Below are 57671 nucleotides of genomic sequence, written 5' to 3'. Positions count from 1 at the left end.
CCGCGCCGCGCCAGCGCGGCAGCAGCGAGGCATGGATGTTGAGGCAACCGTGGCGCGGCAAATCAAGCACCGCCTGCGGCAGGATCAAGCCGTAGGCGGCGACGACCATCGCTTCCGCGGCACATGCCGCCAGCCGGGCCTGGGCATCGGCATCGCGCAGCGTTGCCGGCTGGAAGACCTCAATGCCATGCGCCAGCGCCACCCGCTTCACCGCCGACGGCTGCAAGGCCATGCCACGGCCGGCAGGCCGGTCGGGCTGGGTCAGGACCAGCATCACCTCGTGCCCGGCGTCAACGATTGCCTGCAGCGCCTGTGCCGCGAACTCCGGCGTTCCCGCGAAAATCAGCTTCATGCGGTGACGCGCGCCTGTTTGGCAAGCTTGCTCTTGATCCGCGTCTGCTTGAGTTGGGAAAGATGATCGACAAAAACCTTGCCGTCGAGATGATCGATCTCGTGCTGGATGCACACCGCGAGCAGTCCTTCCGCGCTCAGCACCTGGGCGTTGCCGTCAAGGTCCAGGTAGCGGACACGCACCCGCTCGGCCCGTTCGACCTTGTCGTAAATCCCGGGAACCGAAAGACAGCCCTCCTCGCCCAGCGCGAGACCTTCCACGCTTTCGATCTCGGGATTGACGAAAACGCGCAGCTGGCTCTTGTCTTCGGAAACGTCGATCACTACCAGCCGCTTATGCACATCGACCTGCGTCGCAGCGAGGCCAATGCCCGGTGCTTCATACATGGTCTCCGCCATGTCGGCAGCAAGTCGGCGAATGCGATCGTCAATTTTCGTGACCGGCGTTGCGACTTTACGCAAGCGGACATCGGGAAAACGCAAAATGGGTAAGAGTGCCATAGAAAAGAGGGTGAAAATGCTTGCTTGCTTAGAGGATTACATGCAGAATCTAAAGCAATTCTCGAGATATGAACGCGAATTGCAGACGCCGGTAGGACCAACAAATCTGCTGCGCGTTCCACCGGTACGTGAGGGATTACCCATGTTTCGCATTATATCCGCGCTGATCCTGGCTGTAACCGCCATCTGTGCCACGGCCGCCGAGCCGTTGGAACTGGTTGCCAATCCGCCAGATCGCCATGTCGTCGTCAAGGGCGACACGCTCTGGCACATTTCCGGAAAATTCCTGAAAAAACCCTGGCGCTGGCCGGAAATCTGGCGCCTCAACAAGGACCAGATCAAGAACCCGCACCTGATCTATCCCGGCGACATCGTCTGGCTCGACATGTCCGATGGCAATCCCCGGCTGCGCCTGGGCAAACCGCTTTCCGGCCGCCTCCAGCCGAAGGTTTATGAAAGCCCGGCCACCGGCAACATTTCCAGCATCCCGGCAAATGCCATCGAGCCCTTCATTTCGCAACCGCTGATCCTCTCGGAAGAGGACGAAAAGGGCGCTGCCCGCATCGTCGCCACCGAAGAAGACCGCGTCGTTCTCGGCAACGGTGACACCGCCTACGTCAGCGGCATTCCCGACACCAGCATCGAAAGATGGCACGTTTTCCGTCCGGGCAAGCCGCTGACCGATCCGGAAACCGGCAAGGTCGTCGCCCATGAAGCCTTCTTCCTCGGTAACGCAAGCCTGGTCCGCCCCGGCGAGCCGGCAACGGTACGCATCACCATGGCCAAGGAAGAGGTCACCCGCGGCGACTGGCTGAAGCCGGCGCCCGAGCAGAATATCGTCGCCTACGTGCCGCATCCGCCGGAAGTCGAAGTACGCGCCCAGATCATGTCGATCTACGGTGCCGTCAACGAAGGTGGCGCCGGTTCGGTGATCACGCTCAACCGCGGCGAAGCCGACGGTATCGAACACGGTCATGTCGTTGCCCTGTATCGCAAACGTACCGCCTTGCACCTGGACGCTGACATCAAGCGCGAGGAAACCACGATTCCCGAAGAGCGCTATGGCCTGGCCTTCGTGTTCCGCACTTTCGATCGTGTCGCCTACGCGCTGGTCATCGAATCCTCGAAGTCGGTGATCGTCGGCGACGCAGCCCGCAATCCGTGATCGACCCTCAGGGACTGGCCGCCTGGCTGCGGCTGACCCTGGTTCCGGGCATTGGCGGCGAGACGCAACGCAAGCTTCTCGCCGCTTTCGGTTTACCCACCGCCATCTTCGCCGCCAGCCCGAGCAGCCTGCGCAGCGTCATCGGCAACAAGGCCGACCTGCTCCTCGACTTCCCGCTCAGTGATGCGGTCGAACGCCACCTCGACTGGGCCGGACAAGCGAACCAGCACATCCTGACCCTGGCCGACGCCGGCTACCCCCGCCAACTGCTCAACATTGCCGATCCGCCAACGCTGCTCTTCGTGCGCGGCGATCCTTCGCTACTCCAGCGCCCCGCCCTGGGCATCGTCGGCAGCCGTAATGCAACCCCGCAGGGGCTGCGCAACGCGACGCAATTTGCTGCAAGGCTGGCGGAAAACGCTCTATGCATCGTCAGCGGACTGGCCCTGGGCATCGACACCGCCGCCCACCGTGGCGCACTGAGCGCGGGAGGTAGCACCATCGCCGTCATCGGCACCGGGGCAGACCGGGTCTACCCGGCAAGAAATCACGAACTGGCGCTGGCCATCGCCGAGAAAGGCGCCATCGTTTCCGAGTTCCCGCTCGGAACACCGCCGCTAGCCGCCAATTTTCCCCGCCGCAACCGCATCATCGCCGGCCTATCGCTCGGCGTCCTGGTCGTCGAAGCCGCCGTCGAGAGCGGCTCGCTGATCACCGCCCGCCTGGCCGGCGAGCAGGGACGCGAGGTTTTCGCCATCCCGGGCTCGATCCACGCCCCGCAGTCGCGCGGCTGTCACCGCCTGATCCGCGACGGCGCCAAGCTGGTGGAAGCCGCCGGCGACATCCTTGAGGAACTCGCTACCTCGTCCGGCACAAACGCCGCATCGCCCCCTGACGAGGCGGAACCGGCGCTGCTGATCCTGATCGGTCACGATCCCTGCAGCTTCGACGAACTGGTCGAGCGCAGCGGCATGCCCGCCAACACCTTGCAAGGCGAACTGCTGACCCTGGAGCTGGCCGGGCGCATCGGCGTTCTGCCGGGCAACCGCTGGCAGCGGATTGACTGATCCGCCACCAATACATATCCGCCCTTGCCAATCCGTCGGGCGCCCACTTATCATGCCCGGCACCTGACAGGCAGACCCCATGAGCAAAAAACTGATCATCGCCGAGAAACCCTCCGTCGCCAGCGACATCGCCAAGGCGCTCGGTGGTTTCACCAAGCACGACGAATACTTCGAAAACGACGAATACGTCGTCTCGTCGGCCGTCGGCCATTTGCTCGAACTGGCCTGTCCGGAAGAATTCGAGGTCAAGCGCGGCAAGTGGTCGTTTGCCCACCTGCCGGTGATCCCGCCGCATTTCGCGCTGAACCCGATCGAGAAGAGCGCACCGCGACTGCGCGTCCTCAACAAGCTGATCAAGCGCAAGGATGTGACCGCCCTGATCAACGCCTGTGACGCGGGGCGCGAGGGTGAGCTGATCTTCAATTACATCGCCCAGCACGCCAAGGCCGGCAAGCCGGTGCAGCGGCTGTGGCTGCAGTCGATGACGCCGCAAGCGATCCGCGACGGCTTCGCGCGCCTCCGCCCGGGCAGCGAAATGCAGGGCCTGGCCGACGCCGCCGTATGCCGCTCCGAATCCGACTGGCTGGTCGGCATCAACGGCACCCGGGCGATGACCGCCTTCAACTCGAAGACCGGCGGTTTCCACCTGACCACGGTCGGTCGCGTGCAGACGCCGACGCTGGCGATCGTCGTCGAGCGCGAGCGCAAGATCCGCGACTTCGTTCCGCGCGACTACTGGGAAGTCGAGGCCGAGTTCACCGCCAAGGCTGGCGGCTACACCGGCAAATGGTTCGACGAGGGCTTCAAGGGCAAGCAGGACGACGAGCACGCCCGTGCCGATCGACTCTGGGAAGTTGCTCGCGCCGAAGCAATCAAGGCGGCGACCTCGGGCAAACCAGGCATCGTCAGCGAGGAAGCCAAGCCGGAAACCCGCCTGTCGCCCCTGCTCTTCGACCTGACCAGCCTGCAGCGCGAGGCCAACAGCCGCTTCGGCTTCTCGGCCAAGACCACGCTCGGCCTGGCCCAGGCGCTCTACGAAAAGCACAAGGTGCTGACCTACCCGCGGACCGACTCGCGCTGCCTGCCCGAGGACTACCTGGCCACGGTCAAGGAAACGATGCGCGTGCTCACCGGCGAAGGTGCCGGCAAGGGCCACGACGAAGTCCTGCTCGCCCGCTACGCGCCATTCGCGCACCAGGTCCTGGCGCGCAACTGGGTGATCCCGAACAAGCGCATCTTCAACAACGCGAAGGTGAGCGATCACTTCGCCATCATCCCCACGCCGCAAGCACCGAAGAACCTCAACGAAGCCGAGCAGAAGCTCTACGACTTCGTCGTCCGCCGCTTCCTGTCGGTCTTCTTCCCGGCCGCCGAATACCTGGTCACCACCCGCATCACCCGCGTCGAAGGCCATCCCTTCAAGACCGAAGGCAAGGTCCTGGTCAATCCGGGCTGGCTCGCCGTGCATGGCAAGGAAGGCCAGAGCGGCGACGAAGGCAACCTGGTCGCGGTCGACAAGGACGAAAAGGTCAAGACCGAGGAAGTCACAGTCAAGGCCAACGCCACCAAGCCACCGCCGCGCTACTCGGAAGCCACCCTGCTGTCGGCCATGGAAGGCGCCGGCAAGATGGTCGACGACGAGGAACTGAAGGCGGCGATGGCCGGCCGCGGCCTCGGCACCCCAGCGACACGCGCCCAGATCATCGAAAACCTGATCGGCGAGCAGTACATGCTGCGCGAAGGCCGGGAGCTGATTCCGACCGCCAAGGCCTTCAACCTGATGACGCTCTTGAACGGCCTCGGCGTCGAAGAACTGACCCAGCCGGAACTGACCGGCGACTGGGAGTGGAAGCTCGGCCGCATTGAAAAGGGCGAGTTCACCCGCGACGAATTCATGCGCGAGATCGCCGAGATGACCCGCCATATCGTCGAGCGCGCCAAGTCCTACGACAGCGACACCATCCCCGGCGATTTCGGCGTTCTGAAGGCGCCCTGCCCGAAATGCGGCGGCGTCATCCGCGAGACCTACAAGAAATTCCAGTGCAGCGGTTGCGATTATTCGCTGTGGAAGATCGTTGCCGGCCGCCAGTATGAACTGGCCGAAGTCGAAACCTTGCTCACCGCAGGTCAGGTCGGTCCGCTGACCGGCTTCCGCAACAAGATGGGGCGCAGCTTCGCGGCGGCGATCAAGCTCAACGCCGAACACCTGCCGGAATTCGATTTCGGTCAGGACAAGGCCGACGAAGCCAGCGCCGAACCGGTCGATTTCTCGGGCCAGGAAAGCCTGGGCAAATGCCCGAAGTGCGCGGCCAAGGTCTACGACCACGGCACCTCCTACGTCTGCGAAAAATCGGTCGGCCCGGACAAATCCTGCGATTTCCGCTCCGGCAAGATCATCCTGCAGCAACCGGTCGAACCGGTGCAGATGAGGAAGATGCTGGAAACCGGCAAGACCGACCTGCTCAAGGAATTCGTTTCCAACCGGACGAAGCGCAAGTTTTCCGCCTATCTGGTGGTCAACGAAGGCAAGGTCGGTTTCGAGTTCGAGAAAAAAGCACCGTCGGCCAAGGCACCTGCGAAGAAGAAGGCCGCCGGCTGATCAGCCGGCCTGCCGCCCGCGGCGCAGCCATTCGAGCAGGGTTTCGTAGAGCAGGATGGGATCGACCGGCTTGGCGATGAAATCGACCATGCCGGCGGCGCGGCAGCGCGCCTGATCCTCGGCGAAGGCATTTGCCGTCATGGCGATCACCGGCGTCGCAAAGCCCGGCAGCTCGCGCAGTTTCGCCATCGCCTCCAGCCCGCCAAGTTTCGGCATCTGCAGATCCATCAGGATCAGCGCAAAGGGGTGCGTCGCCTGGCTGACCTTGTCCACTGCCATCTGGCCGTCAGCCGCCAGCTCGACGATCAGCCCGACGTTTTCGAGCAACTCCGCCGCCACTTCCTGATTGATCGGATCGTCCTCGACCAGCAGGATGCGCGAAGCGGCAAAGGAATCCTGCAGCAGGCGTTCAGGTTGCTCGCCCCGTGGCCGCACCAGCAATGCATTGCCGCCGCCCGTTTCGCGCTGCAGACGGGCGGTGAACCAGAAACGGCTGCCCTGCCCCGGCTCGCTCTCGACACCGGCGTCCCCCCCCATCAGCCGGGCCAGCCGGCGGGTGATCGCCAGGCCCAGACCGGTGCCACCGTAACGTCGGGCGGTCGAATCATCCGCCTGCTGGAACGGTGAAAACAGTTTGTCGATGATTTCCGGGGGGATGCCGATGCCGGTATCTCTGACCGAAAACCGTACCAGAACGGCCTCGGCGTCTTCCGCCACGCGCTCGACCAGCAATTCGACCTCGCCCTCGCGAGTGAACTTGACGGCGTTGCCAGCCAGATTCAACAGCGCCTGGATCAGGCGCCCGGCGTCGCCGCGCAGGGTTTCCGGGAAATCCGCGCAGCGGTAGTTCACTTCCAGTCCCTTGACCTGCGCCTGCTCGGTGATCATCGACACCACGTTGTCGAGTACCTGCAGGGGATGCAGCGGCTGCACCTCGAGTTGCAGACGGCCGGCCTCGATCTTCGAGAAATCGAGCAGGTCATTGATGATGCCGAGCAGGTGATCGGCCGAGCTGGTGATGCGCGACAGCTTGTCGAGCAGTTCCGGCGCCTCGAGCTTCTGCCGCAGCACATGCGACATGCCGATGATGGCATTCATCGGTGTCCGGATCTCGTGGCTCATATTGGCCAGGAAGGCGCTCTTCGCCCGATTGGCCGCCTCAGCGGCGTCGCGCGCCTGCGCCAGCTGGCGGGTCCGTTCGTCGACCAGTTCCTCGAGTTGATCCCGATAGTGCTGCAGTTCCTCTTCGGTCCGCTTTTTCTCGGTGATATCGAAGTTGACGCCGACAATGCGCTCCGCCGCCCCTTGCGCGGCACGATGCACCTGCCCGCGCGAGGCGATCCAGCGCAGCTCGCCATCCGGCCGGACGATACGGAAAGCGAGATCGAAGGCGTCATCACGCTGCATGTACTCGCCCACCGCCTGCAGCACCGCGGAACGATCGTCGGGGTGTACGCGCGCCAGCCAGTTTGCCTGACGGCCGTCGAAACTGCCGATGGCGAGGCCGTACATCGCTTCGACCTCCGGCGACCAGTAAGTCACGCCGGTCAGCAGATTGACCTCCCAGATGCCGAGCGCGGCGCTCGACTGGGCGATGCGCAGCTTTTCCTCGCTCGCCCGCAGCGCATCCTCGGCCTGCCGGCGAGCGGTGATCTCGCGGGAAATGCTGAGCACGCCGATGAGCTTGCCGTCGCTGTCGAGCATCGGCGTCTTGATCGTTTCAAACAGCAAGCGCTCGCCGCCATCGGCAAAGGTCAGCCATTCCTCGTTGCTCAACGGACCGCCGGCAGCGATCGCCTTCTGGTCCTGGGCCCGGAAAAAATCGGCGGTCTCGCGATCGACGAAGTCGTAATCGGTACGATCGACGATCGCCGATTCGGGATGTCCATACAGCTTTTCGAAGCGCCGGTTGCACGCGAGATAAACGCCTTTGGCGTCCTTCAGCCAGACCAGATCGGGAATCGTATCGACCAGCGTTGCCAGCTGGACGCGCCGCATGTCCAGTTCGACAGTGCGTTGCCGCACCTGACGCCGCAAGGTACGAACCCAGAGCACGAGCAATCCGCCAAGGAGCAGCAGGACGGCGATGGCGATGCCGAAATAGCCCGCATACGGCGCCAGCACCAGCGGCTGCCCCATCCATTTCTTGTGCAGGGCTTCGACATCGGCCGGGTCGATCGCCGCCATGCCGGCCTCGACCACCGCCAGCAGTTCGCCGTCGCCCTTGCGCACCGCCCGATGCATCTGTCCGCTGTAGAGCTGGAAGGTCTTCCGGAAACGCTCCTGCGCGTGCATCCGGTAGAGATAGAAATTGGCCGGCACCTCGTCAAGGCAGAACAGCTTGACCTCCTGGTCAATCGCCGCCTGGATCATCTGCGAATAGTCACGATAGCGCTGCAGGCTGGTGATTCCCTGGCGCTCCAGCATCTCGATGCAGGCGTCGCCCTGTTCAACGCCGATCTGGAAACCTTTCAGCGTGTTCGGCCCGCTAATGCCGCTGATCGAACGATCGGCAAAAATGTAGATGTGCTGGGTCGAATACGGCTGGGAAAACTCGTAGCTGCCCTCGCGCGCCGGTGTCCGGTAGATCGCCTCGATGACGTCGGCCTCGCCGCGACCGATCATCGCCTGCGCCTCGGCCCAGGCCGTCGCCGTCAGTTCGACGCGGATCCCCGTCTGCTTTTCCCAGAGTTTCCAGAGATCGACCAGATAGCCCTCCGGCGCCCCGTCGGCACCGAGAAAGATGTAGGGTGGGAAATTCTCGTCGCTGACCACCCTGACCCGCTCCGGTGCGGCACTCGCCGGCAGGCTCCCGGCAAGGCAAAAGAGGAGCGCCAGCAGGAGTCTGCGCGGTTTCATGTGAAACCTCAACGTCGGGCGGTAGCGCCGGGCAACTGACAGGAAAGGACCGCCGCCCGCATGGCATCGATCGCCTGCGCGCGCGGGTAAGTCACCCGCCAGACCAGACCGACGGTGCGCGCCGGCGGCGTGCCGGCGAAGGGCAGCACGCGCACCATCGGCTCCTTGTCGAGCAGCGGATCGGCGGCCGAACTGGGCATCACGGCAACACCGGCGCCGCTCGCCACCATGTAGCGGATGGTTTCCAGCGAACTGCCTTCGAGCGAATGGGCCAACGCGTCCTGGCCGTGAAGTCGCGGACAGGATTCCAGCACCTGGTCGCGGAAACAGTTGCCCTGGCCGAGCAGCAGCAGGTTCTGGCCGTCCAGCTCGGCGGCCTCGATCGCCTCACGTCCGGCCCAGGGATGGTTGGCCGGCACGACAACGCGGAAAGGTTCCTCATAGACCGCCTGCGCCACCAGCCCCGGCTCGGCGAACGGCAGGGCAATGATGATGACGTCGAGTTCGCCGGATTTCAGCGCCGGAATCAGATTGGCGGTGAAGTCCTCCTTGAGGAACAGCGGCATGTTCGGCGCCTGCCGGCTGAGCGCCGGGATCAGCTGCGGCAGCAGATAGGGGGCAATGGTGTAGATGATGCCGACGCGCAACTGGCCGCTCATCGGGTCGCCGGTGGCCTCGGCGATTTCTTCCAGCTTGACCGCTTCGGCAAGGACGCGCGTCGCCTGCTCGACGATGCGCTCACCCAGCGTGGTGATGCGGACGTCGGTCGCGGTGCGCTCGAACAGCGCGGCACCGATCTGCCCCTCGACCTTCTTCAGCGCCACCGACAGCGTCGGCTGGCTGACATGGCAAGCCTCGGCGGCCCGGCCAAAATGGCGTTCGCGGGCCAGGGCAACGATGTAGCGCATCTCGGTCAGGGTCATCGCGCAACTCCCAGGTTGTGGTAGTCCGCCGCCGTCAGCCAGCGCCACTGCCCGGGCGCCAGGTCTGGCGGCAGGACCAGTTCGGCCAGCGCCTCGCGGTGCAGCGCCTCGACCCGGTTGCCGACCGCGGCGACCATGCGTTTGACCTGGTGGTACTTGCCTTCGGTCACCGTCAGGCGCAACTGGTGGTCGTTGACGATCTCGGCGGCGGCGGCGGCCACCGGCACCGGCTCGTCGTGGAGCAGAACACCGGCGAGCAGTTGGTCGATCTGCCCGGCGTCGAGCGGATGTTTCAGCGTTACCAGGTAAACCTTGGGCACCTTGCGCTTGCCTGACGACAGCTGATGGTTCAGTTGGCCATCGTCGGTGACCAGCAGCAGGCCAGTGGTGTCCTCGTCGAGACGACCGATCGGCTGCACGCCGCGCTCGCGCAGCGGCAAGGGCAGCAGTTCGAGGACCGAAGGATGGTGTTGCGGCTTGCGCGAACATTCATAGCCGGCCGGCTTGTGCAGCAGGAGGCTGGCGAACTCGCAGTACGGCCAGTCGACACCGTCGACCGCAAACACCAGTCCGTCGGTAGGAAGATCGGCGAAGGGATCGTCGAGGCAGCTACCGGCGACCGTCACCCGCTCGTCGCGGATCATCGCCCGGCAGGCCTTGCGCGTACCAAAGCCGTGCTTTTGCAGGATACGTTCAAGTTGCATGTGACGATGCTACCATTTGGCCATGAAATTCGAACACCTGATCGTCATCAACGATCCCGGCAATCCGCTGATCGTTCCGCTGAACCGCCGCCAGCTCTGGGAAGGGCTGCTGCAACGGGTCTATCATCCGCTGCCCTTCCTGCCCGGCCTCGAATCCTGCACCCTGCTCCAGCGCGACGAGGCTTTCCTGCGTCGCGAACTCGATTTCGGCGCCGCCCGCATCCGCGACCGCGTCACCCTGGCGGTCGAGGAATGGGTACATTTCGAAATCGAGCCCGGCGAACAGCATCCCGGCGGCAGCCTGACCATCCGCATCGAGGAACCGGCGCCGGAACAGCTCTGCCTGCGTTTTATCTACACCACCGCGATGGCTGCGGAAGATCAGGCCTATATCGAATATGTGAAGTCGGCATACCAGCAATCGGATATCGATTGCGTCAGCATCATCCGCACCCTCGCCGCCGGGGGTACCTGCCAGTAAAACCCTTGCCGGAGGTCTACCGTGCATCCGTCAGACCAAAAACCACCCCATGCTGCGCACGCCGACGCTGTCCTCAGCGACCTGGCCACCGACAAGCTTGGCCTGACAACGCAGGAAGCCGCCCGCCGGCTCGCCGCAAGCGGTCCCAACCGCCTTCCCGCGCCGCCGCGGGACGGCCTGCTCAAGCGCTTCTTCAAGCATTTCAACGACATCCTCATCTACATCCTGCTGATCGCCGCCGGCATCACCGCGCTGCTCGGTCACTGGATCGACACCGGCGTAATTGTCGGCGTCGTCGTCATCAACGCGATCATCGGCTTCATCCAGGAAGGCAAGGCCGAGGAAGCCCTGGCCGGCATCCGCAAGATGCTGTCGGCCAGCGCCCAGGTGAAACGCCAGGGCGAATGGATGCAGATCGACGCGGACGGTCTGGTGCCCGGCGACATCGTCCGCCTGAAATCGGGCGACCGGGTGCCGGCCGACCTGCGCCTGCTCGAAGCGACCAACCTGCGCATCGAGGAATCGGCGCTGACCGGCGAATCGGTGCCCAGCGACAAGAGCGCCGACCCGGTCGCCGCTGACGCCGGCATCGGCGACCGCTTCTGCATGGCCTATTCCGGCACCCTGGTCGCCGCCGGCCGGGGCCTGGGCGTGATCACCGCCACCGGTCCGAACACCGAGATCGGCCGCATCAACCGCCTGATCGCCGAAGTCGAAACCCTGCAGACACCGCTGACCCGGCAGATGGCGCAGTTCAGCAAGCAGTTGTCGGTGCTCATCGTCGGCCTGGCCGTGCTGATGATCGCGGTCGGCATCGGTCTGCATGAGTTTCCCCTCGGCGAAGTCTTTCTCGCCGCCATCGGTTTCGCCGTCGCCGCGATTCCCGAAGGCCTGCCGGCCATCCTGACCATCACGCTGGCGCTCGGCGTGCAGCGCATGGCCCGCTGCAACGCGATCACCCGCAAACTGACTGCGGTCGAGACGCTGGGTTCTGTGACCGTCGTCTGCTCGGACAAGACCGGCACGCTGACCAAGAACGAAATGACCGCCCGCCACGTCATCACCCGCGCCGGCAACTACCTGGTCAGCGGCACCGGCTACGCGCCGCAGGGTGAAATCACGCTCGACGGGCAACTGATCGAACTGGCCGAACACGCACACCTGCACGCGCTGATCGAAGTCGTTGCCGTCGCCAACGACACCCACGTCGCCGAGGACGGTGGCCAGTGGCGGGTGACCGGCGAACCGACCGAAGGCGCGCTGCGCACGCTGGCGCACAAGGCCGGATTCTCGGCCGAGCGGCACACCCGGCACGCGACCATCCCCTTCGAGTCGGTCAACAAGTTCATGGCGACGCTGGCCGACACCCCGGCCGGCCTGCGCCGCATCCTGTTGAAGGGTGCCCCCGACCGCCTGCTCGACCGCTGCGCCGAAGAACTGGGCGCCGACGGCACGCCGCAGGCGCTCGACCGCGCCCACTGGGAGCGCGAAATCGACCGGCTCAGCCAGGAAGGCCTGCGCGTGCTCGCCGCCGCTGCCCGCCCGATCGACGACGGTCGCCAGCGTCTGGGCATCGACGATCTCGACAGCGGCATGATCTTCATCGGCCTGGTCGGCATCATCGACCCGCCGCGACCGGAGGCCATCCAGGCCATCGCCTCGTGTCACGGCGCCGGCATCCGGGTCAAGATGATCACCGGCGACCACGCCGGCACCGCCCGCGCCATCGGCATCGAGATGGGCATCGGCACGGCCGATACGCTCAAGGTCGTCACCGGCACCGAACTGGAAGCCGCCGACGACGAAGCGCTGCGCCACATCGTCCGCGACTGCGACATCTTTGCCCGCACCAGTCCCGAGCACAAGCTGCGCATCGTCACCGCGCTGCAGGCCAACGGCGAGGTCGTCGCCATGACCGGCGACGGCGTCAACGACGCGCCGGCACTGAAGCGCGCCGATGTCGGCGTGGCGATGGGCATCAAGGGCACCGAAGCGACCAAGGAAGCCGCCGAAATCGTCCTCGCCGACGACAATTTCTCGTCGATCGAACGCGCCGTCGAAGAAGGCCGGACCATCTACGACAACCTGAAGAAAGCCATCCTGTTCATCCTGCCGACCAACGGCGGCCAGGGCTTCGTGATGCTGGCGGCGGTCCTGTTCGGGCTGACCCTGCCGCTGACCCCGGTACAGATCCTGTGGGTGAACATGGTCGTCGCCATCACCCTGGCCATGGCCCTCGCCTTCGAACCGGCCGAACCGGGCATCATGCGGCGCCCGCCACGCAAGCCGGGAACGCCTATCCTCGACCGCAGCTTCATCATCCGCCTGGTCATCGTCTCGCTGCTCATCGGCGGCGCCACCATCGCCATGTTCGAAGTCGAGCTGGCACTCGGCATGCCGCTCGACCTGGCTCGCACCATGGCCGTCAACACGCTGGTCGTCGCCCAGGCCTTCTACCTCTTCAACGCCCGCTTCCTGACCACGTCCAGCCTGCGTCTCGACCTCTTGTTCACCAACCGGGCGGTGTGGCTAGCCGTCGGCGTGCTGTTCCTGCTGCAACTGGCTTTTGTCTACTTGCCGCTGATGAACAGCGCCTTCGGCACGACGCCGCTGGCGCTGCGCCACTGGCTGATCCCGCTGCTGATCGGCGCTGGCATCTTCCTGATCATGGAAATGGAAAAGCGCTGGCTGGTGGGAACGCGCTGAGTCTCCGCTTGTCTGTTCAGAAAACCCGGAACCCGACAGTCACCCGCTCATGACTCGCCGCCGCCAGACAAGCTCCGCCAGAACAAGCCACAGCGCCCTGCGCCGGGCCGGCATCTTCGCGCTGTTCTGGCTGGTCGCGGCCGAAGGCAACCTGAGCGCCTGGCCGCTGGCACTGGCCGGCGTTGTCGGCGCCACCGCCGCCAGCCTGTGGCTGCTGCCGGCGAAGACCCTGCCGCCGATCTCGCTACGCGGACTGGCCGTCTTCCTCGCCTGGTTCGTCCGCCAGTCACTGGCCGGCGGCTGGCAGGTCGCCCGGCTGGCCATCCAGCCACGGCTGGCCCTGCGCCCGGCGTGCATCGAATTGCCCCTGACGGTAGCGCCCGGCCTGCCCCGCCTGCTATTCACCGCCGCCCTGAGCCTGATGCCGGGCACGCTCGGCGTGCGCCTGCAAGGCGACACCTTGCTCGTCCATGTCCTCGACCGGCGACAAGCGCTGACCGACGATGCCGCCCGCCTGGCCGATCGTGTCGCCGCTGTCTTCGAGGAGACACGATGAACCTCGACATCGGAGCGCTCAGCCTGGCCCTGGCCGTCTTCCTGCTGCTCAACCTGGGTGCCGCGCTGTGGCGCGCGGCGCGCGGCCCGACCCCGGCCGACCGCATGCTGGCGGCGCTGCTGTTCGGCAGCACCGGTGTCGCCATCCTGGTCCTGCTGGCCTTTGCCGGTGGCCATCCGGCGCTGATCGACGTCGCGCTGACGCTGGCCCTGCTCGCCGCCATCAGCGGCATCGCTTTCGCCCAACGGGCCTGGCAGAAGCCGGGGGAGGAAGACGATGCTGCTTGATCTGGCCTCCACCCTGCTCCTGTTCGCTGGCGCCGCGTTCTTTTTCGCCGGCACGGTCGGCCTGCTGCGTTTTCCCGACATCTACACCCGCCTGCACGCGCTGGCCAAGGCCGACAACCTCGGGCTCGGCTGCGTGCTCGTCGGCCTGGCGCTGCAGGCTGACAGCCTGGCCGTGGCGCTGAAGCTGCTGGCGATCTGGCCGCTGGCGCTGATCGCCAGTGCCGCCGTCGGCTACAGCATCGCCCGCCGCGCCGAGCGCCTGGGCGTTGCGCCCTGGCAGGAGCGACAGCCATGAGCGCCGCCTTCGACCTGCTGCTCGCCGCCGCGCTGCTGTGGAGCGCCTGGCGCACGCTGGCGACACCGCAGATCGGCCGGGCAGTGATCCTGTTCATCGTTTTTGGCCTGCTGCTGACGCTGGCCTGGGCGCGTCTCGACGCCCCCGACATCGCGCTCGCCGAAGCCGCCATCGGCGCCGGCCTGACCGGCGCCCTGCTGCTCGACGCGGTCGCTGCGCTGCGTGCCAAGCGACCGGACGAGGAGGGGCCGCGATCATGAAAGCGCTGCTGCGCGGCCTGACCGTTGTCGCCCTGCTCGGCCTCGCCGCCGCGCTGCTGGTCGCCGTGCTCGGCCTGCCGCCGGCACCGCTCAAGCTGGCCGGCGAAGTCGCCGCCAACCTTGGCGCCAGCGGCGTCAGCCACCCAGTCACCGCCGTCCTGCTCAACTTCCGCGGCTACGACACCTTCCTCGAAGTCGCCGTCCTGATCATCGCCCTACTCGGCATGCTCGCTGCCGGCCTGCCACCCCCGCCACCGACCGGCAGCCGCAACGCCATGCTGCCGACCCTGGCCCGCCTGGCCGTGCCGCTGATGGTGCTGGCCGCCGTCTATCTGCTGTGGGCCGGCGCCTTCCGCCCCGGCGGTGCTTTCCAGGCCGCCGCCGTGCTCGCCGCTGCGGCCGTGCTGCTGCATCTGGCGGAAATCCTCGCTCCCTGGCCGCACGACCGGCGTGGCCCCCGGCTGGCGATCGCTGGCGGCTTCCTGCTCTTTCTTGCCGTCGCCGCCGCCTTGCTGGCCAACGGCGGCCTGCTGCGCTATCCGCCGGAACATGCCGGTCTGCTGATCGTACTGATCGAGAGCGGGCTGACCGTCTCGCTGGCGGTCAATCTGGCCGCCTTCTTCCTGCTCCGGACGGACAAGGCATGAGCACCGGCCTGATCTACGCCGCCACCGGCTGCCTGCTGTTCGTCCTCGGACTCGGTGGCGTGCTGCTGCTCAAGGCCTTGTTGCGCCGCATCCTCGCCTTCAACCTGATGGGCAGCGGCGCCTTCCTGGTGCTGGTCGGGCTGGCCCAGCGCGACGGCACGCCGGACCCGGTGCCGCAGGCCATGGTGCTGACCGGCATCGTCGTCGCCGTCGCCGCCACCGCGCTGGCGCTGACCCTGGCCCGGCGCTGGCACGCGCTGACCGGACGCGAGGACATCGCGCAGGTCGGCGACGCCGGCAGCCGGGCCACCGGGAAGAGGCGGGCAAGCCGATGACCCCGCTGCTCGATCCGCTCGCCTGGCTGATTCTGCTGCCGCTGCTGTGGGCGACGCTGGCCTTCGTCGCCGCCGACCGCCATGGGCCGATGCTGGCGCTGGCCGGCATCGGCGGCCAGTTGCTGTGCGTCATCGTGCTTGCCAGTGACGTTGCCAATCACGGCAGCAGCGGCCATCTGGCCGGCGGCTGGGCCGAGCCGCTGGGCATCCGCCTGGTCGCCGACGGACTGTCGCTGGCCATGCTGCTGCTCACCCAGAGCGTCGCGCTGGCACTGGCGCTGTACGCCCGCAGCTATTTCCAGCAGGCAACGCCGCCGGCCTTCTGGCCGCTGACCGGCTTCCTGCTCGCCGGCATGAACGCGCTCTTCCTCTCCGGCGACCTGTTCAACCTCTACGTGACGCTGGAACTGGTCGGCCTGGCCGCCGTCGGGCTGGTCGCTGCCGGTGGCGGCGCAGCGCAGATTGCCGCCGCCTTGCGCTATCTGCTGGCGACGCTGGTCGGCTCGGGCGCCTACCTGTTCGGCGTGGCGCTGATCTACGGCAGTTACGGCACGGTGTCGGCCAGCCTGCTCGGCAGCCTGATCACCAGTGAGGCACCGCTCGCCGTGTGGCTGGCCGGCGGCCTGATGCTGACCGGGCTGCTGCTGAAGACCGCGCTACTGCCCTTCCATTTCTGGTTGCCGCCGGCCCACGGCGGCGCCCCGGCACCGGTTTCGGCGCTGCTCTCGGCGCTGGTGGTCAAAGCCTCGTTCTATCTCTTCCTGCGCCTCTGGCTCGGTCCCTTCGCCGCGCTGAGCGAGGCCCTGCCGGCGCTCGCCCAGGTGCCGGCCGCGCTCGGCGCCGCTGCCATCCTCTGGGGTTCGTGGCAGGCCATCCGCGCCGACCGGCTGAAGATGCTGGTCGCCTATTCGACGGTTGCCCAGCTCGGCTACCTGTTCCTCATCTTCCCGCTGCTCGGCACCGGCGCCCTGGCGCTGCAGGCCGGCATCCTGCAAGCGACGGCGCACGGCCTGGCGAAGGCGGCGATGTTCGTCGCCGCCGGCACGCTGATCAAGGTCGGCGGCAGCGACCGGGTGCTCGGCGTCGCCGGTGCCGCCGCGCATCTGCCGGTCACCTTGTTCGCCTTCGCGCTGGCCGGGGTGACGCTGATGGGCCTGCCGCCATCGGGCGGTTTCCTGGCCAAGTGGCTGCTGATCGACGCCGCGCTCGCTGCCGGTCAACCGTGGATCGTCGTCGTCGCGCTCAGCGGCGGGCTGCTTGCCGGCGTCTACGTATTCCGCGTGCTGCGCCTGGCTTTCCGCCGGCCGACCACGCACGATGACATTCCCCTGCCGCAGCGGCCCGCCGCCCTGCTCGAATGGACAGCGTTCGCGCTGGCCGCCGGCAGCGTGCTGATCGGCCTGGGCGCGGCGCCACTGCTCGCCCTGATCGCCGGAGTCCAGTCATGACCAGCAACCAGTGGCTGCCGCTGGCGGTGATCGCCTCGTCGCTGTTGCCCGGGCTGATCATCTTCGCCCTGCCGGAAAAGCGCGTCGCCCTGCGCACTGCGCTCAACCTCGCCGGCGCACTGACCAAGGTCGGACTGGTCGGGCTGCTCATTGCCGGCGTTGCCGCCGGTGAAGAATACGGCCTGCGCCATGCCATCGCTCCCGGCATCGAGATCGTCTTCAAGGCCGACGCCCTGGCCCTGCTCTTCGTCACGCTGTCGGCGGTGCTGTGGCTGTTCACCACGCTGTACGCGATCGGCTACCTCGAACACGCGCCGCATCGCAGTCGTTTCTTCGGTTTCTTCAGCCTGTGCGTCACCGCGACCATGGGCATCGCCATGGCCGGCAACCTGTTCACCTTCTTCGTCTTCTACGAGTTGCTGACGCTGGCCACCTTCCCGCTGGTCGTCCATCGCGGCACGCCGCAGGCCATGCGCGGCGGCAGCATCTACCTCGCCTACACCCTGGCCGGCGGCGCCGCGTTGCTCGCCGGCATCGTCTGGCTCGACCATCTGGCCGGCCCCGGCGAATTCACCCAGGGCGGCCTGCTCGCCGGTATCGATGGGCTCGATCCGCTGACTTTGCAGATCATCTTTGCGCTGCTGATCGCCGGGGTCGGCGTCAAGGCCGCCATCGTTCCCCTGCACGGCTGGTTACCGCAGGCGATGGTCGCCCCGGCCCCGGTCTCGGCGCTGCTGCATGCAGTTGCCGTGGTCAAGGCCGGCGCCTTCGGCATCGTCCGCATCGTCTATGAGATCTACGGCGTCGAATTCGCCCAGTCGCTCGGCCTGCTGCTGCCGCTGGCCATCGTCGCCGCCGTCACCATCCTCTGGGGTAGTACCCGGGCACTGTTCCAGAACGATCTGAAAAAGCGCCTGGCCTTCTCGACCGTCAGCCAGGTTTCCTACATCGTCCTCGGCGTCGCGCTGTTCGGGCCGCTCGGCACCATCGGCGGCCTCGTCCACCTCGTGCACCAGGGCATCATGAAGATCACGCTGTTCTTCTGCGCCGGCAATTACGCCGAGACCCTGGGCATTCACAAGGTCAGCGAAATGGACGGCGTCGGCCGGCGCATGCCGCTGACCACGCTGGCCTTCAGCATCGGCGCGCTGGGCATGATGGGCGCGCCGCTGACCGCCGGTGCGGTAAGCAAGGCCTGGCTGTCCGACGGCGCCAGTGCAGCCGGCATGGACTGGGCGATCTGGGTACTGTGGGGGTCGAGCCTGCTCAATGCCGCGTATTTCCTGCCCATCCTGTACCGGGCCTGGCTGAAGGCGCCGCCGGCTCGCTGGCCGCACGAGGAGATTGCCGCCCGCGGCTGGCGCGAAACTGCCTGGCTGCTGCTCTTGCCCCCTCTGTTCACCGCCGCCGCGACGGTTGGCGTCGCTCTCCTGGCCGAGGCCGATTTCAGTCCGCAGGCCTGGGCCCAGTTGATTGCCCAGCGGGAATACAGCATGCTCGCCCCATGAAACTCCCCCTGCCCCTTGCCGCAGAACTCTCGTGCCGATTGCAGCGAGGCGTGGGGCTGGCCGCCATCGGCATGGTCGTCCTGATCGGCTACCTGCACCTGAAGGCCGGGCTGGCTTACGAATTCCATCTTTTCTTCATTGCTCCCGTAGCACTGGTCGGCTGGCTGGCAACGATCCGGCACGCCTACCTGATCGCCACACTGACCGTCCTCCTCTGGTACCTTGCCGACCGCCAGCTCGCCGGCGACAGCACCGACCCCTGGCCGCTGCTCTTCAATACAGCGGTCCGTCTCGGCATATTCATCGCCATTGTCTGGCTACTCGGCCAGTTGCGCGACGTCCTTGCCCGCGAATCGAAACTGGCCCGCGAGGATGGGCTGACCGGCCTCGCCAACCGGCGGGGCTTCCAGCTGCTCGGACAGAGTCTGCTGGCGCTCGCCCGCCGCCAGCAGATGCCGGTCAGTGCGCTGTTCATCGACCTCGATCACTTCAAGGAGGTCAACGATAGCTTGGGCCATGATGTGGGTGACGCCGTGCTTGGCGTGGTTGCCACCGGCCTCGGCGCACGCCGGCGCAGCGGTGACCTGATCGGCCGCCTGGGCGGCGACGAATTTGCGCTGATTCTCCCCGGCACCGGTGCAGCCGCCGGCCGCGCCTACGCCGAAGCACTGAACGAACGACTGCTGCTGGCGATGCGCGAACATGGCTGGCCGGTCACTTTCAGCATCGGCGTCGTCAGCTTCGCGACCGCCCCCGAGCAGCTTTCGACCTTGCTGAACGAGGCCGACCGCCTGATGTACGAAGCCAAGAACGCGGGGCGCAACTGCATCCGCTGCGGATCGCCGGATGAAACTCCCTGATCTGCGCGCGACCACCTGGTTACGGGTACTGCTCATCCTCCTCGGCGGCTGGTTGCTCGCCGCTGCCATCGAGCACATCGACCATCGCCAGGGCGAACGGGCGGCCATGCGCGCCACCGAATTGCGCCTGCAGAGCGCCGCCTTGCGCCTGGAAAAAACGCTCAAGCAGATCCTGCAGGTCAATTACGACTTCGCCGCCGCACTGCCCGCCGACTACGCAATCGACGAAGCCCGCCTGCGACCGCTTGCCGAAAGGCTGGTGGCCAGCCACCCGCGGCTGATCAACATCACGCTGTCACGGCAGATGGAAGTCGTCTTCGTCCACCCCTTTGCCGGCAACGAAGCCGTTTTCGGCATGAACTACGCCAACCGACCCTACATCATGGCCGGCGTCGAGCGGGCGATGGCCGCCCGCGACACCGTCCTCACCGGCCCGGTCAAGCTGGTCCAGAACCAGCGGCTCGGGCTGGTCGGCCGCACCCCCGTCCATTTCGCTGCCGGCGACGGCAAGGCACAGGTGTTCCAGGGCATCGTCTCCTGCGCCATTGATTTCGAGGGCGTTCTCGCCGATGCCGGCCTGCTCGACCCCGCACCGGCGTTTTCCCTCGCCATCCGCGGCCGCGATGGCAGCGGTGCCCAGGGCGATCCTTTCTTCGGCGATCCGGCACTGTTCAAGCAGCCGCACGTGGCGATCGACCTCGACCTGCCGGGCGGCCAGTGGCGACTGGTTGCGGTGCCGACGACCGAGGCCAGCCCGCTGCGCAACTGGACCATCCGCGGCATCATCGCCCTCCTCACCCTGCTTCTCGCCGTCCGCGCCGGCGCCGGCAACGGCAGTCTGACCGGCATCGCCATCCGGCTGCCGGCCAGGCGCCAGATCGGACTGCGCGGCTTCCTGCTCGGCGCCCTCTTCCTGGTCCTCCTGCCGATCATCGGCATCAGCGGCTGGATCGCCTACCGCAACGCCGGCGACGCCGCCGACCAGTTCACCCGCAGCGCCGCGGAAAGCCTCAGCCAGCGCGCCCACAACCGGGTCAGCAACTTCTTCGAAGTGCCGCGACGGGTCGTCGCCTTCAACGTCGAGCGAGCTCGGGCCGGGCTACTCGATACCGGCGACCGGCCGCGGATGATGCAGGACTTCCTCCTGCAGATCCGGCAGCAGCCACTGCTCACCTTCATTTCCGCCGGCATGACGGACGGCGAGTACTACGCCGGCAGCCGGCCACCGCTCGGCCCCGACAAGGGCCTGCGTCTGCTCTACGCCCGCCGCGCCGAACAACGCATCATGCAGATCCACCGCGTCGACGACGCGGCCCGCCGCACCACGCTGGTCGGCTACGGCAACGACGAATTCGATGCCCGCAGCCGCCCCTGGTTCATCGCCGCCCGCGACTCGGGACGCATGGCCTGGTACTCGCCCTACCGTTACGTCATCAACGACCAGCTGGGCGCCTACGACACCATGGGCATTGGCATGTCGGCGCCACTCCACGATCCGGCCGGCAGCTTCATCGGCGTCACCACCGCCGACGTCGCGCTATCCCAGCTGTCTACCCTGCTCCGCGAACTGACCGACGAAAGCGGCGGCATCGCCTTTCTCGTCGACCGCGAAAACCGCCTGCTCGCCAGCTCGACGTCGGCCCCCATCCACAACGCGGGCCAGCGTTTCCGCCTCGCCGACAGCGCCGATCCCCTGCTGCAGGCGACCGGCCCGCTGATGCTGGCCGGCGGCGCCCCGGAAGGGTCGCGCTTCTTCGCCAGCGACGGCGAGCGTCACCTGCTCGACTGGCACACCATCGTCCTGGAAAACGGCCCGGCACTGAGCATCGGCGTGATCCTGCCACAATCGCGTTTCGACATGCTGACCGCCGGCATGCTGCGCAACCTCGCCTATCTTGGCCTGGTCATCGGCGTCTTCGGCATCGTCGTCGGCCTGCTCGCCACCGACTGGGTTTCCCGCCCGCTCGCCCGCCTCGCCCGCAAGGCCTCGCGCATGGCCGCCGGCGACTGGCAGACGGAAATGTCGGCGGCAACGCCGATCCGCGAAGTCCGCACGCTATCGTCGGCGCTCGCCGACATGGCCCGCCAGTTGCAGCGCCACACCGAACACCTCGAACGCCAGGCCGCCGAGTTGCGCAGCGGCAACGAACGCCTGCAGGCCGAGGTTGCCGAGCGGATGAAATCGGAAGCGCACATCCAGGCGCTCAACGTCGACCTCGAGATCGCCAACCAGACCCTGCTCATCGCCAAGGAAGCCGCCGACTCGGCGAGCAAGGCCAAATCGGCCTTCCTCGCCAACATGAGCCACGAACTGCGCACGCCGATGCACGGCATCATGGGCATGGTGTCGCTGGTCCGCGCCCGGGTCGCCGAGCCCAAGCTGCAGCACCAGCTCGACCGGGCGATGGAAGCAGCCAGCCGGCTGCTGCTGATCCTCAACGAAATCCTCGACCTGTCCAAGATCGAAGCCGACCGCCTGACCCTGGACCGGGTCGAATTCAAGCTGGCGCCGGTACTCGACAACGTCGCCGCGCTGCTCGCCCACAAGGCCGCCGACAAGGGCCTCCGCCTCGACATCCAGCCGCTGCCCACCGCTGCCGGCCAGACCTTCGTCGGCGACGCGCTGCGCCTCGGCCAGGTGCTGATCAACCTGGCCGGCAACGCCGTCAAATTCACCGAACGCGGTTCGATCACCATTGCCGCCGACCTGGTCAGCGAAACCGCCGACGCTGCCCTGCTGCGCTTCACCATCCGCGACACCGGCATCGGCATCGCCCCGGACGTCCAGCAGCGCCTGTTCAACGCCTTCGAGCAGGCCGACAGCTCGACCACCCGCAAATACGGCGGCACCGGCCTCGGCCTCGCCATCTGCAAGCGGCTGGTCGCCATGATGGGCGGCGAGATCGGCGTCGACAGCCAGCCCGGCGTCGGTAGCACTTTCTGGTTCACCCTGCGCCTCGGGCGGACGGCGCAGGAACCGCCGGCGCTGCCAGCGGCAACCGACGACAGCGAGGTCCGGCTGCGCCAGCACCACGCCGGCGCCCGCATCCTGCTCGCCGAAGACGAACCGATCAACCAGGAAGTCACCCGGGAACTGCTGGAGCAGGTCGCCCTCGTCGTCGACCTCGCGGAAAACGGCGAAATGGCCGTCAGCATGGCCGGTGAACAAGCTTACGAACTGATCCTGATGGACATGCAGATGCCGCTGTTGAACGGCCTCGACGCCACCCGGGCGATCCGCGCCGGCGGCCCCAACCAGCGCACGCCGATCCTGGCGATGACCGCCAACGCCTTCAGCGAAGATCGCCAGCGCTGCCTGGAAGCCGGCATGAACGACCACGTCGGCAAGCCGGTCGATCCCGACCAGCTCTACCGGCACCTGCTGCACTGGCTGGAAGCCGACAAAAAAGCCGAAGACTGAGCTTCGGCTTTTCCGGTGAGGACAGCGGGTTTTACTCGACGCCGAGCGACGCCAGGTAATCCTCGTAGCCGCCGAGGTAATCGACGATGCGGCCGTCGCCCTTGACTTCCAGCACGCGGGTGGCGAGCGAGGAGACGAATTCGCGGTCGTGCGAGACGAAGACCAGGGTGCCGTTGAACTTTTCCAGGCCGCTGTTGAGCGCCTCGATCGATTCCATGTCGAGGTGGTTGGTCGGTTCGTCGAGCACCAGCACGTTCGGCTTCTGCAGCATCAAGCGGCCGAACAGCATGCGGCCCTGCTCGCCACCGGAGATGACGTTGACCGCCTTTTTCTGCTCGTCACCGGAGAAGAGAAGCCGGCCCAGCGTACCGCGCACCAGGGTTTCCAGGTCGCCGCCTTCCTCGATCGAGGCGCGGGCGTAGCCGACGATCCAGTCGGTCAGGCTCTGGCCGCCAGCGAATTCGGCGCTGTGGTCCTGCGCGTAATAACCGGGCTTGGCTTTTTCCGCCCATTTCAGCGTGCCGTATTGCGGCTGCAACTCGCCCATCAGCAGCTTGAGGAAGGTCGTCTTGCCGACGCCGTTCTCGCCGATGACGGCGATCTTCTCGCCGCCGTTGATGGTCAGCGTCAGGTTGTCGACGATCTTGCGCGCGCTGCCTTCATAGGCAAACGTCAGGTTCTCGATTTCGACCGCCTGACGGTGCAGCTTCTGCTTCTCGTCGTAGTCGAAGCGGATCCACGGGTACTGGCGCGACGACGGCTTGACGTCTTCCGGCTTCAGCTTGTCGATCAGTTTCAGACGGCTGGTTGCCTGCTTGGCCTTGGAAGCGTTGGCCGAGAAACGGCGGACGAAGGTCTGCAGTTCGGCGATCCGTTCCTTGGCCTTGGCATTGGCGTTCGACTGGCGCTCGCGCGCCTGCTGCGCGGCTTCCATGAAGTCGTCGTAGTTGCCGGCGTAGGTGGTGATCTTGCCGTAGTCTAGGTCGGCCATGTGGGTGCAGACCTGGTTCAGGAAGTGGCGATCGTGGGAGATGATGATCATCGTCGAGTCACGATTGTTGAGCACGTCTTCCAGCCAGCGGATGGTGTTGATGTCGAGGTTGTTGGTCGGCTCGTCGAGCAGCAGGATGTCCGGGTTGGCGAACAGCGCCTGGCAGAGCAGCACGCGCAGCTTCCAGCCCGGGGCGACCTCGCTCATCGGGCCGTTGTGCTGGCTGGTCGGGATGCCGACGCCGAGCAGCAGCTCGCCGGCGCGCGATTCGGCGGTGTAGCCGTCGTATTCGCCGACCTTGCCTTCGAGCTCGGCGGCGCGCATGTAGTCGTCTTCGCTCGCTTCCGGGTTGGCGTAGATCGCGTCGCGTTCCTGGATCGCGCTCCACAACTCCTCGTGGCCCATCATGACCACGTCGAGGACGCGCATCTCTTCGTAGGCGAACTGGTCCTGGCGCAGGTAGGCCATGCGCTCGTTGACGTCCTTGGAGACGTTGCCGGCGCTCGGCTCCAGTGCCCCGCACAGGATCTTCATGAAGGTCGATTTACCGGCGCCGTTGGCGCCGATCAGGCCGTAGCGATAGCCTTCGCCGAACTTGACGTTGACATTTTCGAAGAGGGGCTTGGCCCCGAATTGCATGGTGATGTTGGCAGCGACGAGCACGACGATTCCGATCCGGCAAGTATTTCAATAAAGGCGGGATTTTACCCTTTTTGCGCGGCTGGCCGCGGCCGCCGGCCCCATTTTTTGTGCACCGCGGTGTAACATCGCGGCCGACAATAATGCGCCAGAACCCCGGAGACAGCCCATGGTCCCCCATCTCACCACGGCCCTGAGCGGCCCGCTGCTCGAACTGGAACACCGCTTCCTCGAAGCCAGTCCGCAGATCGAACAGTGGCTGCGTGCCCAGTGGCAGGAATACTCGCCACCCTTCTATTCCTCGGTCGACCTGCGCAACTCCGGCTTCAAGCTGGCACCGGTCGATACCAACCTGTTCCCCGGCGGCTTCAACAACCTCAACCCGGCCTTCCTGCCGCTCTGCGTGCAGGCGGCGATGAGCGCGATCGAGAAGTTCTGCCCGGAAGCCAAGCGCCTGCTGCTGATCCCGGAAAACCACACGCGCAACCAGTTCTACCTGCAGAACGTCGCCCAGATTGCCGCCGTGCTCAAGCAGACTGGCCTCGAAGTGCGCATCGGCTCGCTGATCCCCGACCTCGCCGGGCCGACTGCGGTCGACCTGCCGAACGGCCAGCAACTGCTGCTCGAACCGCTGCGCCGCGACGGCAACCGGATCGGCGTCGCCGGTTTCGAGCCCTGCGCGATCCTGCTCAACAACGACCTCTCGGCCGGCATTCCCGAGATCCTCAGCGGCCTCGACGAGCAGTACGTGCTGCCGCCGCTGCACGCTGGCTGGGCGGTGCGCCGCAAGTCCAACCACTTCGCCGCCTACGACCAGGTCGCCAACGATTTCGCCAGCGCCATCGGCATCGATCCTTGGCGCATCAACCCGGCCTTCTCGGTCTGCCGCTCGATCAACTTCCACGAACGGCAAGGCGAGGAATGCCTGGTCGCCAACGTCAGCGCGGTGCTCGACCTGGTGCGCGAGAAGTACAAGGAATACGGCATCGCCGAGACCCCCTACGTCGTCGTCAAGGCCGACGCCGGCACCTACGGCATGGGCGTCATGACGGTGCGCGACGCCGACGAGCTGATCGCCCTCAACCGCAAGCAGCGCAACAAGATGAGCGTGGTCAAGGAAGGCCTCGAAGTCTCGGAAGTCCTGATCCAGGAAGGCGTGCATTCCTTCGAGACGCTCAAGGACGCGGTCGCCGAGCCAGTGGTCTACATGATCGACCGCTACGTCGTCGGCGGTTTCTACCGCGTACATACCGGGCGCGGCAAGGACGAGAACCTCAACGCGCCGGGCATGCATTTCGAGCCGCTGGCCTTCGAAACCGGCTGCAACCTGCCCGACTACCGCTGCGGCAACCCCGACTCGCCGCCCAACCGCTTCTACGCCTACGGCGTCGTCGCCCGCCTGGCCTGTCTCGCCGCCGCCGTCGAACTGGAACGGACGGCACCGCCGATCGACCTCCCGGCCTGACGCCGATGACCCAGCAGCTGCACTTCGAACGGCATCTGCTTGGCGGCAGCGAAAGGCCGCTGCGACTGGCCTTCATCGTCGATCCGCTGGATCGCCTGAAGGCCTGGAAGGACTCCTCGGTGGCGCTGATGCGGGCGGCGCAGAGCCACGGCCACGACGTCTATGCGGTCGAAGCGCCGACGCTGGGCTGGCGCAAGCCGGAGGCCGACCATCCGGGCGGCACTTTCGGCGAAGCAATCCACCTCCACCTGCGCCCCGACGACCACGACTGGTACCGCGAAACGCAGCGCGAGTGGCTGCCGCTGAAGGCCTTCGATGCCGTGCTGATGCGCAAGGACCCGCCGGTGGACAGCGAATACCTCGCCGCCAGCGCCCTGCTCGAACGCGCCGAGGCCGACGGCGTGCGCGTCTTCAACCGGCCGCGGGCACTGCGCGACCATGCGGCAAAGCTGGCGATCCTGGAATTTCCGCAGTTCATCCCGTCCACCAAGGTCAGCCGCGACCTCGGCCGTCTGCAGCAATTCATCGACGAACAGCGCGACGTCATCGTCAAGCCGCTCGACAGCAACAGCGGCAGCCGCATCTTCCGCCTGCATCGCAACGACCCCAACCGGAACGTCATCCTCGAGACGCTGACCGGCAACGGCCGCCATACCGTGATGGCGCAGCAATACCTGCAGGCGATCGCCCAGGGCGACAAGCGCATCCTGCTCATCGCCGGCAAGGCGGTGCCCTGGTGCCTGGCGCGCATCCCCAAGGCCGGCGAGACGCGCGGCAACCTGAGCGCCGGCGGCACCGGCGTGGTCCAGGAACTCACCCCCGGCGAGCGCCACATCGCCGATGCCCTCGGTCCGCTGCTGCTCAAGCGCGGCCTGCTGCTGGTCGGTCTCGACCTGATCGGCGAACGGCTCACCGGGATCAACGTCACCAGTCCCACCGGCATGGTCGAAATCCGCCAGCAAAGCGGCTTCGACGCCGCCGGCGCGACCATCACCGCGATCGAACACGCATGCGCCGTTTCCTGATCCTCCTTGTCGCCACCCTCCTCGCCGCCTGCGGCAAGGCGCCGCTGCAGGAGCAGCAGGCCTACGTCTTCGGCACCCGGGTCGAGGTCGTCGTCGTCGGCGAAGACCCGAATCTCGGCCGCCAGGCGATCGCCGCCGTGCTGCGCGAATTCGACCGCATGCACCGGACCTACCACGCCTGGCAGGCTTCGGAGCTGACCGCCGTGAACGAAGCCCTCGCCGCCGGCAGGAAGGCCACGGTGACGCCGGAAATGGCCGCTTTCATGGGCGAGGCGCAGGCGCTCTCGGCGCAGGGCGAGCACCTGTTCGACCCCGGCATCGGCGCCCTGATCAAGCTCTGGGGCTTCCACGCCGACGAATTCGTCGCCCGCCTGCCCGACCCACAGGCGCTCGCCGACTGGCTCAAGGAGAAGCCGTCGATCGCCGACCTGGTCATCGACGGAACCACGGTTTCCAGCCGCAAGCGCGCCCTGGCCCTCGATTTCGGTGGCTACCTGAAAGGCGTCGCGCTCGACCGCGCCGCCGCCATCCTGCGCGGCCAGGGCATCAACAACGCGCTGATCAACATCGGCGGCAACGTCATGGCGCTCGGCAGCAAGGAAGGCCGCAAGTGGCGGGTCGGCATCCAGCATCCGCGCCAGCCCGGCCCGCTGGCCACGGTACAGCTTGACGACGGCGAGGCGATCGGCACCTCCGGCGACTACCAGCGCTACTTCGAACTCGACGGCCGCCGCTACTCGCACCTGATCGATCCGCGCAGCGCCACCCCGGTCGACCACACGCAGGCTGTCACCGTCCTCATCCCGGCCGGGCCGAAGGCTGGCACGCTGTCCGATGCCGCATCGAAGCCGATCTTCATCGCCGGCCCGGACAACTGGCGGGCGATGGCCGACAAGATGGGCACGCCGCTCGTCCTGCGCGTCGCCGCCGACGGCCAGATCTTCGTCAGCGCCGCCCTCGACCGTCGCCTGGAATATCTCGGCGACCGCGCAAATATCCGCGTCCTGCCTTGATCGCCCCGACCCGCTTGGCTATGCTGACGGAAAGCTGCTGCAAGCAGGACAACCGGGCACCAGCCATCGGACAACAGCAGGTCGGGGGAAAACGCCGTGGGCGGGATTTCTTTGCAAAAATCGGGCTTCGCCCACAGCCTCGTGCTGCGCACCGGGCTGCTCATCCTGCTTGCGCTGGCCGCCTTCACCGTCGGCATCGTCCGCCTGATCGGCGAACCGACCGTCGACCGGCTGGCCAACACCCAACTACATCTCGCCGCCGAACAACTGGAAGCGCGCTACACCCGGCTGCTTGACTCGGTCGAGATCACCCTGCGCAACAGCCACGCCTGGGGCGCCAACGGCAGTTTCGACCATGGCGACCTGCTGCGTTTCAACGAATTCTTCTTCCCGGTGCTGGCCAACAACACCGAGATCAACTCGGTGATCTACGCCCACGAATCGGGGCGCGAGTTCTTCCTGCTGCTCGACAAGGATGGCGGCTGGACCAACCGCATCAGCCACCCGGCCGAATGGGGCCGGGTCAGCTACTGGATCACCTGGGACGCCGAGCGCCGCATCACCGGCGTCAGCATCCGTGAAAGCGATTACGACCCACGCCAGCGCCCCTGGTTCAAGGGCGCCATGGCGCTCACCGACCACCGGCAGATCCACTGGACGCAGCCCTACATCTTCTTCACCAACAAGGCGCCCGGGCTGACTGCGGCGATGCGCTGGCGCGGACGCGACGGTGGCTACCACGTGATCGCCCACGACGTCCGCCTGCGCGACATCGCCGAGGCCACCACCGGCAAGAGCATCGGCCGCGACGGCCAGGCCAGCCTGCTGCTCGACGATGGCCGCCTGCTGGCGCCGCCCGGCCTGCCCCGTTTCGCCAGCCCGGAAGCGGGCCAGCAGGCGATGCTGAAGAGCGCCGAGGAACTGGACCTCGCTGAACTCGCCCAGGCCCGCCGCCAGTGGCTGGAAAATCCCGTACCGGCCACCGGCATCGACAACGTCGACCGTCCCGACGGGCGCTGGTACAGCCTGTTCCGCCAGCTCGACGCCGGCCGCACCGGGATCTGGCTGGCGCTGCTCGCGCCGCACCGCGATTTCGTGCCGGTTTCCGGCAACGACCTGCTGGTGCTCGCCGCCATCCTGCTCGCCGCGCTCGGCCTCGGTGTCGGCGTCGCCTTCCGCATGGCCCGTCAGTTCGGCGAGCCACTCGCCGAACTGACCGAGGAAAGCCGCCGCATCGGCCGTCTCGATCTCGACACACCGGTGATTTCCACAGCCCCCTGGCAGGAGGTGCAGGAGCTCGCCGGCGCCCTGGAAAACATGCGCCAGCAACTGCAGGGCGGCCGCCAGGCCATGCAGGAAATCAACGCCGACCTCGAACAGACGGTGGCGATGCGCACCGGCGCCCTGCGCCAGAGCCAGGAAGCCCTGCGCCAGCGCGAAGCCTTCTTCCGCGCCGTCTTCGACAACGCTGCGGTCGGCATCGTCAGCCTGGAACCCGGCGGCCAGCCGGCGGAAATCAACCGCGCCTTCGCCAGCTTCGTCGCCCGCAGTGAAGACAGCCTGCGCCAGGAACACGGTCTGTGCCTGGCCGAGGCCGACAGCGAGCGCATGCAGCAGATGCTCAAGCGGGTGGCCGCTGGCGGTGAGGACAGCCTGCGCAACGAACTCGAATTCGTCGACGCCGACGCCAACCGCCGCTGGGGCGACGTTCAGGTCAGCGCCATGCGCGACGAACAGGGCAAGCTCACCTCGCTGCTCCTCACCGTGCTCGACATCTCGGACCGCCGCGAGATCGAGCGTGAACTGATCCGCCAGTTCGCCTTCCTGCGCGCCCTGCTCGACACCATCCCCAACCCCATCTTCTACAAGGGCGAGCACACCCGCTTCCTCGGCTGCAACCGCGCCTACGAGGAATTCTTCGGCGTCGACCGCGGCCATTTCATCGGCAAGCGCGTCCTCGACCTCGACTACCTGCCGGAAGACGAGCGCCGCGCCTACCAGGAAGAAGATGAACGGGTGATCGCCGAATGCAGCCGCCACAGCCGCGTCGTCACCATGCGCCGGGCCGACGGCAGCCTGCGCGACACGCTCTACGCGGTGAGCGGCTTCCGTTCGCCGGACGGCGCGCCGGGCGGGCTGATCGGCGTCATCGTCGACATCACCGCCCAGAAGGACGCCGAGCGCGAGGCGGAAAAGGCGCGCGCCGCCGCCGAATCCGCGGCCGCCGCCAAGGCCGATTTCCTGGCCAACATGAGCCACGAAATCCGCACCCCGATGAACGCCATCATCGGCATGACCCACCTGGCACTGCAGACACCGCTCGACGTCCGCCAGCGCAATTACCTGAACAAGGTCGACGCCGCCGCCAAGGGGCTGCTCGGCATCATCAACGACATCCTCGACCTGTCGAAGATCGAGGCCGGCATGATGCGCTTCGAGCGCACGCCGTTCAGCCTCGACGCCACGCTGCAGCACCTCGGCGACCTGAGCGCGCTGCGCGCCCGCGAGCGCGGGCTGGAACTGCTCTTCGACCTCGCTCCCGACGTTCCCGACCGTCTGCTCGGCGACCCGCTGCGCCTCGGCCAGGTGCTGCTCAACCTGGTCGGCAACGCCATCAAGTTCACCGAGCAGGGCGAGGTCCGGGTCGAGGTCCGCCTGCTCGAAGGCGACGCCGACAAGGCGCGCATCCGCTTCGAAGTGCGCGACACCGGCATCGGCATGACCCCGGAACAACTGGCCAGCCTGTTCACCGCCTTCACCCAGGCCGACAGTTCGACCACCCGCAAGTACGGCGGCACCGGCCTCGGCCTGTCGATCTGCAAGCGCATCGTCGACCAGTTGGGCGGCCGTATCAGCGCCAGCAGCGAGCCCGGCAACGGCAGCAGCTTCGTCTTCGAACTGCCCTTCGACCTGGCCAGCCGCGAAGCCGAAGCGCCGCGCCGCCTCGGCCTGCCCGAACACCTGCGCACCCTGGTCGTCGATGACAGCCCCGGCGCTCGCGAAATCTTCGCCCACATGCTGGCCGGACTGGGCATCGAAAACCGCGCCGTCGGCAGCGGCAACGACGCCCTGGTCGAGCTGCAGACCGCGCGCAACGCCGGCCAGCCCTACCAGTTGCTGCTGCTCGACTGGAAGATGCCGGGCATGGACGGCGCCGAACTGCTCGCCGCCGTACGCCGCGACTTCCCCTGCGACCAGGCGCCGGCGGTGGTGATGATCACCGCCTTCGACCAGGACGAGCTGCGCGAGCTGCTCGAACCGTACAGCGTCAGCGCCATCCTCGGCAAACCGGTGACGCCGTCGTCGCTGTTCGACAGCATCATGCTCGCCCTGCACCGCGCGCCCAGCGTTCCCGAACTGCCGGGCGCCGCGGCAGCCAGCGCCATCCCGAGCGGGCGTCAGGTGCTGCTGGTCGAGGACAACGAGGTCAATCGCGAGCTGGCTGAGGAAATGCTGCGCAACTTCGGGCTCGTCGTCAGCACTGCCGAAAACGGCGCGATCGCCATCGAACGGGTGCGCGACGGCGCTTTCGACCTGGTCCTGATGGACTGCCAGATGCCCGTCATGGATGGCTACGAAGCCACCCGGCGCATCCGCGAGGATCTCGGACGCAAGGACCTGCCGGTGATCGCCATGACCGCCAACGCGCTCGCCTCCGACCGCGAGCGCTGCCTGGCCGCCGGCATGAACGACCACGTCGCCAAGCCGATCGACGTCGCCCATCTGCAATCCACCCTCGCCCACTGGCTGAACGGTCTGCCGGCGCAGCCGATCGTCGCCGCCGGCAGCGACAACCCCGAAGCCGCCGCCAGCGAACTCGACGAAGCCACGGCGCTGGCTCGCCTGGGCGGCAACCAGCAACTCTACCAGCGCCTGCTCAAACGTTTCGGCGAGGACCAGGCCGATTTCCCACAACGCCTGCGCGCCGCCCGCGCCGAACGCGACGACGCCCAGGCGATCCTCCTTGTCCATACCCTGCGCGGCCTCGCCGGCAATATCGGTGCCGGCCACCTGGTCAGCCTGGCCGGTGAACTCGAACATTGCCTGCGCCAGACGCCGGAAGACGGCAACCGCATCGACAGCCTGAGCGTCCGCCTGCTCGACGCGCTGGCCGCCGTCCTCGCCGCCACCAGCGGCACTGCCGAGACTGCCGCCGCGGCCAGCCCGCAAACGCCGCTGCCAGCGGAAAGCCTGAGCCAGTTGCGGCAATTGCTCGCCGACGACGATGCCGCCGCCGTGCGCGTCTTCGAGGACATCGAAGGCGCCTTGCGGCAGCGCCTCGACGCCGCCGCCTTCGATCCGCTGGCGCGCGCCATCGCCACCTACGATTTCGAAACCGCCATCGACATCCTCGACCGGGTGGCCGACACCCTTCACCAGTGAGTCCCGCCACCATGGTTCCCCTGCTGCCCAAGCAAAGCATCCTCATCGTCGACGACACGCCGGAAAACATCGACGTGCTGCGCAACGTTTTGGCCGCGGACTATCGGCTGCGGGTCGCCACCAGCGGCGAGAAGGCGCTCAAGATCATCTATTCCGACGAACCGCCCGACCTGATCCTGCTCGACATCATGATGCCCGGCCTCTCCGGCCTGGAAATCTGCCGCCGCCTCAAGGCCAACCCGGACCGCCGGCGCATCCCGGTGATCTTCGTCACCGCGATGAGCAGCATCGAAGACGAGGAGCTCGGCCTGGCGCTCGGCGCCGTCGACTACATCACCAAGCCGATCAGCCCGCCGATCGTCAAGGCACGCGTCCGCACCCACCTCGCCCTCTACGACCAGACGCGCGAACTCGAGCGCATGGTCCGCCAGCGCACCCAGGAACTGCTCACCACCCGCCAGCAGATCATCCGCCGCCTCGGCCGTGCCGCCGAGTTCAAGGACAACGAAACCGGCAACCACGTCCTGCGCATGAGCCACTACGCCCGGCTGATCGGCGAAGCCCACGGCCTCGGCGCGGAGGCCGCCGGCATCATCTTCCAGACGGCGCCGATGCACGACATCGGCAAGATCGGCATCCCCGACGCCATCCTGTTGAAACCCGGCAAGCTCGACACCGGGGAATGGAAGGTCATGCACCAGCACCCGGTGATGGGTGCCGAGATCATCGGCAAGCACGACAACGAGCTGCTCGAAACCTCCCGCATCATCGCCCTCAGCCACCACGAGAAGTGGGACGGTAGCGGCTACCCGCACGGCCTGCGCGGCACCGACATCCCGCTTGAGGGCCGCATCGTCGCCATCGCCGATGTCTTCGACGCGCTGGTCTCGGTGCGTCCCTACAAGCCCGCCTTCCCGCTCGACGAAGCGCTGCGCCTGATGGAGTTACAAACCGGCAGCCACTTCGACCCACAACTGATGCAGGCCTTCCGCCAGGCCCTGCCCGACATCCTGCGCATCCGCGAAATCTACGCCGACGAGAACGGCGCGCTGACCGACCTCGAATTCCAGATCCAGGAAATTTACGACCAGCGCAACGATTCCTGAGGCGCCAAGAGAGCGATTCCGCAAGCATATGCGGGGCAAGGTCGGGTACAGTAACGGCCTTGGAAAAACCCTCGGGAGAACAAGGTGAGTGGCACACTGGAATTCGAATTCCGTTTCGGCAAAGGGAAGAAAGGCGCGCCATCCCGGCCGTCGTTCCGCATCCTGGTGCTGGCCGACCTGGCCGGTGCAACGGCTCGGCAGCTACCGCTGGCGCAGCGCTTCCCGCAGACGGTCGATATCGACAATTTCGCGGCAACCCTGGCGGCCTTCGCCCCCACCCTGACGCTGCCCGCCAGCGGCGACCACGCCGCACCGACCGGCACCCTGCACTTCAGCCGCCTCGACGACCTGCACCCGGACGCCATCTACGAGATGCCGCCTTTCGCCGCCCTGCGCGCCAGCCGCGAGGCCCTCGCCGACCCGCAACGCAGTGCGATGACCGCCGCCGACCTCGGCCTCTCGGTCGAGGCGCCGGCGCGCCCGGAAAGCGATGCCGACACCCTGAACCGCCTGCTCGGCGGCAGCGCGACGCGGGCCCGGCCGGTCACCGCCGACATCGTCAATCGCCTGGTGCGCGACGTCGTCACCCAGCACGTCAGCAGCGACGACCGGGCGCTGCGCCAGCGCGCGCTGGGCGAATTCGACCAGCGCATCGCCCGGCACCTGCGCACCATCCTGCGCGATCCGGCCTTTCGGCGCCTCGAATCGGCGTGGCGCGGCATCTGGCACCTGGTCAGCGAACTATCCGGCGACGACGAAATTCAGGTCGATCTGCTCGATCTTTCGCGCGACGAACTGCAAGCCGACCTGAGCGCTGGCGGCAACGCCCTGCGCGCCGCGCTCGCCGACAGCGTCGGCGAAGACGGCCCGCTGTCGCTGATCGTTGCCGATTTTTCCTTCACCGCCGCAGCTGCCGATCTCGACACGCTCGACGCACTGGCCCGCCTGGCGATGGCCGCCGATGCCCCCTGCCTGGCCGCCGCCCAGCCCGCACTGCTCGGCTGCGCCTCGGTCGACGAACTCGCCGACCCCGCGCAATGGCAGCCGCTGGCGCCGCCACTGGCCGAACGCTGGCAGGCGCTGCGCAAGAGCCAGGCCGCCGCCTGGCTGGGACTGACGCTGCCGCGCCTGCTCGGCCGCCTGCCCTACGGCCGCAACACCGACCCGGTCAGCGCTTTCGCCTTCGAGGAAGTGGCCGACGGCGCGGCGCACGAGGATTTCGCCTGGGAAAACCCGGTCTACGCGCAGGCCCGGCTGCTCGGCGAAGCCTACGCCGAGGACGGCGACGAGATGGATATCTCGGCCTACCTGGAAATCGACGCGCTACCCAGCTACATCGTCCGCGACGTGCGCGGCGACGCCCGCCAGCAAGCCGGCGCCGAAGTCCTGCTCGGCGAAACGGCGGCCAACGCCATGCTGGCGCGCGGCCTGATGCCGCTGCTCAGCTACCGCAACCGCGACGCCGTGCGCCTCCTGCGCTGGCAATCGGTGGCCGCGCCAGCGCGACCGCTGGCCGGCGTGTTCGCCACCTGAACGGCTATTCCGGCTGGCGCGAGTCGATGGCCAGCGTCACCGGACCGTCGTTGACCAGCGCCACTTCCATGTCGGCACCGAAGACGCCGGTCGGCACCGGTTTGCCCAGCGCCGCCGCCAGTTGATCGACGAAGGCGGCGAACAGCGGCCCGGACACGTCGCCGCGCGCCGCCCGCCCCCAGGACGGCCGGTTGCCCTTCTTCACCGAGGCGTAGAGCGTGAATTGCGACACCGCCAGGATCTCGCCGCCGGCCTCGGCGACGCTGCGGTTCATCACCCCGTCGGCGTCCGCAAACAGCCGCAGGCGGACCAGCTTGCCGGCCATCCAGGCGAGGTCGGCCGGCGTGTCGCCCTCCTCGAAACCGGCCAGGACCAGCAGACCACCGTCGATCTCCCCGGTCACCGCGCCGTCGACGCTCACCGCCGCCGACTTCACCCGCTGCACGACGACGCGCATGCTCAGGCCGCCAGCGCCTGGCGCAACTGCGTCGCACAGGCTTCGAGCACTTCACGCGGCGGGTCCTTGCGCGGCCAGAGCAGGCCGACGCCGTCGTCGGCGTGGCGCGGCACGACGTGGATGTGGAAGTGGCCAACCGTCTGCCCGCCCGCCTCGCCGTTGCATTGCAGCAGCGTCAGGCCGGCCGGCGCGAAAGCGGTCTGCGCCGCCTGCGCCACCCGCTGCGCGGTGCGCATCGCCGCCGCCGCCTCGTCCGGCGTCAGGTCGAGCAGGGTCGCCGCGTGGCGCTTCACCGCCACCAGCGTATGCCCGGGATTGAGCTGGCCGAGGTCGAGGAAGGCGATCGTCTGCGCATCCTCGAACACCACGGATGCGGGAATCTCGCCGGCGATCAGGCGGCAGAAGATGCACTGACCGGCAGGTGAAGTATCGACGAACATCGGCACGGCAAACTCCTCGCGGCAAAAGCCGGCATTGTATGCGAGAGGCTGGCGCGCGCCGGCGATAGCGGCTAACTTAGCGGGCGACGACCAGCCCGGACCTCCCATGCCCTCCCCCACCCGCATCCTGATCCTGCACACCGGCGGCACCATCGGCATGGCCGCCGCCGCCGACGGCTACCGGCCGCTCGCCGGCTTCCCGGAGCGCCTGCGCCAGCGCCTGGAAAGCAGCGCCGACCACCCCGCGTCCGACTACGACATCGTCGAACTGCCGCCGATCGACAGCGCCGACCTGCGCCCCGCTCACTGGCCGGCCATCGCCAAGGCGCTGCTCGCGCACTGGGACAGCCACGCCGGCTTCGTCGTCCTGCACGGGACCGACACCATGGCCTGGAGCGCGTCGGCGCTCTCCTTCATGCTGCGCGGCTGTGCCAAGCCGGTGGTCCTCACCGGCGCCCAGATCCCGCTCGACGCAGCGGGCAGCGACGCCCTCGACAACGTCCGTGGCGCGCTGCATTTCGCCGCCAGCCCGGCGCTGTGCGAAGTGAGCATCTACTTCGGCGGACGCCTGCTGCGCGGCAACCGCAGCCGCAAGCTCGCCGCCACTCGCCTCGAGGCTTTCGCCTCGCCCAATTACCCGGCGCTCGGCGAGGCCGGCAACGGCTTCGTCCTCCACGACGAGCATCTGCTCGCCGCCGGCGAGCGCCGCTTCTGTGTTCCCGTCTACGACGACCAGGCGGTCGCCGTCCTCACCCTGCACCCGGGTTTTCCCGCCGCACTGGTCGATGCGCTGGTCGCCAACCCACGACTGCGCGGCATCGTCCTCCAGACCTACGGCGTCGGCAACGCGCCGCAGGGTGACCGGGAACTGATGACCGCGCTCGAACGCGCCGCCGCCCGCGGCATCGTCCTGCTCAACGTCACGCAGTGCCTGTACGGCGGCATCAGCCAGGAAACCTACGCCACCGGCAGCGCCCTCGCCCGCCTCGGCGTCGTTGCCGGCGGCGACCTGACGCTGGAGGCCGCCTTCGCCAAGCTGCATCTGCTGCTCGCCAGCACCGACGACGCGGCAGCGGTACGGCGCGGAATGGGTGAAACCTGGTGCGGTGAAATGTCCTGAATCCGGTCGGTTCCACATGAAACGGCGGCGCCGTCGCGGTGCGCATGACGCCCGTGTTTGATCGATTCACTACCCGGTAATGCGCTACACTTTTCCCGAATCGGCAGCGCAATCGACAGGGGGTGACAATTGCAGACCGCAGCGTACCGCTATGCCATCGGCGACGGCTGGGATCAGCCGCCGGACGTCACCCTCGACTCCCCCGAGACCCTGATCCTGGTCTTCGGACCGACCGACCTCGGGCCGCTGGCTGCCGTCCTCGACGCCTTGCGCGCCAGCTTCCCGACGTCGGTCTGGGCCGGCGCCTCCACCGCCGGCGAGATCGCCGGCCGCTCGATCGACGACAACACGCTGACCGTCGCCCTGGTACGTTTCGCCGGCACCTGCCTGCGTGGCATCACCCATCGCTTCGAACAGACCGCGCAATCCTTCGCTGCCGGCCAGGAAATCGCCCAATCCCTCAACGCCGACGGCCTGCGCGGCATCCTGGTCTTTGCCGACGGCCTCAACGTCAATGGCTCGGAACTAGCGCGCGGCTTCTCCTCGGCCTTGCCCGCCGGCATCGTCGTCACCGGGGGCCTGGCCGGCGACGGCAACCGCTTCCAGCAGACCTGGGTGCTCGGCGAGAGCGGACCGCAGGAACACGCCATCGTCGCCATCGGCTTCTACGGCGCCCGGATCGGCCTCGCTCATGGCAGCGGCAGCGGCTGGGACATCCTCGGCGTCCATCGCAAGGTCACCCGCGCCAGCGGCAACGTGCTCTACGAACTCGACCACCAGCCGGCGCTGCCGCTGTACAAGAAATACCTGGGCGAGCGCGCCGCCGAACTTCCCGCCAGCGCCCTGCTCTTCCCGCTCGCCATCCACAGCGACGGCAAGCGCGACGAGGAGACAGTGCGTACCATCCTCGGCATCGACGAGGCGGCGCAGTCGATCACCTTTGCCGGCGACATCCCGGAAGGCGCCACGGTGCAACTGATGCGGGCCAACTTCGAACGCGTCATCGACGGCGCCGCCCAGGCCGCCGAACGTACCGGCATGAGCGCCTACGCCGGCGGACCGTTGCTGGCGCTCGCCGTCAGTTGCGTCGGCCGCCGCCTGGTCCTCAGCGAACGCAGCGAGGAGGAACTGGATGCGGTGCTCGACACCCTGCCGGCGCAGACCACCATGGTCGGCTTCTACTCCTACGGCGAACTGTCGCCGCTCACCGGCAGTTGCTGCGACCTGCACAACCAGACGATGACCCTGACCCTGCTCTGGGAAAACGCGGCGTGACCGGTAACCGCCTGCTCTCCCGGCAGTTGCGCAAGCTCGGCCTGAGTACCGGGCAGCCGCCGGACGCGGCAAGCTGGCAGGCCCTGCTGGAAGTCATCGAGCGCACCTACAACGGCTTCGACCAGGATCGCTACACCCTGGAACGTTCGCTCGAAATCACCTCGGAGGAAATGCGGGCGCTGCACCAGCGCGAGCGCACCGCTTACGACGCCCAGCTCAAAGCCATCTTCCACGCCCTGCACGACCTGATCTGGCTGAAGGACCCGGACGGCATCTATCTCGCCTGCAACCCGGAATTCGAGCGTTTCTTCGGTGCCAGCGAAGCGCAGATCATCGGCCGCAGCGATTATGACTTCGTCGGCCGCGAACTGGCCGACCTCTTCCGCGCCAACGACCGCCGGGCGATGGCAAACGGCGGCCCGGTGAGCAACGAGGAATGGGTGACCTACGCCAGCGACGGCCGGCACGTCCTGCTGGAAACCGTCAAGACGCCGATCGTCGATGGCGACGGCCAGTTGCTCGGCGTGCTTGGCATCGCCACCGACATCACCGAGCGCAAGCAGGCCGAGCGCCAGTTGCAGCAGGCGGCCAGCGTCTTCCGCCACGCCAACGAGGCGATCATCCTGACCAGCGCCGACGGCACCATCCTCGACGTCAATCCGGCCTTCACCGAAATTACCGGCTACGAGCGCGCCGAAGTGCTTGGCGACAACCCGCGTCTGCTCAAGTCCAACCTGCAGTCCGCCGATTTCTACGCCGGGCTGTGGCGGGCGATCACCCAGGAAGGCCGCTGGAGCGGCGAAATCTGGAACCGGCGCAAAAACGGCGAACTCTTCGTCGCCCGCCAGACGATCAGCGGCATCCGCAACGAAGCCGGCGAAATCCAGCGCTACGTCGGTCTCTTCTCCGACTACACGGCGCTCAAGGAACAGCAGCTGATGCTCGAGCGCCTGGTCGAAACCCGCACCCAGGACCTGCAGGTGGCCAAGGACGCCGCCGAAGCCGCCAACCGGGCGAAGAGCACCTTCCTCGCCAACATGAGCCACGAACTGCGCACACCGATGAACGGCGTCCTCGGCATGATCGGCCTCGCCCGCCGCCGCGTCAGCGACCCGCTGGTCACCGACCAGCTCGGCAAGGCCGAACAATCGGCCCAGCACCTGCTCGCCCTGCTCAACGACATCCTCGACCTGTCAAAGATCGAAGCGGAACGCCTGACCCTGGAAAACGTCCCGCTGACGCTCGAACAACTCAAAACCAACCTGCTCACCCTGTTCGGCCACAAGGCCAGAAGCAAGGGCCTCAAGCTGCGCCTTGAAGCGGCTGCCGGGATCGTCCACCGGCGCTTCCTCGGCGATCCGCTGCGCCTCGGGCAGATCCTGATCAATCTGGTCGGCAACGCAATCAAGTTCAGCGAACACGGCGAAATCCGCGTCAGCGTCCACCAGCTTGAAGACGGCCCCGACGACTGTCGGCTGCGTTTTGAAGTTGCCGACCAGGGCATCGGCATCGACACGGCAAGCCGCTCGCGCCTCTTCGCCGCCTTTGAACAGGCCGACGGATCGATGACCCGAAAATACGGCGGCACCGGACTCGGGCTGGCCATCAGCAAGCGACTCGTCGAAATGATGGGCGGCAGCATCGGCGTCGACAGCCAGCCCGGCCACGGCAGCACCTTCTGGTTCACCATCCGTCTGCGCCACGACCACAGCCAGCCGCTGCTGCCAGCCGCGAACCCGGCCGCGATGGCCGACGAAACCGAGCTGCGCCGCCGCCATGCCGGCGCCCGTCTGCTGCTGGCGGAAGATGAAAACATCTGCCGCGAGGTCATGCTCGGCCTGATCGACGACCTCGGTTTCTCGGTCGATACCGCCGTCGATGGCGAACAGGCGCTTACCCTGGCCAGCCAGAACCGTTACGACCTGATCCTGATGGACATGCAGATGCCCCGCCGCAACGGCCTCGACGCCACCCGCGCCATCCGCAGCGACTCGCCCAACCGGCACACGCCGATCCTGGCGATGACCGCCAACGTCTTCGAACAGGACCGCCAGGCCTGCCTCGACGCCGGCATGAACGAGCACCTGGCCAAACCGGTCGTCCCTGAACTGCTCTACGCCAGCCTGCTGCGCTGGCTCAATGAAAGCAAGGGCTGACCCAGCCAGTCGCAGCAACCGGGATGCACCCGGAAAAATGCCAAATGGGATTCTGGCTTATCATCGCCGACGCCAACGGCGTCGTACTTCGGTCGTCGACAACGGAGGACACTGCTTGCCCATGAGAAACCCTGCCGCCGGAAAACTGCGGCAGCCACAGGATCATTGAGCCCGATGCCACGTCAGAAAATCTCCCCCCTGCTGCGCAGCGCCCGCCGCGGCGATCTCGCCAGCCTGCGCCAGCTGCTCGCCGCCGGCAACAACCCCGATCAGTACGACAACAACGGCAACACGCCGCTCACCCTGGCCTGCGAGCAGGGTCACCGGGAAATGGCGGCCTTGCTGCTGCAACACGGCGCCAGCCCGGACTACGCTGCGTCGGAATGGAAAGTGCCGCTGGCCATCGCCACCTTCCAGGGCAACAGCGAGCTGTGCGACCTGTTGCTGGCGCACGGCGCCGATATCGACCGGGAAAGCGCGGGCAAGACGCCGCTCGCTACCGCCATCTGGAACGATCACCCGGCATTGGCCGCCCACCTGATCGCGCTTGGCGCCAACGTCGACCGCCCCGACGACCACGAGTCGGCCCCCGTGGTTCTGGTAGCCAGTGCCGAATTCCCCGAATTGCTGGCGGATATCCTGAAGCACAGCCGCAAGTTGCCGACCGACCCGCTATTCACCCAGGCCATGAGCGAAGCCGCCGCTGCCGGACAACGCGAGAACGTGGCGATCCTGCTCGATCACGGCTGCCGGCCGGACTTCGCAACGCCGCCGACGCCGCACTACATCAGCTTTCCGTTGCGCGAGGCGGCGCGCGTCGGTGACAGCGCCATCGTCAGTCTCCTGCTCGCCAGCGGGGCACGCGTCGACGAAAGGTCGGACGCCGGCAATGCACTGACCGCCGCCGCCGAGCACGGGCATGACGCGGTCGTCGCCATGCTGCTCGCCCGGCAGGCCGATGTTCAGCAGCGGGACTGCCAGCGACGCGACGCCCTGGCCTGGGCGCTGGTCAAGGAACGGCCAGACATCGCCGGACAATTGCTGCGCGCCGGCGCCCAGCCCGGGCCACGACAACTGGACGCCTGCTTCCTGCTGATCGCCCGCAGCGACGACGTGGCACTGGTCCGCCGCCTGCTGGATGCCGGGGCCAACCCGCAGGTACAACTCGGCAAGAACGGCATCCCGCACCAACTGGGCGCCAGTTTCGAAGAGGGTTTCTCCCGTCTCTTTGCCGCGCTCGACGACGACGAGGACGACAGCGACGAAGGCAGCACGGCCTTGCTGCTGGCCGCCGAGGCAGGGCAAGCGGCGATGGTCGACTTCCTGCTGGAAAGCGGCCTGGCCGTCGATGCCCGCAACCGGCGCGGCGATAGCGCCCTGCTCAAGGCCTGTTTCAACGAATCCACCGATGCCGCCCAGCGCCTGCTGGCGGCCGGGGCCGATCCCCGGGCGGGCAACAGCTCTGGCTGGCAGTGCATGCACTCCGCCGCCCGCAGCGGCAATCCGGAGATGGTCAGCTTGCTGGCCGCGCACGGAGCCGATGTCAATTGCCAGGACGACGATGGCTGGTCGCCACTGATCGAAGCCCTGCGCGAAAACCAGCCGGCAACGGCGCGCTGCCTGCTCGCGCTGGGCGCCGTCGTGCGCCCCTGCAGCGACGGCTACACGCCGCTGATGGCGGCCGCCCGCGGCGAATGCCTGGAAATGCTCGACGAACTGCTGGCGCACGGCGAGGACGTCAACGCCCGCTGGGAAGAAAACGACCGTGACGCGCTCATGCTGGTCGCCGCCAACGGGCAAACAGCCAGCGCGCAGCGCCTGCTCGAACTGGGCGCCGACGTCCACGCTCGCGACGGCGACGGCAAAAGCGCCCTGGATCTAGCCCGCGACGCCGGCCACGACGAAGTCGTCGCGCTGCTCGCCGCGGCCGGCGCCGACCCCGGAGAAGACGCCAGGCCGGCACTCGACGCCGCTTACTACCGGCGCCTGATCGAGCAACTGCAACGCTGCCTGCCGCAACTCGACGCCAGCGCCCTGCCCGCGCCGCCGGCGCCCGAGCGCGATGTCTTCGACTGGCTCCAGGCCGCCCTGGCCGCCCAGGACCTGATCGCCTACTTGGAGTGGAAGGAATACTGGGGCGACCTGCCGGAACTGCCGACGCTTGACGACATCGACCTTGCCGGCTATTCGCCGCAACCCCTGCTCGACCTGCTGGAAACGCACGGCTATCCCGACTGGCCGAACGAGATTCCCTATTTCGAGTACCAGAACCACCACCTCCAGCCCCACGGCCTGCGCCTGTTGAGCTTCGCCTACGAGAACATCCACCTCATCTGCGTGCGCGACGACGCGAACGACATCGAACAACTCGAGCGCCTTCTCGCCGCCGCCGGCATCCCGCTGATCGTCCATGGCGCAATGGATCTCGGAGAATGCCGGCAGTTTCTCCAGCAATTTCGCAACGATTCGTAAGCCACCGCACGATGATCCCGCACCTCCCCAGCCTCGCCCGCCTGATCCTGCCCTGCCTGCTGCTCGGCGCGACGCTCGCCAATGCCGAGTGCGTCCCGAGCCCCGATGCGCCGCCCCCAACACGACGGCACGACCACGACAAAACGCACTTACCCATTCAGTTGCTGAGCCTTGGTCTAGCAATCACTACTAATAGACTAACAAATTAGTAGACGTTGCAAGGCATGAGCACCATACTAATCTCTACTAATTTACTGATAACTTAGTAGACGCATGAGAAAGCCCGCCACCGCCCCCGACTTCGCCCAGCTCATACTAGGCCTCAGCCCCGACGCCTATCCCTGGGTCACGGCCAACATCAATCCGCTGATCGGCGGTCGCTACCTGCACTGGGACGAATTACGTTACCGGCCAGCGCCGGACAAGGTCAGCAAGGAAGCCTGGTGGGCGTCCATCCAGCTCGGTCGGGCCGCCCTGCTGCAGGAGTTGCCGCTGTTCGACAAGGCCGGCAGAGCTTTCCGCTTCGCCACCCCGGCGCCGGTCCTCATCGCCCTGCATCACATCGACCGCGACGCCGCCGGCCAGATCCACTCGCCGGCCGGCGCGCCGATCCGCGAGGAACCCCAGCGCTACCTGATCAACTCGCTGATTGAGGAGGCCATCACCTCCAGCCAGCTTGAAGGCGCCTCGACCACCCGTCAGGTCGCCGCCGCCATGCTCAAGAGCGGCCGCCGGCCGCGCGACCACAGCGAGAAGATGATCTTCAACAACTACCGCGCCATGGAACACCTGCGCGAGATCAAGAACGATGCGCTGACGCCCGCCCTCATCCTGGACCTGCATCGCATCCTCAGCGAAGACACCCTGGACGACCCCGCCGACGCCGGACGCCTGCGTCAGACCGACGACATCCGCGTGGTCGACCCGCGTGACGGCACCATCCTCCACGAACCGCCCGCCCACGCAGAACTGCCGCAACGCCTGCAACGGCTGTGCGACTTCGCCAACGCCGACGAAAACGCCTCGCCCTTCGTCCATCCCGTACTGCGCGCCGTCCTGCTCCACTTCATGATCGGCTACGACCACCCCTTCGTCGACGGCAACGGCCGCACCGCTCGCGCCCTCTTCTACTGGTCGATCGCCCGCAGCGGCTATTGGTTGATGGAATACACCTCGATCAGCCACATCATCCGCCACGCCCCCGCCAAATACCTGCGCGCCTACCTGCACAGCGAATCGGACAACAACGACAGCACCTATTTCCTGCTCCACCAGCTCACCACCATCCGCCAGGCCATCGCCACGCTGCACGAATACCTGGACCGCAAGAGCCGCGAACAAAAGGAAACCGAAAAACTGCTTTCAGCCTCGGTCAGCCTGCGCAGCCGCTTCAACCACCGGCAGACCGCCCTGCTCAACCACGCCCTGCGCAACAGCGGCACCGAATACCGCGTCGACGCCCACCAGCGTTCGCACAGCGTCGTTTACCAGACCGCCCGCAGCGACCTGCTCAGCCTCCACGAACTGGGGCTGCTGATCAAGACGAAACAGGGGAATGCTTACGTTTTCTATGCGCCGGAGAATCTGCGCGAACTGTTGGCGGAGCTGGCGAATACGTAGGCGCCGCTTCGCTCAGTAGGTCCAATCCTCGTGCCGGACCGGCAAGCGGTTCAATTCATCGCGCACCTGCCGCCAATGCGGCAGGAAGCCCTCCATCAGGCTGGCAAAGCGGGCGTTATGGGTCGGTTCGAGCAAGTGCGTCAGCTCATGCACGACGATGTATTCCAGGCATTCCGGCGGCTTTTTGGCCAGGTCGGTGTTCAGGCGGAGATGGCCGGAAGCCGGATTGCAACTACCCCAGCGGGTACGCATGCGCTGCACGAAAATCTTTTCGGCCCGCACACCGATCAGCGGCTGCCATTTTTCCAGCAGCACCGGCACCGCCTGCCTGACCTGATCGCGATACCAGGCATCGAGGATTTCTTGGCGCCGCGCCGCCTCGCACCCCGGCCGCACCTGCAGCAGCAGGCTGCTGTGGCCAAGCTCGACGGCCGGCGCCGTCTCCTTCTTGACGACCTTCAGCAGGTAACGCTTGCCCCAGACGTAATGGCTTTCCCGCGTTCCGGTTTGCCGATGCCGGTCATTTTTTGCGCCCTCAGTTCTTGTCGGCGACAACTTCACCAAACGACAGATCGTTCTGCGGGCTGCGTGGCGGCCAGTTACCCGCTGCCTTGCGCTCCTCGAACCAGCGGTGCATGGCCGCATCCTCAACCGCATATTCGCCCCGCGCCGATTTCCAGACCAAGGCCGGCATCCGCTCACGCAGCGATTCCAGGGCCTTCTGCGCCTTTGCCGAACTCACCGTTTCTCCGGTCTGCGCCCGATAGAACTTCAGTGCCTCGGCGTCGTAGGGACGAAAGCGCGGCCCCTGTTCCAGCATGCGCCAGAGTACCGCCTGCTCCAGCGGCCGGAGCCCGAGAAAATCCGATTCCATCTGAAGCTGATCATCTCGCTGGCGCTGCAAGGCGGCTTCCAGCATGGCCAGTTCAAAACGTCCCTCATATTGGGAAAGAGGACTCAAGGCTTGCCCCAGCGCTTCCATGAAAAATTGCGGGCGATTGCCGAAACCCTCGAAGGCACGGTACAGCGCCCCTCGATCCACCGGTCGCAAGTCCGGCCGCTGAGTCTCGATCCGCTCGGCAATGAAGTCGATGAAGGCTTGATCGAGCAGGGGCATGCGCTGTATCTGCGAACCGTAGAACGGGGCCCCGTTGGAATTGACCAGCCGCAACAATTTGTCCCGGTCCGAACCCGACATCACCAGCATGAGGTTCACCGCCGCTGGTGCATTCAATTGGTCGCGTGCCGATTTCAGGGCCGTCATCGCGTTCTCGCCGGCCTCGCTGGTCAGTGCATGCTGGGCTTCATCAATGACCAGCGCCACCGGCTTTTCTGCGGTTTCGTGCAAGGCACGCAAGGCGTCCACCAGAGTCAGGCCATCGATCTTGCCGATGCGGCTGGTGTCGACCTGCAACCAGCCCGCCAGACTCAGCTTTTCCAGCCCCGCTTCCTTGGCCAGCCGGGCCACCCTGCCCAGATGCGGCTGCAGGGCGCGCCCGATCGCCTCGGCGATCAATGCCCCCGGATCCCGGGCCAGATCGGCCCACAAATCGACATAGACGGGCACGATGCCTGCCCGCTCCAAGGCCGGCAACAGGTCTCCGCGCAGAAAAGTGGTCTTGCCGGTACGCCGCGGTGCCGCCAGAAAAAGCCCATTGTGCGCATCGCTGAAAGCCGCCTTGCCTTGCAGTGTGCTGACCAGTTCATCCGCCAGGCCAGTGCGCAGGAAGGAGACCAGGCTCATGATTATCCTCTTTTATCTTCGTAAAGATAATTTATCCATTTGAAGATAATAGACGATAAAATTCTGTTGGCAAATCAAATGTCAATCCGCGCATTCAGCGCATTCGTCTCGATGAACGCGCGGCGCGGCTCAACCAGTTCACCCATCAGCGTGGTGAAGATCTCGTCGGCGGCAATCGCGTCGTCGATCTGCACGCGCAGCAGGCGGCGGACCTTGGGGTCCATCGTGGTTTCCCAGAGTTGTTCCGGGTTCATTTCGCCGAGGCCTTTGTAGCGCTGCTTGGCGATGCCGCGTTCGACTTCATTGAGCAGCCACTTCATGGCGTCGCCGAAGTTGCTGGCGACCTGCTTTTTCTCGCCGCGGGCCATGACGCCGCCGTTGCCGAAGAGGTCGGCAAGGGTTTCGGCGGTGCGCTTGAGTTGCAGGAAGTCACCGGAGAGCAACAGGTCTTCATCGATCAGGCCGACCTTGAGGTTGCCGTGGTGCATGCGCTCGACGCGCAGGATCCAGCGTTCCTGGATGTCGTCGAATTTGGGCACCATGCGGGTGCCGGCGGGGATGCGGGCGGCGATCAGTTCGGCGCTGCTGCGGGCCTTTTCCTCGCTGGAGAGGTCGACGGCGATGTTGTGGCGGACGATGGCCTGCAGGACTTCCGGATTCACGAGGTGAGCGAGGCGTTCGATGATCGCTTCGGTAGCCAGCCAGGAACGGGCGAGACCTTCCAGCGCCGGGCCGCTGATCGGCGTGCCGGCGGTCGGCGAGAGAACGGCTTCGTCGAGCGCCATGTTGAGCAGAAACTGGTTGTATTCGAGGTCGTCCTTCAGGTAGCGCTCGGTCTTGCCGTGCTTGACCTTGTACAGCGGCGGCTGGGCGATATAGACGTAGCCGCGCTCGATCAGTTCGGGCATCTGGCGGTAGAGCAGCGTCAGCAACAGGGTACGGATGTGCGCGCCGTCAACGTCCGCGTCGGTCATGATGATGACGCGGTGGTATCTGAGTTTCTCGACGTTGAAGTCGTCCTTGCCGATGCCGGTGCCGAGCGCGGTGATCAGGGTGACGATCTGCTCGGACGAAATCAGCTTGTCGAAGCGGGCCTTCTCGACGTTGAGCACCTTGCCGCGCAGCGGCAGGATCGCCTGGAACTTGCGGTCGCGGCCCTGTTTGGCGGAGCCACCGGCGGAATCACCCTCGACGATGTAGATTTCGCACTGTGCCGGGTCTTTTTCCTGGCAGTCGGCAAGCTTGCCGGGCAGACCGATGCCGTCGAGCACGCCCTTGCGCCGCGTCATTTCGCGGGCGCGGCGGGCGGCTTCGCGGGCACGCGAGGCTTCGACGATCTTGCCGCAGATGGTTTTGGCGTCGATCGGGTTTTCGAGCAGGAAGTCGGCCAGCTTCTGGGCAACGACTTCCTCAACGGCCGGACGCGCCTCACTGGAGACCAGCTTCATCTTCGTCTGCGAGGCGAACTTGGGATCGGGCATCTTCACCGACAGTACGCAGGCCAGGCCTTCGCGCATGTCGTCGCCGGCAATCTCGACCTTGGCCTTCTTGGCGATCTCGTTTTCGTCGATGTACTTGTTGATGACCCGGGTCATCGCGGCGCGCAGGCCGGTCAGGTGGGTGCCACCGTCGGACTGCGGGATGTTGTTGGTGAAGCAGAGCACCTGTTCCTGGTAGGAGTCGTTCCACTGCATCGCGACTTCGACGCCGATCGTGACGCCGTCACCGCCAACCTTGGCTTCGCCGGTCGAATAGAAGATCTTCGGGTGCAGCACGCTCTTGCTGCGATTGACGTACTCGACGAAGCTCTGCACGCCGCCGGCAAAGGCGAACAGCTCTTCCTTGCCGGAACGCTGGTCGACCAGCTTGATGCTGACGCCGTTGTTGAGGAAGGACAGTTCGCGCAGGCGCTTGGCGAGGATTTCGTAGTGGAATTCGACGTGGCCGAAGATTTCTTCGTCGGCCAGGAAGTGCACTTCGGTGCCGCGCTTTTCGGTATCGCCGAGGACTTTCAGCGGCGAAACCTCGAAGCCGTCGCGGGTTTCGATACAGCGGTCGACCGGCACGCCACGGCAGAATTCCATGAAGTGCTTCTTGCCGTCGCGACGGATGGTCAGGCGCAGGAACTTCGACAGCGCATTGACGCAGGAAACGCCGACGCCGTGCAGGCCGCCCGAGACCTTGTAGGAGTTCTGGTTGAACTTGCCGCCGGCGTGCAGTTCGGTCAGCGCGATTTCGGCAGCCGAGCGCTTGGGCTCATGCTTGTCGTCCATCTTGACGCCGGTCGGAATGCCGCGCCCGTTGTCGATGACCGAAATCGAGTTGTCGGTGTGAATGGTGACGATGATGTCGTCGCAATGCCCGGCCAGGGCTTCGTCGATCGAGTTGTCGACGACTTCGAAGACCAGGTGGTGCAGGCCGGTGCCGTCGGAGGTATCACCGATGTACATGCCCGGGCGCTTGCGCACGGCCTCCAGGCCTTCGAGGATCTGGATGCTGGCTTCGCCGTAGGCCGGCTGGCCGCCTTGCGGGACGTTCTCTTCACTCATTGTTCTGGGTTCCACATGAAACGATGCCGGCCCGCCGGAGGGGCAGGCCGGTTAAAACGAAAAGGACTGATGCGTCAGATGCGCATCGGCATGACCACGTACTTGAAGCGGTCGTTGCCGGGGACGCTGATCAGGGCGCTGGAGTTGGCGTCGTTGAAGCTCCACTGGATTTCTTCGGCGTGCACGTTGTTCAGCACGTCGAGCAGATAACCCACGTTGAAGCCGACGTCGATGGCATCACCGGCGTACTGTACCTCGATTTCTTCCTGGGCTTCTTCCTGTTCGGCATTGGCGGCGATCAGGCGCAGGCTGTTTTCGCCAAGAACGACGCGCACGCCGCGGAATTTTTCGTTGGTCAGGATGGCGGCACGCTGCATCGCCTGCACCAGAAGCTGGCGCGACACGCTCATGTGATTGCGCAGGCTGGGCGGGATCACCCGTTCGTAATCCGGGAACTTGCCGTCGATCAGCTTGGAGACGAGGACGATGTTGCCGAAGGAGAAACGGACCTGGCTGGGCGCCAGCGAGATGTTCAGCGCGTCGTCGGTATCGACCAGCAGGCGGTTCAGTTCGAGCACCGTCTTGCGCGGCAGGATCATTTCCTGGCGCGGCAGTTCGGTTTCCAGCTCGACGCTGGCGAAGGCCAGACGGTGACCGTCGGTGGCGACGGCACGCAACTCGCGACCATCGACCTGCAGCAGCAGACCGTTCAGGTAGTAGCGCACGTCCTGCGCCGCCATCGCGTACTGGGTCTTCGCCAGCAACTGACGGAAGGCCTTCTGCGACAGTGAGAAATGCCGGGTTTCGCCTTCGCTCAGCGTCATCCGCGGGAAGTCGTCGGCCGGTAGGGTCTGCAGGTTGAAGCGGCTCTTGCCGCCCTTGACCTGCAGGCGCTTGTCTTCGAGGTTGACGGTGATCTCGGTGCTGTCCGGCAGCGAACGCAGGATGTCCTGCAACTTGCGGGCACCGACGGTCACCGCACCATCGCCGTCGCCGCCTTCGCAAACGGCGGTGGTGGTGATCTGGATTTCGATATCCGTAGCCAGCAGGGTCAGCTGATTGCCTTTCTTTTCCAGCAGGACGTTGGAAAGGATGGGCAGCGTGTGACGACGTTCGACGATACCGGAGACCGACTGCAACGGGGCCAGAAGCGTGTCTCTTTGGCTTTTTATAAGAACCATAAATTAAATTCCTTAGTTAACAATATCAGGAACAGTTCTGTGGATAACATCAAAACATCGTTATTATTCAAATACCTGAAATGAAATTTCGGGTCTTGGAAAGCTTCTGGATTGGCTGTGGATGAATTCCGGATAATTTTCCCACAAAGCGCAAAAGTCGGCTTCATCCCCAGTTCGCCGACAGCTTGCCCACAGGCTTGTGTACAGCCTCATCCCTTGAGCACCTGCAGCAGTACGTGAAGATCGTGGTTCAGTTCGTTGTCCTTGGCGCGCAGGCTGTCGATCGTCTTCACCGCGTGGATGACCGTGGTGTGATCGCGCCCGCCGAAAGCATCGCCGATTTCCGGGAAGCTGTGGCTGGTGACTTCGCGGCACAGCCACATCGCCACCTGGCGCGGCCGGGCGATCGCCCGCGTGCGCTTCTTGGAAAAGAATTCGGCGACCTTGATCTTGTAATAGTCGGAAACGGTCTTCTGGATGTAATCGATACCGACGTTGCGTACCGAACCGATGACGTCCTTCAACGCTTCCTTGGCCAGATCGAGGGCAATGGCGCGACCGTGGAAGGAGGAGTAGGCGAGCACCTTCTTCAAGGCGCCTTCCAGTTCGCGCACGTTGGAACGCAGATGCTTGGCGATGAAGAAGGGAACCTCATCGTCGAGCTGGATGCCTTCCGCTTCTGCCTTCTTCTTCAGGATGGCGACCCGCATTTCCAGTTCCGGCGGCTCGATCTGCACCGTCAGACCCCAGTCGAAGCGGGTCACCAGCCGGTCGTCGAGACCATTGATGTCCTTCGGATAGGTATCGCAGGTGATGATGATCTGCTTCCTGGCTTCGATCAGCGCGTTGAACAGGAAGAAGAACTCTTCCTGCGAACGGTTCTTGCCGTTGAAGAACTGCACGTCGTCGAGCAGCAGCACGTCGAGCGAACGGTAGGTGCGCTTGAAGGTGTCGAAAGACTTCTGCTGGTAGGCGCGGACGACGTCGGAGTAATAGTCTTCCGCATGCACGTAGCGGACGATCTTCTCCGGATTGTCGCGGACGATGTGGTTGCCGATGGCGTGGATCAGGTGGGTCTTGCCGAGACCGGCGCCGCCGTAGATGAACAACGGGTTGTAGGCGCCGCCGGGATTGTTGGCAACCTGCACGGCGGCGGCCCGGGCCAGATCGTTGGCGCGGCCGACCACCAGGTTGTCGAAGGTGAAATTGGAAAACAGGCGCGACTTTTCGTAGACCGAAGCCACCTTATTGCGCGCCGCGGGTGGCGCTGCTTCGGGCGCGGCAACGGAAGATGCCGCTGGCGCGCCACTGGCAGAAGGGCTGGCGCTCGGGGCGCGGCTGGCCGCCGGTTTGCCGCTGCCGATTACCAGCGAGATGTTGACCGGTGCCGAAAAGAAGGTGGCGCCGTAGTCCTCGATGCGTGACAGATAGCGGTCGCGCACCCATTTCAGGATGAAGCCGTTCGGCGCGATCAGGCGCAATCCGTCTTCCAGTGCCGTGCTCTCACCTTCCAGGCGCAATGGCTTGATCCAGGTATTGAACTGCTGCGCTGGCAGTTCCTGTTCGAAGCGCTGCAAACAGGATTCCCAGAAACCAGTCATTGAAGGAAAAACTCCATGCCCCACTGCCGCCGTCATGGCGGTCAGTTTTATTAATTCTATGATTGGAAATCGGATTTCCAATGAAATCGGCGGCTGGTCGGCCGCCGAACGAGGGCTAATTCTACTCCCCCGGCCACAGGTTATCCACAGCGTCAGCAAATAATTCAAGTTGACAGCAGTGGTCCAAACAAGGTGTAATCACGCGTTTTTCTCCGCTCACTCAAGGAATTACGACATGAAACGCACGTATCAACCGTCGGTCGTGCGCCGCAAGCGCACCCATGGCTTCCTGGTCCGTTCGCGCACCAAGGGCGGCCGTGCCGTCCTCGCTGCCCGCCGTGCCAAGGGCCGCAAGCGTCTGGCCGTTTAATACCGGACTATCGGCGAGGTGGCTGCAAGCTTCGCCAGACGCTATCGCCTGACCAAAACGGATGAATATTCATCCGTTTTTGGTTTCCGGAAGGCCATTCGCGGCAACTGGCTGATGCTGCATTACCTGCCGCGCCCGGAAGGCGATATCGATGCCCGGCTCGGTCTGGTCATCGGCAAGAAACTGCTCAAGCGGGCGGTCGACCGCAACCGGGTGAAACGCATCGTGCGCGAACAGTTTCGCCTGCGGCGGTCAGCACTGCCGGTCTGCGACCTGATCGTCAGGCTGGCGACCAAGCCATTACCACTCGACGGCAAGGCCATCGCCGCCGACATCAATGTGCTTTTCGACCGCTTGTGCCGGCCGCGTGCCAAAAAGGAAAGTGCATGAAGCTGGTCCTCATCGCCCTGGTTCGCTTCTACCAGTACGCCATCAGTCCGCTGTTCGGACGGCGTTGCCGCTACTTTCCCACCTGTTCCGAATATACGGTCGATGCGATCCGCAAGTACGGCGCCGTCAAGGGCGGCTGGCTCGGCATCAAACGTATTTTCCGTTGTCACCCCTGGCATCCGGGCGGGTATGATCCCGTACCCTGAATCCCCAACAAATCACGTAGGCAGCCCATGGATACTCGACGCCTGATACTGGTCATGATCTTCGCCTTCTCCAGCTTCATGCTGTGGGAAAACTGGCAGCAGTACAAGCAGCCGAAACCCGCCACCACCGCACCGGCAGCAAGCGCTCCGGCGACCGGCGGCAGCGCTGCGCCGACGCCCTCGGTCAACCTGCAGGCGAGCGCTGCGGCGGTGGCTACCGCACCGGCGGCAGCAGCGCTCAACCCCGCCGAAACCTTCATCATCGAAACCGACCTGATCAAGGCAACCGTTTCGACCCAGGGCGGCGATCTGCTCGGTCTGGAACTGACCAAGTACAAGGAAAGCGACAACAAGGAAAGCAATTTCCACCTATTCGACGCCAAGCATCAGTACGCCGCCCAGAGCGGGCTGATCGGCGACGGCCTGCCCAACCACCGTAGCCAGTTCCGGCGGGTCGATGGTCCGCTGCAGCTGGCCGAGGGCAGCAACGAACTGAAGGTTCGCCTCGAAGCCGAAGCCCAGCAAGGCGTCCGCGTCGCAAAGATCCTGACCTTCAAGCGCGCTTCCTATCAGATCGACGTCGCCTGGGAAATCACCAACGGTTCCGACAAGCCGCTGGCTCCGCACGCCTATTTTCAGCTCCAGCGCGACGATGTCGATCCCGCTGGCGGCAATCGCATGATGCAGACCTTCACCGGTCCCGCCGTCTACACCGATGCCGACAAGTACCAGAAGGTGAAGTTCGGCGATATCTCCGACAACACGGCCAAGTTTGCCAAAACCGCCGACAACGGCTGGCTGGCAATGGTCCAGCATTACTTCGTCGCCGCCTGGGTGCCGGCCCAGGGTGCGCAACGCGAGTACTACATGCGCAAGATCGATGGCAGCAACCTCTACCAGACCGGCATCATCCTGCCGGTCAGCGCGATCGGCCCGGGCACCAGCACCGTGGTCAACACCACGCTATTTGCCGGCCCGCAGGAACAGGCGGCGCTCAAGGCCGTCGCCCCGGGGCTGGATCTGGTCGTCGATTACGGCTGGCTGACGGTGATCGCCGCGCCGATCTTCTGGGCACTGCAATTCATCCATGGCCTGGTCGGTAACTGGGGCTGGGCCATCGTCCTCCTGACGGTGGCGATCAAGGCTGCCTTCTTCCCGCTGTCGGCCGCGTCGTACAAGTCGATGGCCAAGATGCGCGTGGTCACGCCGCGCCTGATGCAGCTGAAGGAACGCTACGGCGACGACAAGGCGCGCCTGAACCAGGAAATGATGAAGCTTTACCAGTCGGAGAAGATCAATCCGCTCGGCGGCTGCTTGCCGATCCTGGTCCAGATTCCGGTCTTCATCGCCCTCTACTGGGTACTGCTCGGTGCCGTCGAGATGCGCGACGCGCCGTGGATCGGCTGGATCACCGACCTCGCGTCGGCCGACCCCTATTACATCCTGCCGGTGATCATGATCGTCTCGATGATCATCCAGATGAAACTCAACCCGACGCCGCCGGACCCCATCCAGGCCAAGGTGATGATGGCCATGCCCTTCATCTTCGGCATCATGTTCCTCTGGTTCCCGGCCGGTCTGGTCCTCTACTGGGTGGTCAACAACATCCTGTCGATTGCCCAGCAGTGGCAGATCACGCGCATGATGGAAGCCGGCGGCAAGGCGGCCAACGACGCGAAAGCCTGAGGTGTGAAACAGGACACCATCGCCGCCATCGCCACGGCCCCCGGCCGTGGCGGAGTGGGCGTCATCCGCATTTCGGGCAGCAACTTGCTGCCCTTTGCTTTTGCGCTGAGCGGCAAGACGCCGAAGGCGCGCTACGCGACCCTGGCCAATTTCCGGGCAGCCGATGGCGCAACCCTCGACAGCGGCCTGCTGCTCTACTTCCCTGCCCCGCATTCCTTCACCGGTGAGGATGTTCTGGAACTGCAGGGCCATGGCGGCCCGGTCGTCATGCAGATGCTGCTCGGCCGTTGCCTCGACCTCGGCGCGCGGCTCGCCGAACCGGGCGAATTCAGCCGCCGTGCCTTCCTCAACGGCAAGATCGACCTCGCCCAGGCCGAAGCCGTCGCCGACCTGATCGACGCCGCCACGGCGAGCGCCGCGCGTTCCGCGGTGCGTTCGCTGCAGGGCGAATTCTCGCGGGCGATCGGCCAATTGAACGCCGAACTGATCAATCTGCGCATGCTGGTCGAAGCGACGCTCGATTTTCCGGAAGAGGAAATCGATTTCCTCAAGGCCGCCGATGCTTTCGGTCGCCTCCATCGCCTGCAGGGCAAGCTGGCGGAAATCTTCGACCGTGCCGGTCAGGGCAAGCTACTGCAGAGCGGCCTGCACGTCGTCCTGGTCGGTCAGCCGAACGTCGGCAAGTCTTCGCTGCTCAACCGCCTGGCCGGCGACGAACTGGCCATCGTCACGCCTATAGCCGGCACCACGCGCGACGCGCTGCGTTCGACCATCCAGATCGAAGGCATCCCGCTGCACATCATCGATACCGCCGGCCTGCGCGATACCGAAGACGAAGTGGAGAAAATCGGCATCGCCCGCACCTGGCAGGAGATCGAGCGCGCCGACGTGGTGCTGCTGCTGGTCGACGCCCGCGCCGGCATCGCCGATGCCGACCGCGCCATCCTGGCCGGCATGCCGGAACGCCTGCAGCGAATCACCGTGCACAACAAGATCGACCTGCTGGCGCAAGCCCCGGAACGCCATCCGGAGAGCGACGGCGTCGCCATCTCCTTATCGGCCAAGGCCAATCTCGGCATCGACCTGTTGCGCCAGGAGCTGCTGCGCATCGCCGGCTGGCACCAGACGGAGGATGTCTTCATCGCCCGCGAACGCCATCTGCGGGCGCTCGCCAGCGCCCAAGATCACGTTGCCGCGGCTCGTGCCATCGTCGAAGGCAGTTTTCCGGCACTCGAGCTGTTTGCCGAAGAGCTGCGCCTGGCACAGCAGGCATTGGGCGAAATCACCGGCGAATTCAGCGCCGACGACCTGCTGGGCGTGATTTTCAGCCGTTTCTGCATCGGCAAGTAGGGCTGTCGATAAGACTGTGCACAAGCCCTGTGCGGGATGTGCACGACTGGCGGTATTTCCCCAAATGCCGATTCTGTCCCCATTTCATCCACAGGCTGCGCAGGTACTTGCCCGCAACTGAAAATCTGTCTCAATTGACTGATTTATTTTGGTAAACCAAAGTTATCCACAGAGTTGTCAACGCTGTAGTTAACATAGTCTTTTTATTTAAGGTATTTATTGGTAAACCAAAAGCCGAGGTCAGCGCTGCTCGCCGACGATGCGCGAGAGGCGTCTTTCGATCGCGGCGGCGCCTTCGGCATCGCCGCCACGCTGGCGCCGTTCGCGTTCCAGCGTCAGCCAGGCGAGCAAGGGACGACGCCAGCCCTGAGTACTGGCTGTATCGATGGCCAGTACAATGCCTTCCGGTGGCAGACGATTGCTCCTGAACAGCACGGCAGCGGCCAGCAGCCGTGACAAGGGGTCGGCAAGCTCCTTCAGGGCGGCAGGATTACGCCAGGCTAGCGCCTGCGCTTCCGGCAGCAGGCCGATATCGACGTTGTCCAGATGGCCGGCAAGGTAAGCGCCATAGACTTGTTCGCGGCGACCGGCATCACCGGCCAGTGCGGCAAAAGCCGGACAATCGGCAGCGCCCAGCGCCGCCATGCGCACGGCACAGGCGTGCAATTCGATGCGCGCCATGGCGCTGGCGTCACCGGTCTGGCGAACGGCGTCACGGGCCAGGGCGAGTTGGCCGTCAGCCAGCTTGTCGTGACCTTCCAACCAGAAGCGGGCGTGCGCCTCGCGCGCCGCGTCGGCCCGGAGCAGCCAGTCCGGCGGTGGGGTGTGGCTGGCGCAGGCAGCGAGCAGGGAAACGGTGAAGATCAGGAAGGCGCGTTTCATGGCAGCTCCAGCTTGCGTTCGCGGGCAAAGGGCCATTTGCGGTTGAGATCGTCGATCAGGCCGGAAACCTTGCGCAGGTTGAGATCGACTTCGCTGCGCAGGGCATCGAGGTCTTCGGTGGCGGCGCGGGTATTGCCGGTGATCGCCTTGACGTCGACCAGTGCCGCATCGACTTTCTGCAGGCTGGCGCGGGCATCGGTCAGTAGCTGCCGGCTCTGTTCCAGTGCGGCGATGACGCGACCGACATCCTTTTCGTTGCCGAGCAGCGCGCCGAGTGCGCCATGCCGGCCGTTGAGGGCGGCGGTGAACTGGCGCAGATTGTCGAGGGTCACGGAAAGCGCGGCATCTTCCGCGGTCAGCCGTTCGACGTTGGCGACCAGGCGGTGCATCGTGCTGACCAGCTCGGGAACGCCGGAAGAGGCGTCGCCGATCAGTACTTCGCGCTTCGCCCCGTCTTCCAGCGCCGGATCGTCGAGAAGGCCGCTGTAGGCGCGCAGGCGGGCGCCGCCCACCACCCCCCGTTCCAGGGTGAAGACGGAGCTGCTGCGCAGCCAGCGTGCGTCGCGGCGGGGGATATTGAGGTGAATGTGGGCCTTGCCGTCGTCGCCGAGCTCGATGCGGGTCACCCGACCGATCGGGAAGCCGGAAAAAGTCAGGTCCATGCCGACTGCGACGCCTTCCGAATTCTCGGCCACCAGCAGCAGATGCTGGTTGTCTTCGAAAACGCCGCGCGCGTTCATGACATAGACGACGAATGCCGTCACCAGAACGAGGGTGAGCAGGAGCAGGCCGATTGCCTTGGCTTCGGGATGGGCGATCGGGGAAACAGGCGGCGGTGTCGACATGAGTTCAAAATCCTCTCAACATCAGGAAGCTGGCTTCGATCAGGACCAGGACCAGCAACAGGCGGACCATGACGCGCATTTCGCGCAGACCGGGGTCGCGCTGCCGCGGGTCGAGCGCGACCGTCGTCGGGGCAATGCCGACGGCGACACCGAAGAGCGCGATCTTGGCGGCAAAGCCGATGGCCAGGACGGGATCGAA

At 65.8% G+C, this 57671-nt stretch carries 47 protein-coding genes (2 of these 47 running past the window's edge); 31 read left to right on the top strand and 16 right to left on the bottom strand.

What is annotated here, in order from left to right; genetic code table 11:
• Positions 1-352 carry the 5' portion of a methionyl-tRNA formyltransferase gene (fmt, locus tag ACE3OV_RS04905; RefSeq protein WP_374325601.1) on the bottom strand. The gene continues 572 nt to the left of window position 1, outside the view, so the window shows 352 of its 924 coding nt (coding positions 1-352); the start codon lies at positions 350-352; its stop codon lies beyond the left edge, outside the window.
• A complete protein-coding gene (gene def, locus ACE3OV_RS04900; protein ID WP_374325599.1) occupies positions 349-852 on the bottom strand; it encodes a peptide deformylase in 504 nt (167 codons plus the stop codon). The genes fmt and def overlap by 4 nt, the downstream gene beginning before the upstream one ends.
• A gap of 142 nt (positions 853-994) precedes the next feature.
• Between def and ACE3OV_RS04895 the strand changes: the two genes are divergently transcribed.
• The 3 genes from ACE3OV_RS04895 to ACE3OV_RS04885 all read left to right on the top strand — a co-directional run bounded on the left by ACE3OV_RS04895 (position 995) and on the right by ACE3OV_RS04885 (position 5683).
• The gene (locus ACE3OV_RS04895) at positions 995-2017 is read left to right on the top strand and encodes a LysM peptidoglycan-binding domain-containing protein (protein WP_374325597.1); all 1023 of its coding nucleotides are present in this window, start codon (positions 995-997) and stop codon (positions 2015-2017) included.
• Positions 2014-3084: a DNA-processing protein DprA gene (dprA, locus tag ACE3OV_RS04890; RefSeq protein ID WP_374325595.1), complete on the top strand. Its 1071-nt coding sequence runs from the start codon at positions 2014-2016 to the stop codon at positions 3082-3084. Before ACE3OV_RS04895 ends, dprA begins: the two co-directional genes overlap by 4 nt.
• 79 nt (positions 3085-3163) lie before the next feature.
• A complete protein-coding gene (locus tag ACE3OV_RS04885) occupies positions 3164-5683 on the top strand; it encodes a DNA topoisomerase III (RefSeq protein ID WP_374325593.1) in 2520 nt (839 codons plus the stop codon).
• Here the strand turns inward: ACE3OV_RS04885 and ACE3OV_RS04880 are convergent, their stop codons facing one another.
• From ACE3OV_RS04880 to ACE3OV_RS04870, 3 genes are read right to left on the bottom strand one after another with little or no spacing between them, the layout of a single operon-like run.
• Positions 5684-8542: an ATP-binding protein gene (locus ACE3OV_RS04880; RefSeq protein ID WP_374325591.1), complete on the bottom strand. Its 2859-nt coding sequence runs from the start codon at positions 8540-8542 to the stop codon at positions 5684-5686.
• 8 nt (positions 8543-8550) lie between these two features.
• Positions 8551-9465, bottom strand: coding sequence for a hydrogen peroxide-inducible genes activator (locus ACE3OV_RS04875; RefSeq protein WP_374325589.1), 915 nt, complete (start codon positions 9463-9465; stop codon positions 8551-8553).
• Positions 9462-10169, bottom strand: coding sequence for a 16S rRNA pseudouridine(516) synthase (locus ACE3OV_RS04870; RefSeq protein WP_374325587.1), 708 nt, complete (start codon positions 10167-10169; stop codon positions 9462-9464). The genes ACE3OV_RS04875 and ACE3OV_RS04870 overlap by 4 nt, the downstream gene beginning before the upstream one ends.
• Before the next feature lie 22 nt (positions 10170-10191).
• Between ACE3OV_RS04870 and ACE3OV_RS04865 the strand changes: the two genes are divergently transcribed.
• From ACE3OV_RS04865 to ACE3OV_RS04810, 12 genes are read left to right on the top strand one after another with little or no spacing between them, the layout of a single operon-like run.
• On the top strand, positions 10192-10650 hold the full coding sequence (locus ACE3OV_RS04865; protein WP_374325585.1) for an SRPBCC family protein: 459 nt from the start codon (positions 10192-10194) through the stop codon (positions 10648-10650).
• 21 nt (positions 10651-10671) lie between these two features.
• Positions 10672-13356 (top strand): cation-transporting P-type ATPase, encoded by a 2685-nt coding sequence (locus ACE3OV_RS04860; RefSeq protein WP_374325584.1) that lies wholly within the window; start codon positions 10672-10674, stop codon positions 13354-13356.
• A gap of 49 nt (positions 13357-13405) precedes the next feature.
• Positions 13406-13912 (top strand): Na+/H+ antiporter subunit E, encoded by a 507-nt coding sequence (locus ACE3OV_RS04855; protein WP_374325583.1) that lies wholly within the window; start codon positions 13406-13408, stop codon positions 13910-13912.
• The gene (locus tag ACE3OV_RS04850; protein WP_374325581.1) at positions 13909-14199 is read left to right on the top strand and encodes a monovalent cation/H+ antiporter complex subunit F; all 291 of its coding nucleotides are present in this window, start codon (positions 13909-13911) and stop codon (positions 14197-14199) included. Before ACE3OV_RS04855 ends, ACE3OV_RS04850 begins: the two co-directional genes overlap by 4 nt.
• A complete protein-coding gene (locus tag ACE3OV_RS04845; protein WP_374325580.1) occupies positions 14189-14494 on the top strand; it encodes a cation:proton antiporter in 306 nt (101 codons plus the stop codon). The genes ACE3OV_RS04850 and ACE3OV_RS04845 overlap by 11 nt, the downstream gene beginning before the upstream one ends.
• Positions 14491-14754 (top strand): Na(+)/H(+) antiporter subunit B, encoded by a 264-nt coding sequence (locus tag ACE3OV_RS04840; RefSeq protein ID WP_374325578.1) that lies wholly within the window; start codon positions 14491-14493, stop codon positions 14752-14754. Before ACE3OV_RS04845 ends, ACE3OV_RS04840 begins: the two co-directional genes overlap by 4 nt.
• The gene (locus ACE3OV_RS04835) at positions 14751-15401 is read left to right on the top strand and encodes an MnhB domain-containing protein (protein ID WP_374325576.1); all 651 of its coding nucleotides are present in this window, start codon (positions 14751-14753) and stop codon (positions 15399-15401) included. The genes ACE3OV_RS04840 and ACE3OV_RS04835 overlap by 4 nt, the downstream gene beginning before the upstream one ends.
• Positions 15398-15736, top strand: a complete 339-nt coding sequence (locus tag ACE3OV_RS04830) for an NADH-quinone oxidoreductase subunit K (RefSeq protein WP_374325573.1) — start codon at positions 15398-15400, stop codon at positions 15734-15736. Before ACE3OV_RS04835 ends, ACE3OV_RS04830 begins: the two co-directional genes overlap by 4 nt.
• Positions 15733-17184, top strand: a complete 1452-nt coding sequence (locus ACE3OV_RS04825) for a complex I subunit 5 family protein (protein WP_374325571.1) — start codon at positions 15733-15735, stop codon at positions 17182-17184. The genes ACE3OV_RS04830 and ACE3OV_RS04825 overlap by 4 nt, the downstream gene beginning before the upstream one ends.
• Positions 17181-18692 (top strand): complex I subunit 5 family protein, encoded by a 1512-nt coding sequence (locus ACE3OV_RS04820; protein WP_374325568.1) that lies wholly within the window; start codon positions 17181-17183, stop codon positions 18690-18692. The genes ACE3OV_RS04825 and ACE3OV_RS04820 overlap by 4 nt, the downstream gene beginning before the upstream one ends.
• Positions 18689-19552, top strand: a complete 864-nt coding sequence (locus ACE3OV_RS04815) for a GGDEF domain-containing protein (protein WP_374325566.1) — start codon at positions 18689-18691, stop codon at positions 19550-19552. The genes ACE3OV_RS04820 and ACE3OV_RS04815 overlap by 4 nt, the downstream gene beginning before the upstream one ends.
• Positions 19539-22973, top strand: coding sequence for an ATP-binding protein (locus tag ACE3OV_RS04810; RefSeq protein WP_374325563.1), 3435 nt, complete (start codon positions 19539-19541; stop codon positions 22971-22973). The genes ACE3OV_RS04815 and ACE3OV_RS04810 overlap by 14 nt, the downstream gene beginning before the upstream one ends.
• A 31-nt stretch (positions 22974-23004) precedes the next feature.
• Here the strand turns inward: ACE3OV_RS04810 and ACE3OV_RS04805 are convergent, their stop codons facing one another.
• Complete coding sequence (locus tag ACE3OV_RS04805; protein WP_374325562.1) at positions 23005-24627, bottom strand: ABC-F family ATPase; 1623 nt, start codon at positions 24625-24627, stop codon at positions 23005-23007.
• A gap of 145 nt (positions 24628-24772) precedes the next feature.
• Here ACE3OV_RS04805 and gshA point away from each other — a divergent pair, with 145 nt between their 5' ends.
• From gshA to ACE3OV_RS04775, 6 genes are all read left to right on the top strand, one after another.
• Positions 24773-26068, top strand: a complete 1296-nt coding sequence (gshA, locus tag ACE3OV_RS04800; protein WP_374325560.1) for a glutamate--cysteine ligase — start codon at positions 24773-24775, stop codon at positions 26066-26068.
• A gap of 5 nt (positions 26069-26073) precedes the next feature.
• Positions 26074-27093, top strand: coding sequence for a glutathione synthase (gshB, locus tag ACE3OV_RS04795; RefSeq protein WP_374325557.1), 1020 nt, complete (start codon positions 26074-26076; stop codon positions 27091-27093).
• Entirely contained in the window at positions 27078-28106 is a 1029-nt protein-coding gene (locus tag ACE3OV_RS04790; protein WP_374325555.1) for an FAD:protein FMN transferase, read from the top strand. The genes gshB and ACE3OV_RS04790 overlap by 16 nt, the downstream gene beginning before the upstream one ends.
• Positions 28107-28202: 96 nt before the next feature.
• Positions 28203-32489 (top strand): response regulator, encoded by a 4287-nt coding sequence (locus ACE3OV_RS04785; RefSeq protein ID WP_374325553.1) that lies wholly within the window; start codon positions 28203-28205, stop codon positions 32487-32489.
• An 11-nt stretch (positions 32490-32500) separates the two neighbouring features.
• Positions 32501-33595, top strand: coding sequence for an HD-GYP domain-containing protein (locus ACE3OV_RS04780; protein WP_374325551.1), 1095 nt, complete (start codon positions 32501-32503; stop codon positions 33593-33595).
• Between the two features lie 84 nt (positions 33596-33679).
• Complete coding sequence (locus ACE3OV_RS04775) at positions 33680-35128, top strand: type VI secretion system contractile sheath domain-containing protein (protein WP_374325549.1); 1449 nt, start codon at positions 33680-33682, stop codon at positions 35126-35128.
• Positions 35129-35132: 4 nt separating this feature from the next.
• On the opposite strand, the gene dtd is transcribed toward ACE3OV_RS04775, so the two are convergent.
• Complete coding sequence (gene dtd, locus ACE3OV_RS04770; RefSeq protein ID WP_374325547.1) at positions 35133-35585, bottom strand: D-aminoacyl-tRNA deacylase; 453 nt, start codon at positions 35583-35585, stop codon at positions 35133-35135.
• A 2-nt stretch (positions 35586-35587) separates the two neighbouring features.
• The gene (locus tag ACE3OV_RS04765) at positions 35588-36025 is read right to left on the bottom strand and encodes an HIT family protein (protein WP_374326229.1); all 438 of its coding nucleotides are present in this window, start codon (positions 36023-36025) and stop codon (positions 35588-35590) included.
• Positions 36026-36131: 106 nt separating this feature from the next.
• Between ACE3OV_RS04765 and ACE3OV_RS04760 the strand changes: the two genes are divergently transcribed.
• From ACE3OV_RS04760 to ACE3OV_RS04740, 5 genes are all read left to right on the top strand, one after another.
• Positions 36132-37145 (top strand): asparaginase, encoded by a 1014-nt coding sequence (locus ACE3OV_RS04760; protein WP_374325545.1) that lies wholly within the window; start codon positions 36132-36134, stop codon positions 37143-37145.
• A 129-nt stretch (positions 37146-37274) separates the two neighbouring features.
• On the top strand, positions 37275-38420 hold the full coding sequence (locus ACE3OV_RS04755) for an FIST signal transduction protein (protein WP_374325543.1): 1146 nt from the start codon (positions 37275-37277) through the stop codon (positions 38418-38420).
• Positions 38417-40576, top strand: a complete 2160-nt coding sequence (locus ACE3OV_RS04750) for a PAS domain S-box protein (RefSeq protein ID WP_374325541.1) — start codon at positions 38417-38419, stop codon at positions 40574-40576. The genes ACE3OV_RS04755 and ACE3OV_RS04750 overlap by 4 nt, the downstream gene beginning before the upstream one ends.
• A gap of 174 nt (positions 40577-40750) precedes the next feature.
• Positions 40751-43048 (top strand): ankyrin repeat domain-containing protein, encoded by a 2298-nt coding sequence (locus tag ACE3OV_RS04745; protein ID WP_374325539.1) that lies wholly within the window; start codon positions 40751-40753, stop codon positions 43046-43048.
• A 273-nt stretch (positions 43049-43321) separates the two neighbouring features.
• Positions 43322-44668: a Fic family protein gene (locus ACE3OV_RS04740; RefSeq protein ID WP_374325537.1), complete on the top strand. Its 1347-nt coding sequence runs from the start codon at positions 43322-43324 to the stop codon at positions 44666-44668.
• Between the two features lie 12 nt (positions 44669-44680).
• On the opposite strand, the gene ACE3OV_RS04735 is transcribed toward ACE3OV_RS04740, so the two are convergent.
• The 5 genes from ACE3OV_RS04735 to dnaA all read right to left on the bottom strand — a co-directional run bounded on the left by ACE3OV_RS04735 (position 44681) and on the right by dnaA (position 51743).
• The gene (locus ACE3OV_RS04735; RefSeq protein ID WP_374325535.1) at positions 44681-45229 is read right to left on the bottom strand and encodes a M48 family metallopeptidase; all 549 of its coding nucleotides are present in this window, start codon (positions 45227-45229) and stop codon (positions 44681-44683) included.
• Positions 45204-46412, bottom strand: coding sequence for an ATP-binding protein (locus ACE3OV_RS04730; protein WP_374325534.1), 1209 nt, complete (start codon positions 46410-46412; stop codon positions 45204-45206). Before ACE3OV_RS04730 ends, ACE3OV_RS04735 begins: the two co-directional genes overlap by 26 nt.
• Before the next feature lie 74 nt (positions 46413-46486).
• Positions 46487-48961 carry a DNA topoisomerase (ATP-hydrolyzing) subunit B gene (gyrB, locus tag ACE3OV_RS04725; RefSeq protein ID WP_374325532.1) on the bottom strand — a complete coding sequence of 825 codons (2475 nt, stop codon included), beginning with the start codon at positions 48959-48961 and terminating at the stop codon, positions 46487-46489.
• Positions 48962-49035: 74 nt separating this feature from the next.
• On the bottom strand, positions 49036-50142 hold the full coding sequence (gene dnaN / locus ACE3OV_RS04720; RefSeq protein ID WP_374325529.1) for a DNA polymerase III subunit beta: 1107 nt from the start codon (positions 50140-50142) through the stop codon (positions 49036-49038).
• 209 nt (positions 50143-50351) lie between these two features.
• Positions 50352-51743, bottom strand: coding sequence for a chromosomal replication initiator protein DnaA (dnaA, locus tag ACE3OV_RS04715; protein WP_374325527.1), 1392 nt, complete (start codon positions 51741-51743; stop codon positions 50352-50354).
• 235 nt (positions 51744-51978) lie between these two features.
• Between dnaA and rpmH the strand changes: the two genes are divergently transcribed.
• From rpmH to mnmE, 5 genes are read left to right on the top strand one after another with little or no spacing between them, the layout of a single operon-like run.
• Positions 51979-52113 carry a 50S ribosomal protein L34 gene (rpmH, locus tag ACE3OV_RS04710; RefSeq protein WP_027457001.1) on the top strand — a complete coding sequence of 45 codons (135 nt, stop codon included), beginning with the start codon at positions 51979-51981 and terminating at the stop codon, positions 52111-52113.
• An 18-nt stretch (positions 52114-52131) separates the two neighbouring features.
• A complete protein-coding gene (rnpA, locus tag ACE3OV_RS04705) occupies positions 52132-52503 on the top strand; it encodes a ribonuclease P protein component (RefSeq protein ID WP_374325525.1) in 372 nt (123 codons plus the stop codon).
• Positions 52500-52709 carry a membrane protein insertion efficiency factor YidD gene (yidD, locus tag ACE3OV_RS04700; protein ID WP_374325523.1) on the top strand — a complete coding sequence of 70 codons (210 nt, stop codon included), beginning with the start codon at positions 52500-52502 and terminating at the stop codon, positions 52707-52709. The genes rnpA and yidD overlap by 4 nt, the downstream gene beginning before the upstream one ends.
• A 27-nt stretch (positions 52710-52736) precedes the next feature.
• The gene (yidC, locus tag ACE3OV_RS04695; protein ID WP_374325522.1) at positions 52737-54395 is read left to right on the top strand and encodes a membrane protein insertase YidC; all 1659 of its coding nucleotides are present in this window, start codon (positions 52737-52739) and stop codon (positions 54393-54395) included.
• Between the two features lie 3 nt (positions 54396-54398).
• Positions 54399-55745, top strand: coding sequence for a tRNA uridine-5-carboxymethylaminomethyl(34) synthesis GTPase MnmE (gene mnmE / locus ACE3OV_RS04690; protein WP_374325520.1), 1347 nt, complete (start codon positions 54399-54401; stop codon positions 55743-55745).
• A gap of 240 nt (positions 55746-55985) precedes the next feature.
• Here the strand turns inward: mnmE and ACE3OV_RS04685 are convergent, their stop codons facing one another.
• The 3 genes in view from ACE3OV_RS04685 to ACE3OV_RS04675 are tightly spaced (at most 4 nt apart) and all read right to left on the bottom strand, a layout consistent with a single transcriptional unit that may run on beyond the window.
• Complete coding sequence (locus tag ACE3OV_RS04685) at positions 55986-56627, bottom strand: hypothetical protein (RefSeq protein WP_374325518.1); 642 nt, start codon at positions 56625-56627, stop codon at positions 55986-55988.
• Positions 56624-57472 (bottom strand): MlaD family protein, encoded by an 849-nt coding sequence (locus ACE3OV_RS04680; RefSeq protein ID WP_374325516.1) that lies wholly within the window; start codon positions 57470-57472, stop codon positions 56624-56626. The genes ACE3OV_RS04685 and ACE3OV_RS04680 overlap by 4 nt, the downstream gene beginning before the upstream one ends.
• A gap of 4 nt (positions 57473-57476) precedes the next feature.
• Positions 57477-57671: the 3' portion of a hypothetical protein gene (locus ACE3OV_RS04675; protein ID WP_374325515.1), read on the bottom strand. 549 nt of this gene lie beyond the right edge of the window; the window shows 195 of its 744 coding nt (coding positions 550-744); its start codon lies beyond the right edge, outside the window — the gene reads right to left on this strand; it ends in the stop codon at positions 57477-57479.

It is taken from the genome of Azonexus sp., assembly GCF_041909095.1.
In the GTDB taxonomy this organism is placed as follows: Bacteria; Pseudomonadota; Gammaproteobacteria; order Burkholderiales; family Rhodocyclaceae; genus Azonexus.
This window is presented reverse-complemented; position numbering and strand designations above follow the sequence as displayed.

What these genes read in the sequence shown, in the direction of transcription:
- def (WP_374325599.1), bottom strand. Translation starts at nt 852, where the DNA reads ATGGCACTCTTACCCATTTTGCGTTTTCCCGATGTCCGCTTGCGTAAA.
- ACE3OV_RS04895 (WP_374325597.1), top strand. Translation starts at nt 995, where the DNA reads ATGTTTCGCATTATATCCGCGCTGATCCTGGCTGTAACCGCCATCTGT.
- ACE3OV_RS04885 (WP_374325593.1), top strand. Translation starts at nt 3,164, where the DNA reads ATGAGCAAAAAACTGATCATCGCCGAGAAACCCTCCGTCGCCAGCGAC.
- ACE3OV_RS04880 (WP_374325591.1), bottom strand. Translation starts at nt 8,542, where the DNA reads ATGAAACCGCGCAGACTCCTGCTGGCGCTCCTCTTTTGCCTTGCCGGG.
- ACE3OV_RS04875 (WP_374325589.1), bottom strand. Translation starts at nt 9,465, where the DNA reads ATGACCCTGACCGAGATGCGCTACATCGTTGCCCTGGCCCGCGAACGC.
- ACE3OV_RS04870 (WP_374325587.1), bottom strand. Translation starts at nt 10,169, where the DNA reads ATGCAACTTGAACGTATCCTGCAAAAGCACGGCTTTGGTACGCGCAAG.
- ACE3OV_RS04865 (WP_374325585.1), top strand. Translation starts at nt 10,192, where the DNA reads ATGAAATTCGAACACCTGATCGTCATCAACGATCCCGGCAATCCGCTG.
- ACE3OV_RS04855 (WP_374325583.1), top strand. Translation starts at nt 13,406, where the DNA reads ATGACTCGCCGCCGCCAGACAAGCTCCGCCAGAACAAGCCACAGCGCC.
- ACE3OV_RS04850 (WP_374325581.1), top strand. Translation starts at nt 13,909, where the DNA reads ATGAACCTCGACATCGGAGCGCTCAGCCTGGCCCTGGCCGTCTTCCTG.
- ACE3OV_RS04845 (WP_374325580.1), top strand. Translation starts at nt 14,189, where the DNA reads ATGCTGCTTGATCTGGCCTCCACCCTGCTCCTGTTCGCTGGCGCCGCG.
- ACE3OV_RS04840 (WP_374325578.1), top strand. Translation starts at nt 14,491, where the DNA reads ATGAGCGCCGCCTTCGACCTGCTGCTCGCCGCCGCGCTGCTGTGGAGC.
- ACE3OV_RS04835 (WP_374325576.1), top strand. Translation starts at nt 14,751, where the DNA reads ATGAAAGCGCTGCTGCGCGGCCTGACCGTTGTCGCCCTGCTCGGCCTC.
- ACE3OV_RS04830 (WP_374325573.1), top strand. Translation starts at nt 15,398, where the DNA reads ATGAGCACCGGCCTGATCTACGCCGCCACCGGCTGCCTGCTGTTCGTC.
- ACE3OV_RS04825 (WP_374325571.1), top strand. Translation starts at nt 15,733, where the DNA reads ATGACCCCGCTGCTCGATCCGCTCGCCTGGCTGATTCTGCTGCCGCTG.
- ACE3OV_RS04820 (WP_374325568.1), top strand. Translation starts at nt 17,181, where the DNA reads ATGACCAGCAACCAGTGGCTGCCGCTGGCGGTGATCGCCTCGTCGCTG.
- ACE3OV_RS04815 (WP_374325566.1), top strand. Translation starts at nt 18,689, where the DNA reads ATGAAACTCCCCCTGCCCCTTGCCGCAGAACTCTCGTGCCGATTGCAG.
- ACE3OV_RS04810 (WP_374325563.1), top strand. Translation starts at nt 19,539, where the DNA reads ATGAAACTCCCTGATCTGCGCGCGACCACCTGGTTACGGGTACTGCTC.
- gshA (WP_374325560.1), top strand. Translation starts at nt 24,773, where the DNA reads ATGGTCCCCCATCTCACCACGGCCCTGAGCGGCCCGCTGCTCGAACTG.
- gshB (WP_374325557.1), top strand. Translation starts at nt 26,074, where the DNA reads ATGACCCAGCAGCTGCACTTCGAACGGCATCTGCTTGGCGGCAGCGAA.
- ACE3OV_RS04790 (WP_374325555.1), top strand. Translation starts at nt 27,078, where the DNA reads ATGCGCCGTTTCCTGATCCTCCTTGTCGCCACCCTCCTCGCCGCCTGC.
- ACE3OV_RS04780 (WP_374325551.1), top strand. Translation starts at nt 32,501, where the DNA reads ATGGTTCCCCTGCTGCCCAAGCAAAGCATCCTCATCGTCGACGACACG.
- dtd (WP_374325547.1), bottom strand. Translation starts at nt 35,585, where the DNA reads ATGCGCGTCGTCGTGCAGCGGGTGAAGTCGGCGGCGGTGAGCGTCGAC.
- ACE3OV_RS04765 (WP_374326229.1), bottom strand. Translation starts at nt 36,025, where the DNA reads ATGTTCGTCGATACTTCACCTGCCGGTCAGTGCATCTTCTGCCGCCTG.
- ACE3OV_RS04760 (WP_374325545.1), top strand. Translation starts at nt 36,132, where the DNA reads ATGCCCTCCCCCACCCGCATCCTGATCCTGCACACCGGCGGCACCATC.
- ACE3OV_RS04745 (WP_374325539.1), top strand. Translation starts at nt 40,751, where the DNA reads ATGCCACGTCAGAAAATCTCCCCCCTGCTGCGCAGCGCCCGCCGCGGC.
- ACE3OV_RS04740 (WP_374325537.1), top strand. Translation starts at nt 43,322, where the DNA reads ATGAGAAAGCCCGCCACCGCCCCCGACTTCGCCCAGCTCATACTAGGC.
- ACE3OV_RS04730 (WP_374325534.1), bottom strand. Translation starts at nt 46,412, where the DNA reads ATGAGCCTGGTCTCCTTCCTGCGCACTGGCCTGGCGGATGAACTGGTC.
- gyrB (WP_374325532.1), bottom strand. Translation starts at nt 48,961, where the DNA reads ATGAGTGAAGAGAACGTCCCGCAAGGCGGCCAGCCGGCCTACGGCGAA.
- dnaN (WP_374325529.1), bottom strand. Translation starts at nt 50,142, where the DNA reads ATGGTTCTTATAAAAAGCCAAAGAGACACGCTTCTGGCCCCGTTGCAG.
- dnaA (WP_374325527.1), bottom strand. Translation starts at nt 51,743, where the DNA reads ATGACTGGTTTCTGGGAATCCTGTTTGCAGCGCTTCGAACAGGAACTG.
- rpmH (WP_027457001.1), top strand. Translation starts at nt 51,979, where the DNA reads ATGAAACGCACGTATCAACCGTCGGTCGTGCGCCGCAAGCGCACCCAT.
- yidD (WP_374325523.1), top strand. Translation starts at nt 52,500, where the DNA reads ATGAAGCTGGTCCTCATCGCCCTGGTTCGCTTCTACCAGTACGCCATC.
- yidC (WP_374325522.1), top strand. Translation starts at nt 52,737, where the DNA reads ATGGATACTCGACGCCTGATACTGGTCATGATCTTCGCCTTCTCCAGC.
- ACE3OV_RS04685 (WP_374325518.1), bottom strand. Translation starts at nt 56,627, where the DNA reads ATGAAACGCGCCTTCCTGATCTTCACCGTTTCCCTGCTCGCTGCCTGC.
- ACE3OV_RS04680 (WP_374325516.1), bottom strand. Translation starts at nt 57,472, where the DNA reads ATGTCGACACCGCCGCCTGTTTCCCCGATCGCCCATCCCGAAGCCAAG.